Source organism: Psychrobacter sp. KFRI-CH2-11 (assembly GCF_038239325.1).
GTDB classification, from domain to species: domain Bacteria; phylum Pseudomonadota; class Gammaproteobacteria; order Pseudomonadales; family Moraxellaceae; genus Psychrobacter; species Psychrobacter celer.
This window is the reverse complement of the sequence record NZ_CP151283.1, coordinates 1-57671: the sequence shown is the minus strand read 5'-3', so window position 1 is coordinate 57671 and position 57671 is coordinate 1. Positions and strand designations below refer to the sequence as shown.

Here is a 57671-nt window from a genome sequence, read left to right as displayed (position 1 = left end):
GTACAGCCAACCCTCATTCGTCCAGATATAGGTGATGTCGCTGACCCACGACTCGTTAGGGCGCTTAGCGTCAAACTGCTGATCAAGCACGTTATCATAGACCAGTTTGTTGTGATTAGAGTCAGTGGTGATTTTAAAGCGTTTGTGACGACGACATTTAATGCCAAACTCTTCTTTAATACGTCTGACCATGTATAGACTAATATCATGCCCTTGATCGCTTAGATAGGCATGCAGACGATCTATACCATAACGCTCTTTAGTTTCAATGTGTGCGGCTTTGACTAGCAGCTCAGACTGGTTGCGATGTATTTGTTGGTCACTGATATCACGACCTAGCCAGTCATAGTAGCTTGAGGGTTTAACCTGTAGTACGCGGCACATAGTGGTGATGCTAAAGAAGTGCTGGTTATCTTTGATAAAGGCGTACCTGACTAACTGTGCTTTGCAAAGTACGCCGTCGCCTTTTTTAGTATTTCGCGCTCCTCTTCAGCCACTTTGAGCTGCCGCTTTAGGCGTTTTACCTCTTCAAGCGCACTCATAAGTTCAGGGTCATACTGCTTTGTTCCTACAAGTTTGCCTTGATTGGCTTTGTTATGCCAATTTGAGAGCGTTTGTATGGCAATGCCAAGCTGCTTTGCAGTGGCTGAGATATTGCCGTTGTTGTCTGCTATCTTTTTAACAGCTTCGGCTTTAAATTCGTCACTGTAGGTTCTTACTTTCTTGGTCATGGTAAACTCCTGTTATTATGCTTAGTTTACCAAGTTTACTTGTACGGTTTCTTCAGCATAGCTCATCTAACAGCACTACGATGGCTGATCAAGACCAAGCAAGTTGTAGTAGACCCTAAGATTAAAAATCAGATTGTAGAGGAGGAGCGTATTGTTAGTCTTTTGGCTAAACTTGATGGTGATGCACCTCGCTGCATCAGTGAATACCATACATACTTAGAGCAGAAACTACTCAATGGCAAAACATCGCTTAAATCAGTCAGGTTGGCCTTGCAGCCTGCAATAGACCTATGTACTCAATTTAGACTTGAAGGCTCAAATACGCCAAATCAGGAACAAATAGACGGGTATTTGTTGATTAAGCAAGGTCAACGTAATGCGCTTTATGGTTTCGTGATGTTTTTGAATAAAAAATGTGGGTCAAGCTTAGTTTGTGTAAAACCCTCTAGAGATGCGGTTTTAAAAGCCAATCGAAGTGAGATCGAAAGGCAACTGATGGCGCTCAATAATCAGTCTAAGCCATTATCGGACAAAGATCAGTTAATATGGTTGCAGCTTGGTATGGCGTATTTTCACAATACTCAAATTAGTCTTAAGACATTAGCAACCATAACTATAAAACATGGAGGCGACGAAATGAATATTTTAACTTATAAAAAGCAAGACTATTGGATACCAAAATATATAGCTTGAGTCTAAAGCTAAAACCCTGACTAGGTACTAATATAATATAAGTATGATAATACTACTGGATAGAACAAAAAATTATGTAGAAAAAACGGCCTCGAAAAGTAAGTTTGAATGGACGGAAAGCACTTGAAATTCTATGACTGGATGTACAAAAGTGCCAGCAGGATGTAAATATTGCTATGCTGAAGTTATGGCTAAAAAATTAAAGGCGATGGGAACCCTTCTTTTTTTGGAAAGCAAGTGCCTAAAAATGCGTGGCTAGGTGTGTCGGTAGAAAATGAAAAACCTGATGTACCACGTATAGACCATTTAAGGCGTGTTGATGCTACCATTCGATTCTTATCTGCTGAACCACTACTTGAAAATGTAGTGCAACTAAATCTCGAAGACATACATTGGGTAATCGCAGGTGGTGAGTCAGGAGCAAAAACTCGCCCTATGAATAAAGAGTGGGCTGAATCTATCCAATTACAATGCTAAGTGGCGGATATTGCATTTTTCTTTAAGCAATGGGGTGGTTGGGGAGCAGACAGTGTTAAACGGTCTAAACAGTTCAATGGTAGAGAGCTAAATGGAAGGACTTGGGATGGAATGCCTAAATTATAAATTTAACCAGCATTAATCGACAATCTATATCAACAATAGTACAATCCAAGCACTACAGATACTATCTAACCAACTATTAAGGACACTCCCATGCGCACCATCGCCATCCACACCCCCTTTGGTCGCGCGTTATCCTTTGTTGAATTAAAGGGAGTGGAAGCCCTCTCCAGTCTCTATGAGTATCGCCTTGTTCTCACCAGTAAAAATCCCAACCTAGCCGCTACCGACATCATCGGCCAAACTATCGCCGTCACCATCGACACCAAAGGCGGCGAGCGGGTTTTAAACGGTCTGGTTACCGACTTTGGCTACCTTAGTGAAGATGAGGACGAACAAAGCTATCATCTCTACACTTGCATCATGCGCCCTAACATGTGGTATCTCACCCAGCGTCATGACAGCCGCGTCTTTGTTGACAAAGACATCCTTGAGATTACCCGCACCATCCTAGATGAGTTTGGCTTCCCCTATGAGATACAGTGCTTAAACAGCTACCGCAAGTACGGCCATAGCACCCAGTATCAAGAAACCAGCTTTAACTATCTCAACCGACTGTTTGAACAAGAAGGCCTGTACTACTACTTCACCCATACCGAGGGTAACAACACCCTCATCATCGTCGATGACAATAGCGCCCATAGCCCCATTCAAGGCCGCGCCACCATACCCTATCACTCAGCCGTCACCCCAGGCACCCCCGACAAGAACTACATTGATGTGTGGCAACAAAGTGACCGCTTAGCTACTAAAAAGATGAGTGTCAACGACCACAGCTACAAGCTGGCTAACCGCAAACTTGATTACAACATGAGCACCCATGAGCTTGGTGGTATTACCACCGAGCACTATGACTTCTATACTGGCTTTGCGACCAAAGACGATGCCGCAAGCTACGCGCAAGTGCGTAGTCAAGACTACAACGCCCAAAGCAAACGCGTGAATGCGGCAGGTAACGTGCTCACCATCGCCCCAGGCCATACTTTTACTCTAAGCCGTCATCCGCACGATGCCGCTAATACCGAACACCTCATCATCCATAGCGAATACGACTTTAAAGAGGCCGGCTATGCCAGTGGCACCGAACAATCCCATTACCGTATCAGCTTCACCGCCATACCGATAAGCTACCAGTACCGTGCGCCAAGAGTCACGCCTAAACCGCAAATCATTGGTAGTCAAGCGGCTACGGTTACCGGCCCTGCCGGAGAAGAAGTCCACACCAATGGGTATGGCGATATAAAGGTACAGTTCCACTGGGACAGATACGGTCCTAAGAACCAGAAAAGCTCAGACTGGATACGCGTCGCCCAAGGATCAGCAGGGGGCAGCTTTGGCTCCATCAACACCCCGCGTATAGGGGAGGAAGTCCTCATTGACTTTATCAACGGCGACTCAGACCGTCCCATTGTCATCGGCAGGTTATACAACAGCGCCAACCCGCCACCATGGGGCTACCCGCAAGCGGCTAAGCAATCAGGCATCAAATCCAAAAGCTTTAACTCCCCGCTCGATAACTACAATGAGCTCATGTTCAATGATGATGCTGGCTTTGAGCTGGTCAACTTGCAGGCCCAGCGCGATCTTAACTCACTGATCAAGAACGATGAGACCCGCAGAGTCAACCGCGACCGAACAACGACGATTGATAAAGACGAGACCGTCACGGTTCATGGAAAGCGTACTGAGATCGTCGATCTTGATGAGCACATCACCATCCACAAGAACCGCACTGAGATCGTCGACTTGGATGAAACCATTACCATCCATAAGAACCGACAAGAGCGCGTTGATGAGAATGAGACTATTAGTATTGGGGGGAATAGAGATGAGACGGTTAAAAAGAATGAGTCTATATCAGTGTCAGGCAAGCGCAAGCTGAGCGTCAAAAAGAATCAGTCGATTACCGTGAATGGTATGCAGACAGAAACAGTAAGACTCGCCTCTATTCAAAATGTCGGCTTAGCTAAGATGACCAACGTAGGCGCAGGGTATAGCATTAATGTGGCAGGCTTTACCTCTATTGTCACAGGTGCAAAACGTAATGACACTACAGCACAGACTCATGAGATGAGCGCAGGAAAAGACTTTACTATACAAGCAGGTGACGTGATAGAACTAAAAGTAGGTAAGAGTGTGCTGCGCATGGATAAATCAGGCAAAGTTACTATTCAAGGCACAGAGTTTGTCTTCGAAGCCACAGGCCCTGTGCAAATCACAGGTAAAGATGTCGATCTGAACTAAAAAGGCATCATTATGGAATTTACCAACCTTACGCCCTTTAGCACTTTAAACTATCTTGGCTACGATACTCATGATCAAGAGTATGAAGTCGTGACGATGTGCGCACAGTATAAGCTAATACCCAGTAATCAAGAGATAGCAGATAGTAAAGACTTCAAGCAAATACAAACGGTTTACATCGCAGAGGTCAATGATGACGACCCTATTAATCTTTGCATGGCAGACGAGTTTTATGATGAGCCTGGTACTAGCAGCATCGTACAAGAGAGCGATATTATCCCCTTCAAGCCTAAATGTGATGTACTCGTCCAAGGTCACGCTTATGCTAGTAAACCCTCTCAAGGGTTTAAAGCGTCTATTGCTCTCTACAGACAGGCAGATGATACGCTAGACTCACCTCTTAAAGAGCTACTAAGTAAAGAGATTTGGCTCACAGGCTCAAGGCAGTGGCAGCATACAGGTAGTCGTAGCCATATTGACTCTATTCAATTTACCGATGAATATAGTTTAACAGCGGTAACCCACACACAAAAAGTACCACTCAGGTATGAGTATACCTTAGGGGGCAGCTGTCAAGCGACTCATCTTAAAAATATAGACAACAGCAGTAAAAAAGATAGCAATGAAGACGATGACAAAAACAGTCTTAAGCAAAGTTATCATGAAGTCTGCTATAGCAATCCGATAGGTAGAGGCTGGTTTGAGCAGGGCTACTTTAGTAAGCTAAGAGAGTACAAGCACAGCTTACCAGAATTCTTTCCAGTACCGCAGATTATGCCTAAAGGTGTTATCTATGAGACGCCGCTGATAACCAAGCAACAAGGGGCAATGACTGCGTTTGAGATGGCAGAGCTGGACTATCAAGGAGCGCCTGCAGGTCTCAGTGCCTTGCATCGATCTTGGGCACCAAGGCTTGCAAAGGCGGGTACTTATGATGAGCAGTGGCTAGAGAACCGCCATCCTAATTTGCCCAAAGACTTTGACTTTGGCTACTGGAACTGTGCCCCTGAGGATCAGCAAATCGACTATCCTGATTTAACTAAGCCGCATACTTTATTAGTCAATAATTTGACCGAAGGCGGTGGTCAACAGCTCATTCTACTACCACGGCATCGAGCTTTTGTGTTAGCTAGTATTGATTATGAGCATCAAGTAAAGCCTATGAGCTTAGATACACTGATTTTTAATACTGACAATATGTCATTGAAATTAGTTTGGCGGTTGTTTTTACCTACTAATTTAAACCCGACTAAGTTAGAAGTTAGATTCACTACCGACCCTGATGAGCCATATATTACTTACGAAGATCCAGAAAGCCTTCGAGCGAGAGCATTAGCTATATGGAATGAAAACTATGCCAAATAATACAATAGCGAAGAAGCAATCAGGCTGGACTGTAGTATCAACGCTACCTGATGTATGTAAAACGCCTATGGGTAGTAGTATGGTGCCTGTTCCTTATCCAGTGACGGCCAAACTTATAAACTCAAGTAATGTCTCACCAAATGTCCGCTCTAACGATCACCCTGTATTTTTATTCGATGCAAGTACAGTAGTCAAAACGATTGGCGATGAAGCAGGTGTCGGTAAAGGGGTTAAGAGTGGCACAGTAAGTGGTAAATGTTATCCCATTGAACATAGTAGTACAGTGCGAGCCAATGGCAAGTATGTGGTTAGACACAGAGACAAATTTGGGATGAATGGGTAATAAATTATGGGTACATTTGGTAATTGGGGTAGACCAGTTAGTTCAAACGGCAATACAACTGGAGTTGTTGTAGGTGATGGTAAAACAGCAGCTGAGATAGCTAAAGCCCTAAAAGTAGCAAAAGATTCGAAAAAAAGCTTGGCTAAGCTTAGTAAGGATGAGCTTGAAGCCATATTATTCGTACTAGATGTCGCTGGTGTGATTCCTGGCGTTGGTATGGTTGCTGATGGTGCGGCAGGTATCGTTAGAGCATCTACAGGGGATTGGGGCGGCGCTTTTTATAGTTTATTAGGTTTTGTTCCAATTGCAGGCGATTTGTTAAAAGGGTCTGACTTAGCTTTGAAGATTGCAAAGAACCCTAGTTTTTATCTCAATCAATTAAAAAAAGCACAAAAGGCTGTTGAAAAACTAGGAAGTGGGTATGAAAAAGTAGCTACTTTTTTTAAGAATCAATCTAAAAAAATTGAGGACTTTATATATAGCAAAGATACTAAAGGTAAACTGCCTAAGAGAAAGAAAGAAGATAGTGGCTCTAAAAACAAAGATAAAGACCAAAACAATAATAAAAACTGTCCTAAAACCTGTAAGCCTGTCAATCCTATACTAGGTATCAAGATACTACTAGATAATGAAGATATTGATTTTATCTTAACAGGAGACTTACCCTTATTATGGAATCGGCACTATGCCAGTGATAGCCTTGTAGGTCGAGGCGAAACAGATGATCCTGATGGTTGGTTCGGTCAAGGCTGGGCTAATAGCTGGTCAGAACAATTAAACGTCATTCCAGATGCTGACTTGATTGAGTACATTGACAGTAGTGGTAGAGCCATTAACTTCCCTTATATTGCCACTGGCAAAAGCTTCTACCTTCGTAACGATGATATTCGGTTGCATCATGATGTTAATGGACAATACCGCATTACCTCAGGCACCAGTGACACTGGCGATGGTATTCAGTTGCACTTTGGCAGTCCAGTCAGTGAAGACCCTCTATTACCTATCCGTAGACAGCGCCTATATTGCACAGGCCAAAGTGATCACTATGGCAACCGTATTACTTTAGAATATAATACAGACGCCAGTCTCTCTCATCTACCTCGCTATATAAAAGACAGTGCGGGTAGATTATTGCAACTAGACTTCAATTTAATTAAAAATGATGAGGATAAAGGCTTACGCTTACAGCAAGTGGTTCAGCTTACAAGTCTAACAGACGATAAGCTATCTCAGCTCCTACCTGCTTTAGATAGAAAAGTTCAGCAGCAATTACAGCAATCTTATAACACCAGTATTCACACTTTCATCAGCGAAGTTCAGACGCTTATTAAGAATGGCGTGCTGTCTAAGAATTTACTTGTTGCAGATACTCTAGTGACTTATAGCTACAGTAAAGAAGGTGACTTAATTGAAGTTAACCCTTATCTAAATCCAACTCGTCGCTTTGACTATAAAAACCATATTATGATCGCGCATCATATCGACGGCGGCATCAGCAGCTATTATGAGTACGACGACTACCTACCCACAGGCAAAGTGCTCATCAACCGTGTTAGCAATGGTCAGACCTATCATTTTGACTATCAAATAGATCAATCTATAGTTACTGAGGCAAAAGACACTGCAAATGAGCGGCAAACGATTTATCACTTTGATCAAGACAAGCGTTGGACAGGCATTACTGACGCTCTTGGCAACCGCACTAGCTTTGTTTTAGACGACTATAACCGTCCTATACAAATTATTAGTCCAGATGGCAGTATTACCGAAAACCAGTACTCTGGTAATCATCTAACCGCAGTTAAACAACTGATCGACTATGAGGTGATGACTAATTTACCTCTATGGCGGTCTCAAAAGTATTTATACGATAATAATCAATTAACCGAATTACTTGATCCTCTTGGCAATGCAACGCAGCTTACCTATGATGCTGCTGGACAAATTAAAAAAATTACTGATGCTAATGGTAACAGCACACATATAGAGCGTGATGATAAAGGTCGTACCATTAAGCAAATACTTGCCAACGGCAGCAGCTTCAGTTATGAGTATAACCATCAAGGCGAGCTGATAGAACAAACGGACTGTAGTGGTAATCCTACCTATTATAAGTACGATAACCTAGGACGTGTCATTATTGTCACTGATGCACAAGACCAGCAAACCACACTCACCTATGACCAGAAAACCGATAGCGCCACTAACAGTAATGGTATTCAGCACACCCAAGCGCCTACCCATATTCGCTACCCTGATGGCAGTAGCGAGCGCTTTGTCTATGACGCCTTAAATCGTCTGCTCAAGCATACGGACGCCAAAGACCAATCCACCGAGTACCAGTATACTGATGACAGCCTACCCATACAGCGCATAGACGCGCTAGGGCACACGCTTGACTACGACTATGACAATCTACGCCGTCTGATTAAACTCACCAATGAGAACGGTGAAGCGTGGACATTTGAATATGATAAAGCAGATAATCTCATCAGCGAGACGCGCTTTGATGGTTATATCAGTCACTACGAGTATGACAAAGCAGGGCAACTGGTACACCAAACCGACAACTCACAAGCCAAACGCGAAGAGCAAAAGCACACCTACCTGCAACGTGACCTGCTCGGACAGCTGACGTATAAGCACAGCCTAGATATCGTTAAGCCTAACAGCAACGTAAGCAATCAAAGCCAACAGCGTCATCACAAGACCCAGTATCAGTACGATATTGCAGGACAGCTCATCCGAGCGACCAGCCCTGATGCCAGTACCCATCTGGCGTATGACGACATCGGGCAGCTGATTAGCGAGCGCTTAACCCGTCATCATAAAAACAATTCTCAAGGTCAATTGACCCAAAACATCGAACAAACCCTAACTCACAGCTATGACGAGATAGGCAACCGCATTGCCACAATACTGCCCGATGGCAAAGTCATCAACCAGCTGTACTATGGCTCAGGGCATTTATACAACCAAAGCGTGCAAGACGGCGACAGCATCACCGAAATACGCCATAGCGAACGCAATGCACTGCATCAAGAAACGACAAGGCAACAAGGCGAGCTGCTATCGAGCTTTGGCTATGACCCCATGGGACGGCTCACCAAGCAATACAGCTCAGATCATAATAAAGGCCGTATCGTCGTACAGCGAGATTATAACTATGACGTGTTAGGACAGCTTACCCATCTATCAGGGCAGACGCAGCTCAATCATAAATCGAAAAATAGTAGCACGGCAAGTAGTCTGTTCCAGCGCAATCATCAGTATCAATACGACAAAGTCGGACGACTGACCGAGCATATGCTCACCGACTTCGCCAAGCAATCAGGCACGACAGAGCGCTTTGCCTTTGATCCTGCGAGTAATCGCGTGCCTGTATCTACAGTTGATAAAGATAACAGCGAAACTAATAACGCTGTAAACAACATCCACAAATCAGGCAGACCGACTAAGCTTATTACCGCTGACAAAATAATTACTTACACCTATGGCATACACGGTCAAGTCCTGTATAAAACAATCACTCCAGCCAAAGACGGTAAACCACTAGCTCAAAGTAGCAACGCGCTAGTGAGTAGTCGCAAGTCCATACAGCACTACTATAATCCCAATAATGAGTTGGTGAAAACTATCACTAATATCGAAGAGGGATTTGAGCTAACCGAAATAACAGCGACTTACTATTACGACGCTTTTGGACGACGCATCGCCAAAACCAGTGACACAAAGGTAAAAACCAAATTCATTAATAGTAAGCATTCAAAAACGGTTAAGTACCACCTTCAACAGCAGAAGACTAAAAATAAGCAAACACACTATCTATGGGATGGTAATAGACAAGCACAGGAATATACTGATACTCATGTGTTTACCACCGTGTATGAGCAAGACAGCTTTGAGCCAGTCGCAAGACTGGTCTGGCTCAAAGATGCGCTATTAAAATCAGCTAATGATGAGATTAAGAACACCGAGCGTGAATCTTGGGAAGATGAACCGACCCTCATCCCAAACATGCAGGTGTATCATTATCACAATGACCATCTAGGTACGCCGAATGAGCTGACCAGTCAAGACGGTGAAGTGGTTTGGTTGGCGGATTACGCGGCATGGGGCAATACTGCTCAAGTCGTCTACAAAGAAGTACAGCTTTATAATGTGATTGTTTCTGCTGATGAATTACAGCCCATAAGATTTCAAGGTCAGAGCTTTGATGTTGAGACAGGACTGCATTACAATAGATTTCGCTACTTTGATCCTGATTTAGGGATGTTTATCAGCCGTGATCCTATAGGTCTTTTAGGAGGCTTCAACATTTTCTCTTATGCACCTAATCCAGTTATGTGGGTAGACCCTTCTGGATTAGCGGTCTATCATACAAACTGGAGTAAAGCTTATAACTCTAGTAAAGGTGTTCCAACAAATTATCAAGTCCATCATATAATACCCCAAGCTGTAGCAAGTGAGGCAAAGAAACTGTGTGCAAGCTTTGACGTTCATAATAAAGATAATCTTATTGCTTTACGTAACAGTAAAAATGTTAATTTAGTTACAAAAAACGGTTATGGTGCAACCATACATTCTGGTCAACATCGTGGATATAACTTAGCAGTTACAAATTTGTTAAAAGGCGCACAAAGAATAAATATTCCTGGACTTAATGCATGTATGAAATTAAAGGCTGTTCAAAAGATGCTACGTAGTCAACTTGTAAAAGGAGACATTCCATTAAATAACTCAGGCTATGACCCCAATACTTTCAGCACGGGTGATATTCAAAAAGCATTTACTGAAGCGATAAAAAGTTCAATACGAAATCAACAATAAGGATATTTAGTTATGAAAAAGTGGAACGACATACTTGAGTCAGCGCAAGAATTTGTCGATTTTTTAGAAAGAGATACATTCTTTGATAAGCCTTTTGTTAATACTATAAATGCATTAGTAATCAGTGATCCCCTGTTAGGTTTTAAATATGCTAATCAAGATGATGAAGTGCAAAGCTTTCCAGCTTGGGAGTCAATTAGCCGAGGAGAGTATTCATTTCCAGATTCTTTTGAGTTATATGGTTATGTAGGTCATCAACTTCTGAAGAATAACTTTTTCAACATTCAAAGCAAGAACTTTAGTGGATTTAATGAGCTTTGGGATAGTACTATGGCAGAGCTAATAACTGATGATATGTATTATATATTCCAATGTTACGCTAATAATTATTTTCCACCTTTATGGAAAGATATTCTTACTGCTTATTTAAACAATGGACTACCTTGTGGCTGGTCTGATTTTCCACCTAAAGGTAAGCTAGTCGTTTTTTCTAATGAGCTGTTAGAGCCATAGCTATTTATTTTGGTAAAAAAGAGGGTTAGCTGGGCATTTTGCTCAGCTTTTTTACACCTGAATAAAGACCACCTATCACTACGACAATTTTGGCAGACGCATTGCCAAACAAACCCAGACGAAAGACAAAACCAAGTTTGTAAACAGACAATCGACCAAGATTATCACGTTCCCTGTACAACAGCAGAAAACCCAACATAAACAAATACACTATCTATGGGATGGCAATAGACAAGCACAGGAATATACTGACACCCATGTTTTCACTACCATCTATGAACAAAACAGCTTTGAGCCTATAGCTAGACTGGTATGGTTAAGAGATGGACTGACCCTAGCGGCAAATGATGAAGGCTGGTATGGCAATAATAAACCTGAGCCACCGTCCGCTATTCAAATCTATCATTATCACAATGATCATCTAGGTACACCAAATGAGCTGACTGACCAGAAAGGTGAAGTTATTTGGCTGGCGGATTATGAGGCGTGGGGTAATACCGCTAAAGTGGTATGGCGAGAGGAGAAGCTTGAGCAATTACAAGTATCTGCTGATGAGCTACAGCCTATTCGTTTTCAAGGTCAGAGTTTTGATACGGAAACAGGATTGCACTACAATCGGTTTAGATATTTTGATCCTGATTTAGGGATGTTTATCAGCCGTGATCCTATTGGACTCATGGGCGGCTCAAACGTCTTCCAGTATGCGACGAATCCTACGGGGTGGATCGATCCTTTAGGTTTAAAGAACTATAGAGACAAATTTTGGGATAGAGCAGGTGGTGCAGATAGAAGTAAATATCAAGTTCATCATATGTTTCCCCAAGATCTTTATAGCGATAATAAGCCAAAGACTAAAAAGATACTAAACTGTCATGGCATGGGTAAAGACGACTTAAATAACTTAATAGGTTTACCTAGAAATGAAAATGATAATCCAAGAAAAGGTAGTCCTTGGTTTGGCGCTTCAAAACACAACTCAAGTCACAGAGCATACTCTGATGCGTTAGAGGCTGCTATTATAAGAATAGGAGCAAAAGGCAGCTGCGTACAACAAAAAGCTAAACTTGTACTATTACAAAAAACATTAAGACGAATGCTCAATAATGGACAAGCCATTATGAGTAAACAAGGTGCAAGTACCACACAGTGGGAAAATATATTTAAAGGATACTAACTATGAATAATTTTAATTATAGAGATGTTTATTTAAACTATCTAAAAGTCTTTGAATGTATTATAAAATCAAATAACTTCTTGAGACCTAACAACACTTTGCCTTCGGATAAATTTCATATTATAAATGATTATCAAAAAGCTGATACTTTATACACTATGGAGTATCCTTTAGAAGAGCTAGGAGAGAAAGAAGGCAGTAAATACGATATTTATGCTGACTTAATGAACGAAAGGATTGATCTGCACTATGGTTTTTTCGATACTTTCACAGATACAGATTATCTAAATCATTTAGACTTTAAAGGCAAGTTTTTAGAAAAATTTTTCGATATAGTTGTAGCGGCTGAACAAAAAAACTCAAATTTTCCTGAAGAATTTACAGATTTCGTTCTGAATCACATTTTATCCTATATATCTTATCTGACATTTTCCAATACTGCTGATAAATTGCTAGATTTAGAGATTGAGGCATACACCAACGGAGCCATGCCATGCGGTTGGTACGGCAAATATCCTAAGGGAAAGCTTGCGGTCTATGTTCCTTTAGCTGAGTAAAAACTGCTATCTCAACTCAAATAAGTTAATCTATAGTCAAGCCCACCTAAAAGTGTTATAAACTAATTATCAAATACAATTGTTATTATAAAGACCATGACTTACTCACTAGATTTTCGCAAACAAGTTCTTAAAAGTATAAATGACGGTATGACCTTTGCCGAGGTGGCTGAGTTTTACAATCTGAGTCCAACCACGATACAGAATTGGAAGAGACGTATTCATAGTAAAACAACCAGACAAACTAAACCGTATAAAATACCAGATGACGTGCTACTTAATGATGTCAAAGAACATCCTGATGATTACCAGTATGAGCGAGCACGTCGTCTAAACTGTAGTAAAACAGGCATTTATCATGCTCTAAAGCGTCTTGGCATCAGTCAAAAAAAAGACTTTGGAACATCCAAAAGCATGTCCAGTAAAAAGAGCGATATATCTAAGTAAGCTTAATAACTTTATACAACAAGGCTATCCCATCGTCTATATGGATGAAAGCGGCTTTGAGCACGAGACTATTCGCTCTCATGGCTATGCACCAATTGGTAAACCCTGTATCGATAGCTACAACTGGCAAGGTAAAAAGCGAACCAACGTCATCGGTGCTCTGTATGAAAAGATGCTGTTTGCGCTTGATTACTTTGAACAGAATATCAACAGCAATATATTTTATGACTGGTGCAAGTTCACGCTTATTCCAAGTCTCAAGACTAAATGCGTGATTGTCATGGATAATGCTCAGTTTCATAAAAATAAACGTATTCAGAGATTACTGAATAGACATGGTCATCGTATTCTATGGCTACCACCCTACAGTCCTGATTTAAATCCTATCGAGAAAAAGTGGGCACAGGCTAAGTTTCTACGACAAGGGTGGATGGAGAATAATTTACCTAAACTCTTTCATGATATGGGTTGTATCTCTTTTATTCTGGATTGACTATATGCGACACCAACTGACGTTTTAAAATATTGTTTATAATATAGTCCTGACTATGTGCTTGCATTTATACTCTTATGCGACCATTATATAGTTAAATACTAAATCTATTCAAAAACTCGATCTGTGGATGTCATTGTACGCCCATGGATTTTTTGTCCCTAAGGTAAAGGAGCGAATCATGGTCAGCGCGATATCTGTTGCCAATGAATTAATTCGTTTGGGTAAGCAGGACAACAATTACTTCACACCAATGCAGTTGCTGAAACTTGTGTATATTGCACATGGCTGGATGTTTGGTTTTTTTAGCAAACCTTTAATTAATGATAGTATTGAAGCGTGGAAGTATGGACCAGTCATTCCAGAGTTGTATCATAAAGTAAAAGCATATGGTGGTAATCAGATTCCACAAGAAATAAATTCTTTATTTTCTTTTAATAATGAACAGTTAAATGAAGAAGAAAAAAGTGTTGTGAATTTCGTGTATCGGAAATATGGTAATCTTAGTGGTGTTAAGCTATCTATGATAACGCACCAGAATGATACTCCATGGTCACGTATATTCAGTCTTGACGGTCGAGGAGATATCATACCTAATGATTTAATTCGTCAACACTATGCTGAGCTAAGCTCTAAGGTATTAGCGGAGAATGGATGAGCCAAGTCAGCTTGGAATACCAAGAGTAACTATTCAACAAATTGATAATCTAGCCAATGGCACTAAGACACTCGATGAACTAGGATTGAATAATGAATTTAATGGTAGTGACTCTTCTCTAGCTTTAAAAGAGAGAACACTTTTCGATGAAAAGCAGCTTGAACTAGCTGGTAAAAACAACGATCATGACCGAGATGAAGATTGGAAGTATCTATTTGATAGAGGTTTCAAGTTTTTATTTATAATAGCTTGTGTTCTCTTTGCTATTATGATGGTTTCATTAGTAGGTTATTGGATTCTACCTGACCAATGGCAGTGGCTATCATATGATCAAGCAACCAAGATTGAAGCAGTTGTGATTGCAGTTATTGTTTCTAAGGCAGTAACAGTTAAACAGAACAAAATTAAATAAGCAGCTTTCCATTGTGTTGCGCTTTCTATTATCTCTGGATTCAGACGTAGTAAGACAATGTTTAAATAAGTTTTCTAATGTTATCAAAGCTGTTCATACCACAAATCATTTACTCAGCTAGCTTTTTAAGGTCTGATTGTTTAGTCATGGCTTATTCTCCAGTTAGTAGGATTATAAGCAATTACACAGTTTTTAGGAAAGGCTCGCCAGTCAATACAAATGGAATGCCTGATTATAATTATATAGAGGAATTTATTAAATCTGTTAGCTATATAGAATTACTATAATTTAGAAAGCCGCCATACTTAGGTGGCTTTCTTTAGGTTGAATATGACAAATTAAATTGAATGATTTTGGTCGCGTATAGCCTTTATTCACCCCGTAGACGCATGAGGTTAAAATCTGGCTTTTAATACGAACTTGACTTCATGTTAGGCAACAAAGTGCTAGTAGTAACCTCACCCTAACGCAACGCCTCACATGCAATACCATCTTTATCGCGGTCTAAGCGCGTATATCCTGCTTTTTTTGCGTTACTCAAAGCATTCGGCTTCCGCTTGGCTACCAAAGTCAGCGCATACCACACCTCCTGCATTTGCTGTGATAGCAGTAAGCAACATAATAGATGAGACTACAAAAACAATAATATTTCTCATAAGTTAATCCTTTAAGGTTAATTGTTTTTAAATCTAACCCTTACTGTCAAACCAGATCAGGACGTATACTCCAAACAACTACCTATTAATAGCTTTTACTTTAGACGCCATTATCAAGCCTATCTTGGTACTCATCACACACCCTCAAACCCGCTTTAATAGCATCACTAAGGTCAGCACCCTCTTTGACACTGTAGGGCACGTTTGGGCGCATATTAGCTTGATTAAGAGCATCTACGGATGACTTGTTAAGCGGCGTACCGATATAAGATTCATCGGTAAAGCCCTCTGGTGCAAAATATACTTCACGCCCAAATTTTGGATGAGAAGTGCAGGATATCTCGCCATAAGGCACAGTGAATGGATAAGGTGTTGCATACTCAGTAGGCCATAGTGCTTCGTTTACGCCGATGTAACCTGCACCGTAGTATTCGTCGTATTCTGGTTCGACAGGCGTACAAGCTGTTGTCAACAATAAGGTAAGTCCTGCTATTAATTTACTCATCCTCATCTTTATCCTTATTCAAAACCCCTTTCTCCAGATTATCTATAGCTGTTTTAACCCAATTAACATCCTCACCATTGGTATGTTTAAAGTATTGGATGATGCCAAACTCAGATATTGCGGCTATATCGGACAGACGACCATTACCCCTAAATAACCGACCTACAACTTGTCTTATAACATCCTCTGTAAAACCATCTTGATCTATTACTTTTATAACAAGACCGCTAGTTTGACTGCCCTCTTTCTTGCAATCGAATAGATAAAAAACTCCAAGATTAGTAATCAGGCGCATGACGAACACTACCCTTACTTGAAAGTCATTTTTTTTACTGCGCATACCACGCACTGTCTCACCAATAAATATAGGATCGTAAGCAACATTTACACAGTCTATGATTACAGGAGCGTAGCGCAAAGTAACTTTAAGGTCTTGAGCATAGCGTAAAAGACGTTCAAAATTATTCTTTATAGAGTGAATCGCGCCACTATCCACTAAAGCTTCAAATCTACCAATGTCACCATTAGCATTACCATCCTCCCCATCAGCATAAGCGTCAGGCTTGTTCTGCGGCAACCATATAACCTTTGATTTACAGCTATCTACAGCCTCATCTAAGGTCAAATTTGCGCCCTTGACAAGCTCTCTTATCTTGCCTATGAGTTCTATCCTATGCCTGACTACAGCTGTGGTTATATTATTAGCATCTCTTTCAGCCTCTAGTAAGATCTCATCAGACTCAACGGTGTTATAGATCGGTCTAATTCTGGATGTTTGAGGTTTGATGCCATCGCCGTATGTAGCAGAATTAGGCTTGTCTATCCTATATTCTATGGCATCTCCTTGCGGCATAGACATACCTAATATTTCAGTACAAAGCAGAGTCTGATCGTCAATTCTCAAACCTGCTATTTTAATTTGAATGTCCTGCTTGTGATAAGGTTCGACCTTTAAGGAATAGTACTGCTTGTCATTAGCGAGCATTCTTTTATTGAGGTTCCAAACCAACCCTTTAGTATAAGAGTTTGTTTTTAAGTAGTATAAAAATACAGCGTCGGCAATTACGCATCGATCAGGAATAGTAATTAGATCACCATATCCATCATTTAGATTAAGTCTCTCTTCGACCTCCTGTTTATGCCAGCTAATAAGAACTTTATTAATCTCTTTTGATACCCCATAGTGCGCAACAAAGAACAAGACCGATGGGATGATTATTTTAACAGTATCTGTATGTACGACGATGTTGGAATTAGAGTCTGTTTTGATGTCATCAACTGGATAGCTATCAGGCTTGAGAATATACTCGCCCTTATCCTTTGAGATGCCATAATGGTTAGTATAGGTAAGGTTTGGGCGCTTGTATTTCTTATTGTCATAAGCATCTAGCTTGGTATATAAAGTTTCAAATTCGTACTTTTCTTCGCACTTCCCCTCTACCCAAATAGATCCTATGGGTAATTTCAAAATTGATTTAATTGATACTCCAACTACAACTTGTTTATTGGTAGTAGAGTTTAAAAAGTACACTTGAACCGTTTTGCGTCTACGGTGATAGTATATTTTTCCATACCACAGTACGATGTATTCAGTCTCTGGGTTATAGTAACTTCCTAAACATATCTCAAAGTATCTTTTGATATTTACCATACCCATGTATTTAACTTTTTTGCCGTTAGAATCGAACAATGCATCAAACATAACTCACCCCCAGCATGCTTGATCTAGGTGGCGAGTTAGCTATTTTTTTGAAGGGTGTTTTGAGTGAACAAAGAGAGATAAAGAGGTGTTTTTGACATCTATTCTTGGAATTTGACATTAATTGTTGGAATTGACAGCCACCACCCACCAGTGCCACCGCCGATATGGTGTGATGCACTTGACGAAAGGGCCGTGTACCATAATCATAATCACTGTCTGCCACCGAGTAAGTGCTGGCTACCTCCAGCGCCTCCTCATCACTCAAATCTGGCAAGATGGTCGGCAATCTCGATGCCATCAACGTCTTGCCAGAGCCAGGCGGCCCTGTAAACAGTAACGAATGACCGCCTGCTGCCGCAATCTCTAATGCCCGTCTGGCATGATGCTGGCCTTTGACATCAGCCAAATCTACCTGATAGCCGACATGCCGCTGCACGGTGCTGGGCGTGACAATGGGCAAACACTGAGAGGTCGCGTTTGGGTCAGTCAGTGACTGTAAGTGCTCACACACAGCCTGTAAGCTTTCGGCGGCCAATACATCTATACCCTCGACGCGGCTGGCCTCAGCACCATTGTCCATGGGCACGATCAACTGCGGTAGTTTTTGCGCGCAGCCTTTTGGGTCAGCTGTCGTGGTCATTTGCCCTAACCGCGCCGTCACCCCCTCTGCTTTTATCGCCCGTGCTACTGCCAGACTGCCGCTGACTTGGCGTAGCTCGCCGTTTAGCGCCAGCTCGCCGATAAACTCAAACGCGGACAAACCCTCAGGCTCGAGCTGACCACTCGCCGCTAAGATACCAATCGCAATCGGCAAATCCAGCCGCGCGCCATCTTTTGGCAGGTCCGCTGGTGCTAAGTTGATGGTCAAACGACGATTGGGAAACTGAAAGCCCGAGTTTAAGATGGCGGAGCGTACGCGATCCTTACTCTCACGGACGGCCGCTTCTGGCAAACCCACAATGGTGAGTGCAGGCAAGCCTTGCGATAAATGTACCTCAATGATGACCTTGGGGGCGTGCAGCCCGACGACTGAGCGGGTATAGACTTGGGCGAACGACATCAGTACTTCCTAATATAGGGAATCAATCGATAATAAAACATTATTTATCAGTGCGCAAATGTCGTGTTTCACTCTCTTCATCTTCGGTTTTAATATCACTTAATACTGATGCATTAAACAAGGCGTAAGCGCTAGCATCACGCTTCTATATTGTTATATGATGAGTAGATGCGTCTTAATCTCAACCCTAGTCTTAAACGCATGAGCAATAAAAGGATGTTATTGCCTCATAAAGCTGATTGAGTCGAGCTTTATGTACCACGCTTTTTTTAACCAACCAAGGATGGATAAGTTATGAGCATCAATGCGCTTAATCGGCGTGTGCCGACCCTTACGCTACTGACAGTGGCCGTCTCCTTAGCCCTATTCGGTTGTTCGGATAGTGACAACAGTTTTAATAACGATGATACCGCCCAGCCCACGACCACCTACGAGGTGGACATCCAGCGCACCGAGTTTGGCATCCCGCATATCACCGCAAAAGATTATAAAAGCCTAGGATACGGCGTTGGTTATGCCTTTGCCGAAGACAATATCTGCTCGCTGGCCCGCGAAATCGTTATCGCTCGTGGTCAGAGTATGCTCTATCTAGGCGAGGACGGTGATGTCACCAGTGATGTGTTTTATACCTGGTACAACTCGCCCGCCAAACGCCAGCAGTTTTTGGCCGCCCAACAGCCAGAAGTACTTGATGCCGTAGCAGGCTATGCGGCAGGCTATAGCCGCTACTTGCGCGATACAGGGGTGGACAACATCGACCCTGAGTGTGCAGGTGCGCCATGGGTACAAGAAATCGATACCGATGACTTGCTCGCGCTTTATGGCAAGGCCAACTTGCGCGGCGGGCTTGCCAATTTTGTTGCGCCCATCGTCGCAGCAGCTCCGCCTGCAATAGATACTGCTATGACGAGCCGTAGGCTGCCTACCAGCTCAGGTGCGGCATCAGAGACATCGCTATACTCCTCTTCATCTTCATCTTCATCTTCATCTTCATCTTCATCGGCCTCAGCATCAGAGCTGGCGGCGGGCTTTGATTTTGATATGACCACCATCAATGTGATGGATGGCGGCAGTAATGCTTATGCCTTGGGCAGTGAGGTCACCGGCACCCAGCGCGGCATCCTCTATGGCAATCCGCACGAGCCTTGGGATGGCGTACAGCGTTTTTATCAATTTCATCTCACCTTGCCAGGCGAGCTAGACGTCATGGGCGCCGCTCAGCAAGGTCAGCCATTTCCCAATATTGGGTTTAATAAAGACGTCGCTTGGAGCCATACCGTCTCTACTGCCAAACGCTTTACGCTCTATCAGCTTAACCTAGTTGATGGCAATCCGATGAAATATACCTATGAAAGTACTGAAGGCACTGTTGAGGAGCGCGACATCAAAAAAGTCGATGTGACAATCCAGCTGCCTGACAACGGCAGCCTGACTCAGCCCATCTATCTGTCGCACTATGGCCCGATGCTCGCGGTCAACACCGTCAACGGTCTCCTGCCAGCATGGGGCAGTAACAATCTGGCCTTTACCATTCGTGATGCTGCCTCAGAAAACCCACGCTCACTTAATCAATGGCTTAGTATGAATAAAGCCGATAGCGTCGAAGATTTAAAAGAGCGTATGCAAGACACCGTCGGGCTTGGGTTTGTCAATACCATCGCTGCGGATAGACATGGCAAAGCCTTGTACGCTGATATCTCAACCGTCCCTCATGTGACCGCAGACAAGCTAAAGAGCTGCATCGCAGGACAGCCGTTTTTGCAAGGCATTGTCAGTTTTGATTTACCCGCGCTCAATGGTAGTAAGGCCGCTTGTGAATGGGGCAATGATGCAGATTCGCCGCAAGCTGGGATTTTTGGCGCATCAAACCTACCTTTTTTGATACGTGATGATTATGTGGCCAACTCCAATGACAGCTATTGGTTTAGCAATCCAAACCAGCCTTTGACTGATTTTTCACCACTACTGCGTCGGCGCTTAGCCCCCTTTATCTCGGCCAATCCACCAGATGGCGTACCATTATTGATGCGCACGCGTATGGGTTTTCAGCAAATATTTGACCGTTTGGACAACTCAGATGGGTTAGGCGGCGACACCTTTACTCTAGAAAACCTCCAACAAGTGGTCTATGGCAACCGCAGTTATGTCGCGGAGCTAGTGCTTGACGATGTCCTCGCTGACTGCGTCGCCAATCCGGTGCTGACGTTATCGAGCGGTGGCAGTATCGACGCGACCCAAGCCTGCACAGTGCTGAGCAATTGGGACCGCCGTAATAACTTAGGCAGTAGGGGCGCTCATGTCTTTAGAGAGTTTTGGCGCAATGTCGACTTTACCGAAACCACTGATGATGCCTTTGCTGTGCCGTTTGATGAGTCTGACCCTATCAACACACCGCGCGATCTTAAAATCACAGCGGGCACCCGTACCGCCTTGGCAGATGCGATTGCCTATTTTCAAAACAATGGCGTGGCGCTCGATGCCACATTGGGCGAACTACAATACACCCTTGATGCCAGCAAAAACAACGAGCGTATTCCGATGCATGGCGGCCAAGGACGTGAAGGCGTCTTTAACGTAGCGCGCGGCCCAGCACCAAACGCCGATGCCAGCGAGTATGCCTTTATCAATAACGGCCCGACATATATGCAAGCGGTGACGTTTGATGACAAAGGCCCTGTGGTCAACGCCTTACTGGCGTATTCGCAATCCGCGGATAGCACACGCCCTTATCACCGTGACCAGACGCGGCGTTACGCTGCAAAAGACTGGATTCGCCTGCCGTTTAGTGCCGGTGAGATTGCAACTCAAGCGGTGGGCGATACGCTGCAATTAACCGAGTAAGACTGACTGTTATTTAACCTTATCAAAAGACCTCAGATCACCGCTGAGGTCTTTTTCCTGCTGAACGCGCCGTTTCAAGAGCGTAGCAATTCTAAGCCTTTATACCCCAGCTATCACTTCTCCACATCCCAGTCCTTACCCCACTACTATAAGTCGTCTCCCCACTACTGGTAGGGATTTGTTATACTAGCGGCAGTAAATCAGTCATCTCTATACAACCAAAAGCGATACCCAAAACCGCAGCCTGTATGGTCAACCCGAGGAATGCCATATGACAGAATACTCACAACCAGATACTCAGCAGCCCTACAACCGCGCTGACGAGCAGCCGACGACCACGCGCCCTGTCATGCAGCCTGACAACCCATATGCCAGTACGCGCGGCAGTATCACCAGCAAACAGCTGCCAGCGTTTGATGAAACGATGATCCAAAAATACAATCGCTCAGGGCCACGCTATACCTCTTATCCGACAGCGCTGGAGTTTACCCCGATAGCAGTAGAGTTAGAGACCAAAATTCTAAAAAATCGCGAAGCGCGGGCGCCGCTGTCTTTGTATTTTCACATTCCGTTTTGTCGCCACCTTTGCTATTACTGCGCTTGCAATAAAATCATCACCAAAAAAAACAGCGACTCAGGCGACTATCTACAGTACTTAATCAAAGAGGTTACGCACAAGCGCCGCTTGTTGTCGGCGCCAGAGGGCAGTAGCAAGCCTGTCGTCAAGCAGCTACATCTAGGCGGCGGTACGCCAACTTTTTTGCGTGATGAAGAGATGGTTCAGCTCTGGCAGTTTTTACAGACGCAGTTTGAGTTTTTGAGTGATGATGAAGGCGACTACTCTATCGAGATTGATCCGCGTGAGCTGAGCGGCAACACCCTCAAGGTCCTACGCGATCTGGGCTTTAACCGCATCAGCTTAGGGGTACAAGACTTAGACGAGAGCGTCCAAATCGCCGTCAACCGCGTACACTCAGCAGAGTTGATCGAAAACGTACTTACTGAAGCACGCGAATTGGGTTTTCATTCTATCAATATCGATCTGATCTACGGTCTGCCGCATCAAACGCCTGAGACATTGGAGCAAACCGTACGCCGCATCATCGAGATGGCGCCCGATCGGCTGTCGGTGTTTAACTACGCGCATCTGCCAGAGCGCTTTAAAGCCCAGCGTCAAATCAAAGAAGCGGATTTACCGAGCCCTGCAGCCAAACTGACCATGCTGGGCAATACCATTAACACGCTCACCGAGACAGGCTATCAATACATCGGCATCGACCACTTTGCCAAGCCCGATGACGAGCTGGCTGTGGCACAGCGCGAGGGTAAATTGCATCGCAATTTTCAGGGCTATACCATCATGGGCGACTGTGATTTGCTCGGCTTTGGGGTCTCATCGATCAGTCAAATCGCCAATGCCAATAGCCGCTATATCTTACAAAACGATACCGACCTGCAAGCTTATCAAGCCACCATCGATGCCGCGCAGCACAATCTGGCCATCATGCCTGCGGTCAAAGTGATCAAAACCTCTATCAAAGATCGCTTGCGCGAGTATGTGATCATGAATCTGCTGTGTCACGACTACATCGACTTTAAAGACGTCAATCAAAAATTTGGTATCGATGCCATCACCTATTTTATTGATGAGATTGCGCAGTTAGGCGCGATGCAAGAGGACAGACTGATCGATATGGATGCCGCTGGTATCCGTGTGCTGCCAAAAGGTCGTCTACTCGCTCGCAACGTCGCCATGGTGTTTGATGAATATTTGGACAAAAAGCACAAAAACCGCTTTTCTAAAGTGATTTAACGTACTTCAAAAAATACTTTATGCACAAAAAAGACCTCGTTTTGAGGTCTTTTGTTATGTCAATATGAGCGCTCAACCGTAGCGTTATTACACCTTGAACTTATCACCGACCATACCTTTGACCGTGCTCAAGATGTCGGCAGGCAGTACCACCATTTTTGAGTTATCAGACTCTGCAAGCTGACGTATCGACTTGATGTATTGCTCGCCTAGCAGATAAACAATCGGCATCTCTTCATCGCCCATCGCAGCGGTAATCAGACGAATGGACTCCTCAGAGCCTTTGGCCAGCACCACTTGCGCTTCAGCATCACGACGGGAGGCTTCTAGGCGGCCATCTGCTTCTAAGATAGCGGCTTGTTTTTGTCCATCGGCACGCGTCACTGTCGCACGGCGCAGACGCTCTGCTGCGGCCTGCTCTTCCATTGACGCTTGCATCGTATCTGAGGGGTTGATATCTTGAATCTCGACTGTTTTGAGTGTGATTCCCCAATCAGCGATGTCTTCTGAGATGGCATGCTTGAGCTTGGTTTTAATTTCCTCACGACTAGATAGTGCGTTATCCAAATCCATCTCACCGATGATCGAGCGCAGGGAAGTCTGTACCAGATTACGGATACCATACTCATAATCTTCGATACCATAGACCGCCTTATCGGGGCGGACGATATTGATATAAGCCACCGCGTTGGCGATGATTACCACGTTATCACGGGTGATGACTTCTTGCGATGGAATATCGAGTACGATGTCTTTGGTGGTGACTTTATACGCGACATCATCGACATAAGGGATAATCAGATTGAGCCCAGGCTCTAGCGTTTGGCTATATTTACCCAGTCGCTGTACCACCCACTTATAACCTTGCGGTACGATACGCACCCCTTTAAACACGGTAAAGACTACCAGCGCAATCAACACCACCATCACAATGCTAAAGCTTTCCATAACTCATCCCTATAATTGATAATTGTATTTGACTGGCAGTCAAACTTGCCTATTTTTTTGGCTCAGCGTAGGCGACTGCATACTTCTGACGATCAGCTCATTGCCCACGATATCTGTCACCACCACCCGCTCACCAACTGCAACCTCCTCTCCTGTGGTGCGGCACATCCACTCTGCCGCGCCAACGATAGGGACACTAAAGCGCACGATACCTGCGCGCTCGGGCTGCGGTGATAGCACAATCATTCCTGTCTCACCTACGATCACACCACCGCCCAATCCAGCTTTGGTACGGTCCACTGATAAAGGCTTGATAAACTTAAACCATGCGATTAAAAACACTGCCGACAGCACCAACCAAATGATAACTTGCACAAAAAGAGAAATCGGCAAGAGCCAAGCCAATGCTGCGACGATAATGGCCGCGGCACCAAACCACAGGCTGGCGAATGTCGGCACAAACATCTCAACAATCAGCAACAAAAAGCCCAGTACCAACCAATGCCAAGGCTCAATCATCAAAAACATCTCCATCATTGCCACCCACCCTGTCTGAATCATCCTAGCTTGCTATCCTAGCTTTCAATGTAGCATACTTTGAGCGTTTATAACCTCTTAAAAATCATCAATATACACCACTCATAACACAGCGCCCATACCTTAGATGAAATCAAAAAGCGCCGAATAATCTTTGCCATATAAAAAAACGACCGCCAAAGCGATCGTTTTTTGTCTGATATATAAATATAAATTGTAATCAATCAATGTCTTAGAACTTCAGCTGAGCGCCAACAGTCATTAGATCAGCATCACTGCCCAACTTGTCGTATTCAGCTTCAACGCTAAAGTTAGGATTTACTGAATAACCAAGACCAACACCGCCAGCTAGGCTCGTATCACTGTCCGAATACGTCTCGGTTCTGATTTCAGTATCGCCGATACTGCGCGTATAGTCCCCTTCTATCTCAGTTTTTGCCACACCTAATTTACCTTTGGCGTATAGACCTGTATTTGGGAACTGATAGCGGTAAGTACCATAAGCGCCATAAGATTTAGCATCAATATCACCACCGCGATAATCTGCATCATCTGAGCCGACGTACTCAGCTTCGATACCAAAGTTAGGATCAAAGTTATAACCCCCGTAGATACCATAAGCCGTTGGATCATCAGCACCATTGACGTCTAGGTCAAATTGACCGACTTTGGCACCGACGTAAGCTTGACCGGTGTAACCATTACCGTAAGTGACGGCTGCTTGCGCGCCTACGGTGAGTAATGAACCTGCGGCTAAAGCCAATAGTGTCTTTTGTAAAGTTTTCATAATATTCCCCTAAGATAGTGTAGTTCGTCAATCTTATATAGAGTATTGGTTTGAGAAACGAGATAGACAACTGTCGTTTCTCAATGACTGCATAACTATTTATGACTGTATTGTATAACTGTGTTTCTCTTATAAATTCCTAATCCGGTAGACTTTTAGTCATCTCATCATCGATTTAGAATTTTAAATGGGCGCCCACTGTTAATAGCTTGGCATCGACGTCGCTATCCATCATGGCGTACTCGGCTTCAACCCCAAAGTTTGGGTTCACTGAATAACCAAGGCCCACGCCACCTGCGATACCAGTATCACTGGTTGAGTTTGACACTTTTAATGGACCAACCGTGTAGTCGCCTTCAACCTCAGTTTTGGCTACCCCTAGTTTACCTTTGGCGTATAAACCCGTATTTGGAAACTGATAGCGAGCCGTACCATAAGCACCATACGTTTTGGCATCTAGGTCACCATTTCTGTAGTCAGCATCGTCTGAGCCAACATATTCTGCTTCGATACCGAAGTTTTGGTCAAAGTTATAACCACCGTATATACCGTAAGCTGTTGGGTCATCAGCATTGTCGATATCTAAGTCAAACTGACCGACTTTTACACCCACATAAGGTTGGCCTGTGTAGCCGTTACTATAAGTCGTCGCAGCTTGAGCACTGACTGTCAATAATGAACCAGTAGCTAGCGCAAGTAGGGTTTTTTGTAGAGTATTCATGATAAGCTCCTTAAAATTATGACAAACAAGTTATCTATTTATATAGGCTTTTGGCCTTATCGCCTTGTTTGCTAACGATGAATATATAGTAACAAACTATTTCAAACTCTCTGTCAGTGTTTGATGGTGTGAGAGTTAAGTTTTGCAAGTATTTATCAGCGCGTGGGTTACAAAGGCAAAGATATGAAATCTTTTGTTACAACCTCCGTTTTTGTGCAATAATCCCTACTTATTTCATAGAAAGCGAAGGCAGCGTGTGTGTCTGAGCACTAGGTTTTACCGAGCGTATCCTCATATTTCACCCAGTTAGACGATTATCGCTTGAATAAAAGACAGGCCCTAGCCGCAAGGGACAAAGAGACCGAAAAAGGCCAAAAAATCGCTTTGTTTTATCAAAATAACAGGAAAAAATAGATGATGACCCTCAAGGACGAGCTGGAGCAAGCACTACAGACGTTAAAGAAAAATGAGCAGTATCGACAGATACCGACGCTGGCGCATGATGGGCGCTATGTTGTTTATCAAGGCAAACGCTTGCTAAATATCGCCAGTAATGACTATCTGGGTTTGGGCAGCGATGGTAGGCTACAAAGGGCGTTTTTTGAGCAGATGGATCAGCTGGCTGACACGCACTATCCTAAAATGAGTGCCACCTCCTCACGGCTACTCACAGGAAACGATACGCAGTTACAAGCATTAGAGCTTGAGATGCAAGCATGGTATCAAACGGCAGTGTGTCAAGAAGATGCCTCTAATAGTCCTAGCAGTCCTAGCAATCTGAGTAGGCCAAAATCTGTGTTGGTATTTAACAGCGGCTACCATGCCAATATCGGTATTTTGCCTGCGCTGACCGCCTTACCCATCAAAACACTGGTGTTAGCAGATAAACTGGTGCACGCCAGTATCATCGATGGGCTGCGCCTTAGCCAAAACAAAACCGTTGGCTATCGCCGTTATCGTCATAATGACTACGCGCATCTGGCTCGGCTTATCGAGCAAGCTGATGACGATATCAGGCGCATCATTATCGTGACCGAAAGCGTGTTTAGTATGGATGGTGATCGCGCAGACTTACAACAGCTGGTACAAATAAAAGCCCAAGATGCACGCATTGAGCTGTATGTCGACGAGGCTCATGCCATCGGGGTCTTAGGGGAGACAGGGCTTGGGCTGGCAGAGGACACGCAGACACTCGGGCAGATTGATTATTTGGTTGGTACCTTTGGCAAGGCATTTGCTTCCGTTGGCGCTTATATCATGTGCGATGAAACCATCAAGCGCTGGCTGGTCAATCACATGCGCTCACTTATCTTTAGTACCGCATTGCCGCCCATCAACCATGCTTGGACACGTTTTGTGTTGGCCAAAATGCCAAGCTTGACGTCGGCACGGACGCATTTGGCGCTACTGTCTACCGAGCTGAGCGAGGCCATTGCCCTCAAATACTCTACCAGCGCAGCCAGCAGCGCCTATACCTCACCTATCGTCCCTTATATATTAGGCGATAATGCGCGCACACTGGCCAAAGCCCAGCAGCTACAGGCCGCTGGGTTTTATGCACTGCCTATTAGGCCGCCTACCGTGCCTGCCAATAGCGCGCGCATTCGTCTCGTGATGAATGCCAAACTGACCTATGATGACTGTGAGCGGTTAATTCAGCAACTGTAGTTGTCTTAAATATAGGTTGAATCGCTACTGGCGATGACTGACGTACAGGTACCTTACGATCAGGTAAAGACGATGATATGGTTTAGGAAAAATGGCTCGCCGACAGATAGGATGTAATAGCATAGATGACACACTCAGCCGCACTCAAGCTAGATCACAGAAAGCAAACCATCGCGCGCCATTTTGCCAATGCCAGTCGTTATGATGAGCACGCCACTATCCAGCAAAAAATCTGTCACGACTTGCTGGCGACCATCCCCAAAAGAACGCAAGACAGCGTCTTAGAGATTGGCGCAGGTACAGGTCAGATGACCCGCCTATTGGCCGAGCACATTCAAAGCCAGCGCTGGCTGATCAATGAGCTATGCGCCGAGCAAACAGCTACCCTGCAAGGCATTTTGCCGAATGCTCAGATCGTCATCGGCGACGCCGAAACTATCGACTTCAAAGGAGAGCATAGTTTGATTGTCAGCGCCAATGCTGTGCAATGGTTTGATAATCCTCTCAGCTTTGTTGCCCACTCTGCCTCTCGCCTCCAAGCAGGTGGCCAACTGGCCTTTAGCACCTTTACGCCTAATAATTTTTTGCAAATCAAAACCCTGACTGGTCAAGGCCTTCACTATCCTGACATGCAGCAATGGCGCTTGGCATTGCATCACGCTGGGTTTGACAATATTGCGCTATCGACACGGCGCTTTGATGTGACGTTTTCTAGTCCTTATGCGGTACTCAAACATATGAAACTCACTGGGGTATCGACCAATCAAACGCAAAACAAAGCCAGCCCGCGCATGGCTTTCATCTGGAACAAATTGAGCTTACAGCAATTTGAGCGGCGCTACTGGCAGCAGTTTTCGGCGATAGACGAGGCGGGAGACGCTGGTGTCATACTCACTTATGAAGCACTGATTATTAGCGCTCAGCTTATTGAACCAAATATCGATCGTTGATCAAATGAGTAACTGCCATAAAAAAACGCACCTCGAAAGGTGCGTTTTTATGTCACATTAATCAACGGTCAGCTTATCAGCCGTTTTATTTTTTGTCGTCTACTTCTGTAAACTCAGCATCGACAACATCATCGTCGGCTTGGTTGTTACTTGCTGCATCCGCGCCTTGCTGGAACTGGCTTGGATCCATACCTTCTGCGCCTGCACCGCTATCAGCATAGATTTTTTGGCTGATAGGCAAGAAAGCATTGTCTAGCGCTTCAAGTTTGGCTTTGATGTCGTCATGATCATCTTCTTTAGTCGCTGTCTCTAACTCAGAGATTGCCGCTTCTACTGATGATTTTTCTTCTTCAGTGACTTTATCACCCGCTTCTTTTAGCGCTTTTTGTACCGCATGGATACGACCATCTGCTTCGTTACGCACTTGCGCCAGATTTGCAAACTTCTCATCTTCAGCTGCGTTGGCTTCAGCGTCTTGTACCATTTGCTCAACTTCTTCATCCGACAAGCCAGAATCTGCTTTGATCTGGATGCTTTGCGCTTTACCAGTACCTTTGTCAGTCGCTGAGATGTTCATGATACCATCAGCGTTGATATCGAAAGTCACTTCGATTTGTGGCAGACCACGCGGCGCTGGTGGAATATCTGTTAAGTCAAAGCGGCCAAGCAGTTTGTTTTGGTTAGCGATTTTACGCTCGCCTTGATAAACCTGAATGGTTACCGCAGGCTGGTTGTCTTCTGCTGTTGAGAACACTTGTGATTTCTTGGTAGGAATCATGGTGTTTTTCTCGATGATCGGGGTCATCACGCCGCCCATCGTCTCAATACCAAGCGTCAATGGTGTCACATCAAGCAATAAAACGTCAGTTTTGTCGCCAGACAATACCGCACCTTGAATCGCGGCACCCGCTGCTACTGCTTCGTCAGGGTTTACGTCTTTACGTGGCTCTTGACCGAAGAACTCTTGTACTTTTTGTTGTACAAGTGGCATACGCGTCTGACCACCGACCAAGATCACGTCGTTGATGTCGCCGACTTTTAGGCCAGCATCTTCAAGGGCAATCTTACAAGGACCCATGGTACGCTGTACCAGATCTTCGGTTAAGCTCTCAAGCTTAGAGCGGCTGATAGTGATGACCAAGTGCTTAGGACCACTGCTGTCAGCGGTGATGTATGGTAAGTTCACTTCAGTGCTTTGAGCGCTTGATAGCTCGATTTTTGCTTTTTCGGCTGCTTCTTTTAGACGCTGCATCGCAAGTGAGTCACCTTTTAGGTTGACGTCTTGCTCTTTTTTGAATTCATCGACCAAGTAATCAATCAATGCTGAGTCAAAGTCTTCACCGCCAAGGAATGTGTCACCGTTGGTCGCTAGTACTTCAAACTGCTGCTCGCCATCGACGTCAGCGATTTCGATGATTGATACGTCAAATGTACCACCGCCCAAGTCATATACGGCAACTGTGCTATCGCCTTGCTTTTTGTCCATACCATAAGCAAGTGCCGCGGCAGTTGGCTCGTTGATGATACGTTTTACATCAAGACCGGCGATTTTACCGGCGTCTTTGGTGGCTTGACGCTGTGAGTCGTTGAAGTAAGCAGGTACGGTTACGACCGCTTCTGTTACTTTTTCGCCCAAATAGTCTTCTGCCGTTTTTTTCATTTTTTTCAAGATTTCAGCAGAAACCTGTGGTGGCGCTAGTTTTTTACCATTTACTTCTACCCAAGCATCACCGTTATCCGCTTTGGCGATTTTGTATGGCACCATGCCGATGTCTTTTTGTACCACTTTGTCATCAAAACGGCGACCGATCAGACGCTTGATCGCAAACAAAGTGTTTTTTGGGTTGGTGACCGCTTGACGCTTAGCCGATTGACCAACGAGGATTTCTTCGTCTTTATAAGCGACGATAGAAGGTGTGGTACGGGTACCTTCAGCGTTTTCGATGACTTTGACTTTGTCACCTTCCATCACTGCCACACATGAGTTGGTTGTACCCAAGTCAATACCAATTACTTTACCCATAATCAAATGCTCCTAATGTATATTTTAAATATAACTACTTATATCTTCAGACCATAGTCGGTCACTTGTTGCTATATATCGGTTTGCCTGTCGGTTTTTTCAAGGCAATCATCAAGCAAAAATTGTCTTTTGTGTGATTTTTTGTCAAAACCCTTTATATAAGTAAGGTTTAGACGCTTAAAATCAAGTAAAAAATCCTACTGACCCACGCGTACCATCGCTGGGCGTAGTAGGCGACCATTTAGGCTATAGCCTTTTTGTAGCACTGTACCGACCACATCAGCGTCGGCATCGGCATCAATACCCACCGCTTCGTGGACATCCGCGTTGAACTTTTCACCTTGTGGGTCAATCACTTCGATACCGTTTTTGTTGAGGACAGACAGCAGGGCTTTGTGCGTCAGCTGCACGCCTTCGGCAACCGGATCGCTGGCGTCTGCGTTTTCAATCGCACGCTCTAGATTATCGACGACTTCCAATAGCTCTTTGGCAAATTTTTGTAGGGCAAATTTTTTGCTCTTATCAGCTTCTTGCTCCATGCGTTTTTGCGCATTGTAAGCTTCGGCATTGGCACGGGCGGTGGTCTCACGGGCATGCTTGACCTCGCCTTCGAGCTCAGCAATACGTGCTTTGAAAGTGTCGATATCGATTTCGTTGTCGATGGTGACGTTTTCAGCTGAATTGTTTTTTGGATCAAACTCTTGCATGGTTTCTTCTAAAATACTGTCATTATGCTCGACATTGTCGTGCGCCACATTGTGCTCAGGGGATTTGTGGTTATTGTTTTGCTCGCTCATGATAGCTCCTTAGAATTTTAATAATGACGATTGAGGTATGGCACAACAAACCTGCTGGCGGCAAGTCATGCTGTGCTCTTATTAGTCTGCGCTTTTATTAGATAATCAACAGATATCACTGATTTTTTGCGAATATGCTTTGATAGCTGATTGATAAAGGTGATGAGGACAAATTTCAAGCCTTGAGCTGAGGATTTTTTCCCATTTACAACAATTGCTGTACCAACGAGCGTGGGACTTCTAGAGACATGGTGATGACAACGACATAAACGGTGAGGCCAAACATTGAAATAAAACGTTGGAACAAACAGGCAAATCTAGCCAATCTATTTTGCAAGAGGTACCCTCCTACTGGTATTGATTTACCTTTATAGCTCACACCCGCTACCAAACCCTTGGTTTATTCCAAAATTTTTACTGTTTTCAATCAATCCATTACCAAAATATACTCAATTTTGTTTTCTTTTACTTCACTATGGCCAAAAACATCTGTTATTTCAAACACTAACCATCATGTATCCGAGGTGTTATGTCTCACTCAACCATATCGCTCAACACCTTATTAAATAGAGCGTTGATCAATCTAAAGCGCTCAAACGAGCTAGCGCCTGAGAACGAGCTAGCGCCTGAGATAGAAGCTTTGCCAAAAGATAGCGCTGTGCGTCAATGCTGTGCGTTAAAAAGCACGTGTTTGGGTTATCAGCAAGTCGTTAATCATCAAGCGCATACCTTGCATTATGCGATGAAAGGGCTGGGTTATTTGCCATTGCCGCTGTTAGAAAGTTTGGTCAGCTACCTTGGCGGCCCCACTTCTAAGCAATACTTGCATGCCGATGCCCATCTACGGCTGATTTTGGCGATAAATAGTAAGCTAAAAACCCCGCTTGAGCTGACGCCGATGCCTAAGCTGCGTGAGAGGTTCGCCGCCGATGCTGTGGCCATGCAATCCCCAAAGGTGTGGCAACAGACGGGCGATAGGCTGATGAGTAATATAAAGCGCTTTCGCAAAAAAGGTGAGGTCAGCGTTCGTTGGACTGATAAGGTGATTGCAAATGCTGATGATAGCGATATGACCATTCGCTGCTATCAGCCAGACGCTAGCACTTATAGAAAGACAATCAAAGAAGGCAGCGTACACAATCCTGATGAGACCGTGTTGTTGTTTTTTCATGGTGGCGGGTTTTGTATCGGCGGTATCGATACGCATCACGAGTTTTGTCATGCGCTGAGCCAGCAGACTGGCTGGCCTGTCGTCAGTGTCGACTATCGATTGGCACCTGAGCACCCCGCCCCAGCCGCGCTAAAAGACTGTATCAGCGCTTATGCTTGGCTGGCCGAGCATTGTCATATGTTTGGCGCGCTGCCTTCACGTATCGTCTTGGCAGGTGACAGCGCGGGTGGCGGCTTATCGACCCTTATTGCTCAGCAGCTCACCGCCCCTGCCAAACAAGCTTGGGCAGACCTAGGCGAAGCGGGGCAAGATATGTTTGCGCTGTTAGAGCGTCTGCCTCAGCCGCTTGCACAAATGCCGCTTTACCCTGTTACCGATATCGAGACAGATTATCCAAGCTGGGAGCTATACGGCGAAGGCTTGTTGTTAGATCATGACGATGTGGCGGTGTTTGACGCGGCATGTCTAAAAAACAGCCCCTTACCGCGGCAACACATTCTCAACTCGCCTATGTTGGGGGACAACAGCCACGTCTGTCCCACTTATATCGTCACCTCAGAGCTGGATGTCTTACGTGATGAAGCGTTTGCGTATGCAGAGCAACTAAAGACACATAGCATATCGGTGCGAAACTATACGGTACTTGGTGCGCCGCATGGTTTTATTCACTTTATGAGCATTCATCAGGGGCTAGGATTAGAAACCCGCAAAATCATCCACGGTTTTGCCAGTTTTGTCCGTGAGGTCATTCGTGAGCAGGGGCAATTGGCAGCCTAATGACTGACCGCCTTAGCGCGCTGACTGTGACGACGGCTCAGCCACGGCATCACTGGGCGTCAGGGTAATCATCCAAATCTCAGAGCGCGTCCCCAGTCGAAACGGTACCGGCCCAAAGCCATATCCCGATGTCACCAAAAACTGCGTCTCCCCTACCACCTTAGCGCCATAATGTAGGGGCGCAAGCCCGCGCATCAATAACGTCAATGGAAATATCTGGCCGCCATGCGTGTGCCCTGCTACATGCAAATCTATCGGTAAAGAACTGATTTCGTCCATCATAGATGGGCGATGCTCTAAAAAGACAATAGGCAAATCGGTATCTACCTGAGTCAGTAGCGCCTGCGCTGACAGTCTGCTCTGATCCACATCATCCGAGCGGCCGATGAGCCACACCGAATCATCTAATAGCACGCTTTGGTTATCAAGCACGGTGATACCAGCAGCCGTTACCGCCTGTGCGATTTGCTTATCATAGCCGCGGTAATCGTGATTGCCCAACGTGGCATAAACGCCAAGCGGCGCGTCGAGCTTTGATAAATGCTCATGCATATTATGATGGTCATAAGCGATGGTGGTATCATTCATAATATCGCCAGCGATGAGCACCACATCTGGCTGCTCGCTATCGACTAGGCGCACCAGCTTATCGAGCTGGCGATTGCCAAACCATCTGCCCAGATGAGTATCTGATAGCAGTGCTATCGTCATTGGCTCAGCAAGTGGTTTGTCGGTCATAACCGTTAGGTAATGGACGACTGGCGAGTAGGCGTTAAATACCGCCAGCCCCACGATGCAGACATAAATCATACCCGTCGCACCTCGTGCCTGTTTTGGCTGCCATACGTACTTAAATAGCTGGGCGTTTAGCAGCCAGCCTACCGCCGTTAATGCAGCGGCATAGAGCATAAACCCTTGCAATATACCAATGACCAGATACACATGAAAGCGCTCATACCAAAACTCCGTCAACCCGTATATCAGCGCTGCATTATTGACAACAAAGACCACAGCGAGCACCGCAGCCTTATTAACCTTGCGATACGGTCTTATAAACCAATAAAGTATCGCGCTGGTCAACAAGGTAAGCAGCTGCGTAAAAACGATAAATACCCACATAGTAAAATCTAATCAAATAACAGTGGAGCTATGTTACGCGAAAAGCGAGCCGACTTTGGCCTTTAGACGCTCTTTCATCAATGCTTCACGCTTTTTACATAAAACCTCATATAGTCAGTTGAAAATAAAACTGTTATATAAATTTAAACGCGCTACTGGTATAAGTCAGTTGTATGGCTTCACGTGAAACACCTCTAAATTAAAACTTCTCACAGCAAAGTCAAATATATCCATTCATTTAGCACTACGATTTGGGAATCGTTAAACCGCCTACTATGATGGCGCTACATAACCCTGACATACCCACCAATGTCGCCAAATAAAAGAGCCCAAGATCTACCGACTCCGCTATCAGCATTACGATTAGGCTAAACGGAACAGTCGCCATAAATCCCAATACTCCTAACGCAAGCCAGCTTTTGATTGTTTTAAGATGCAGCTTAAAATATATAACGACACCTGCAGTTATCAAAGCAGGAAATAGACCCGCTATCATCTTAAAACCAAGACCTTCGAACATGTCTGCTATGAAGTACTGAACATCAAACCCTTGCATATTTCTTGGCAAAGCGCCGTTCAGCAAAAACAATATAAAATTCATCGCATTGGCCCCGATCCACCCACCAAATAGCGCAAAGCTGACAACAATCCTTAACCACGGATAAGACTTGCGAGCGTACTGTTTTGTTAGTGTGATACTTGAGTCTTTGCTTTTTTTGACAGCCATAATTAAGCACCAGTTTTATCATATTAAGGCGGATGGTGAACGGGTTGTATTTGTTTCACATGAAACAACTCCGTAGACCGTTCTTTGATTTAGCGCTATTTCGCCTCTAAGGCTTGCATGAGCGTAGGATATCGAAACTCATAACCCGCCGCTAATAACGCCTGTGGCAATACTTTTTGACCATCAATTAGTAGTATCGACATCTCACCAAATATCAGCTTTAGTAAAAATTCTGGTAAAGTAAAGAATGTTGGACGATGTAGCCATGTACCTACGGTTTTGGTAAAAGCATGATTGGTTACAGGATTGGGCGCGGTCAAGTTATAGACCATGGCTGGCGTATCATTTGTGGTTTTTAGTGAGTTATCATTTGTGGTTTGACGGTTGTTATAATCGGCAAGGTGCTGCTCAATGATAAATATCACAGCGCCGACCCAGTCTGCCCGACTGATCCAGCTCATGATTTGCTTACCATCGCCCAATTGTCCACCAACGCCCATTTTAAATGGGGTCAAAAGCTTGGCAAGCATTCCGCCATCAGGATGAATCACCACGCCAGTGCGCACGATTGCCACAGGCACGCCATGTTCAGTGGCTTTGAGCGCTAACTGCTCCCAATCATCACATAATTTATGAGCAAAATCTGTCTCAAAACCACTACTTTCTGTCAATGGTTTATCGCCTTGTGTGCCGTACCACCCTATCGCTGAACCACTAATCAATAATTTGGGCTTGCTGCGACTGCGAGCGATAAATGCCAACAATGCCTCGGTAGGCCGAATACGGCTCGCCATCAGCTGCTCTTTGCGACTATCGCTCCAGCGCGAGTCGGCAATACCTGCCCCCGCTAGGTTTATTATCACATCAAAGCGTTTATCAGTCTTTGTAAGCTCATCATAAGTCATCATAGCGATATCGTCAGGGTGCGCCTGGTTACTATCACGCGTTAGCCAAGTGACTTGTAGTGCCTTTTTTCGCTCACGATACCGCGCCATGATTTCGTCGCTAAATGCTCGACCCAAAAACCCTGAACCACCACTGATTAAGATATGCATGTCTGACTCCTTATTCATGTCGCCAACTATCTATATCGTCAACTCTTTGAAGATAAACGCTGTCTCACCATCATCGTCTTCTTTCACTGTGATATCAAAACGACTTTCACAGGTTTTTGGTAACGTCTTTTGGTCTAGGACACCTCTTCAATTCAATCAATAGCCATCTAAATGGGTTATAGTCGATACACTCTAAAAATGTCATAGCGCTACTGGGATGAATTTTGCGCAGCCTCTGGGAACGCAGCACGCAAGTAAAATTTATACCAGTAGCGCGTTTAAATCCATAACAGTTTTACATTCATCTAACTATAAAAATGAAGACACGCTCTAGTGACCAGCACCTATAAAACAATCAACCTTCTTTCATCCATTTAGAGATCTACTCGTCTCTAAGCAAAACGCTTACGGATAGGGCACTCACTGTCATTACTGTTTTGATACTTGTCTTTTATGGCATTCCAGCAACGCTTAATGTGCTTTATAACAGTAGCGCGACTGGGTAGTACAGGCGCATTGGTCAAGTGAGGTGCGGCTGCGTCCAAACGCTTGGCAAGCGCTGGCAAATGGTTGGATGGTATCGCAGGAAACAAATGATGCTCTACGTGATACAGTAAATTAAATGTCAGCAGATTTACCAGAGGATTGCGCTCAGTGCGAGCTATCGTCTCGTCACAGTCATGATGCACGCCCCACACAGCGATGATACCGACACTGGCATTGGCCAACATCATCACCATAAGATGATATAATACTATCTGCCCAAGCACCGTAGACGCAGCAAACACGCTCATCATCAGAGCACCCATAATTACCAATGCCATCAACCCAAACTCTAGCCAAGCCAGCATCCTATGACGGCGACTGCTCAAGCGCAGCCCTTGACGGTAGATAGCCAACCGATACGTGATACCGCCGAGCAGCGCTTGCTGCCATGATGCCTTTGCCAAACGACCCTCAACGTCTTGGTCGCCTAATGGGTCTCGATGGTGCGCCATGTGAGTGGCTCGGATACTATGTAAGCTGGTCATCAATAGCACACTAAGCAGCAACAAAAGAGCAGTGGTCAGACGCCGACCTGCACCTAAACTATGGTGATAACCATCATGCGCTTGACGAAAAGCGGCGGCAAAAAACAGATAAGACGCACCGCACGCCAGTACATACCAAGACTGGCTAGCAAACCACCACGACAACAATAAAAACGGATAAGGCAAAATAATATTATAAGCGATCTGCCTACCAGTCAGCTGGCGCAGGTCTTGCCAGGCTATCGACCTCACCATATCCTTGACCGTTTGCTCTGTCTGACTCTGTGTGTTATTTGGTTTCATGTGCCACATCCATTTGTGATTGGTCTAAGACCTCTGTCTAAAACCTCTATAAGTTATCTTATTATTTTTATTTCTGTCAAAACAGAAATAAAAATTTAAATTTTTATGAGTTTATGTAGGGCGTGTCCTCTGTCGGCGTAAGCACCGCTCGCAAAAAGACTGAATACCAGTCGCGCTGTACCTGTTTACAGTAGATTAACTATCATTAAACCACGTACCATCGCTTGTTTAACACAGCCCATTAACGTAAGACTTTTTTTATACTACTACCCAACTTCAATATCTTTTTGAGTACACTGCTGGGCAATCGTAGCATCTCAGAAGACCACGTGGTCACTGTTTCGACGAATGCTTGTGTCTCACGAAGCCGAGCTTTTACGTCGCTGTTTTCGTGCTCAAACTCTGGGCTGTCTATGAGCGCCTGCAAAAACTGTACTGTCGGCTCAAGCTCACGCTTTTGACGCTCAATTACGATGATACGTGCCAACTCCCAAACGTCGGTATTGGTGGTAAAGTGATCGCGGCGGTCGCCCAGTATTGAGACCTTTTGTACCAGCCCCCAATGTTGTAGCTCTTTGAGGCTGTTTGAAACGTTTGAGCGTGCAACACCAAGCGTTTCAGTAATCTGCTCAGCATTTGAAGGCTTTCCAATGATAAACAATAACGCATGAATCTGCGACATGGTGCGATTGATGCCCCACTGCGAGCCCATCTCTCCCCAATGCAAAACGAATTTTTCAGTCACAGGATTTAGTTTCATAATTGATAGATACACGCTATTTTTTAAATTGATAACCATTGTCTATCTCCATACTGCGCTATTCTTTTATTTCTGTCAACAGTGAAATCACAAGACAATATGATGATATAGTGAGTTCAGTATAAAAACGATACAGTGGGACTGGGATGAGTTTTATGCAGCATCGAGCAACGCAGTCACAGCACGCAAGGAAAATTTAGACCAGTTCCACGTTGATATATAATGTATCTGTTTTATTTAGAATCGACTATAAGACGATATATAGTTAGATTAATACAAAACCCAGTCCAACCTACTTATGCCGTGTGTCTGATTTTCTGTAAAGCATGAGTGGGCGCTAACGAATGATCAAACCTGTGCGCGCGTCACGGATTTGGCTCGGCAGCGTATATCCCAAGGTATCAGCCTGTAAGTAGCCGATTTGCTCAGAAAAATACGCATAAGCTTCAGAGAAAGTCATGGCAGGCGGCTGGCCTGAAGGGTTACAGCTGGTGGAGACCAGCAGGCCAAAAGGGTTTTGCTCACTGACCAACTGCTGGCACAGCTGCTGGATAAGCGGATGAGAGATGACCCGTACCGCCACGGTTTGATGCTGGCCGGTTATCCAATGAGGGATACTGGTGCTTAGTGTTTGCGGAATAGGCAATAGCCATGTATGCGCTTGTTGATACTGCGGCTGGGTGTTGTCGCTGTCCGTCTGCCAGCTCGCCAAAATAGGCTGACGCTGAGCCTGTGTCAAAGGCGCAAGCAGCGGCGCTAAACGCTCGGCACTATCGGTAATGACAATCATGCCTTTGGCGATTGGTCGCTGTTTGATGGTCAAGATGCGCTGTACGGCGGCTTGATTATAAGGGTCACAGCCGATACCCCAGACACTTTCGGTTGGATAAGCAAGTAGCTGGCCACTTTTTAGCCAAGTAGCAGCTTGGCTGACAGAGTCGGCCAAAACGGAGGAGGATGGTTTCATGATGAAGGTACAAAAAGTAAAAAGGTAGAAACTTATCATACCACAGCAAAAAGCCAATCTAAGACAGCCACTCGCAAAAATAGCATTTTTTAGACACGCAAGTAACGCCCGCCTTGTACGCTGATGAGACCCAATAGCTCAAGCTCCATCAGCTGCCCGATCAAAACTGGCGCTTCAAGTGTGGTGGCCAGCAACAGCGCATCCAAATCTTGCCCATGCCAATCAAGCTGCTCATATATTGGCTGCAAGTGTTTGGGAACCACAGGGTCAGGGTGATGAGCTATCGTAGATGGCAGCGGGTTCTCTGCAGTGTTTGCTACCTGAGCTGATGCCGCGGCGTTATCATTATCAGAAGGTGTGCGTTTGTTCGGCGGCACGCGACTACCATGACCTATCTGGTGGCTAAGCTGGCTGCTGACATCTTCAATAACCTGCTGAGGATGATAAATCAACGTCGCCCCTTCGCGTATCAAATGATGGCAGCCTTCAGCATTGCTATTGTCAATATGACTTGGCACCGCAAAGACTTGCTTGCCTTGCTCTGAGGTCAAGCGCGCGGTAATCAGCGAGCCACTTTGAATGGTGGCTTCGGTGACGATAGTCGCTAGACTGAGTCCTGCGACCAAGCGATTGCGGCGCGGAAAGGTATGCTTGTGCGGCGGCGTATGCGGTAGCAGCTCACTGATGATACAGCCGCCCTGCTCGATGATTTGACTAAATAGCTGGTCGTGGTGATTGGGATAATTGACATCAATTCCTGTGCCCATTACCCCGATCGTCCGGCCTTGATGGGCTAAATCTGTCTGTGCCAGTGCGCCTAGATGTGCGCGTTTATCCACCCCCATGGCCAGCCCGCTGGTGACAATGTAGCCTGCCTGCGCTAAGTACTGCGCCATATCAAAGGTGATTTTTTGTGCGTGGGCGGTGGGCTTACGACTACCGACGATGGCGATTTGGGCTTGGTGTAGACGAGAGAGATTACCGCGATAAAACAACACTGGCGGCGGATCATAGATCTGTAGCAGCTGGGCAGGATAGTCCGCTTGATCGGCAAACAGTAACCCATAGCGTCCTTCTACGCGCGCTTGTTGGATTTTGTCGATATTAGCGCGTGTTTGCGCTGGCTGCTCATGGCGTTTGAGATGGGTATAATGAATACCCAGCTGCCGCCAAGCCTCTACTGTCGCCGTCCACGCCAGCTGTGCACTACCAAAGCTCGTCGTCAGCTTGTGATAAGCAGACAATGACGCATTCACCTCATACCACAGCGCCACTATGGCGCGCTGCTCGTCTGATAAAGAAGGAGTGACTGCTGTCATCATCGTTTGGCTCGCCTCCGCTAAGATCGGGTACTCATCTCAAAACCTTGTACTGTGTTTGGCGTGTTTATAAATATGGCGGCGGTAATAACTGATCACCGACATTCAGTGGCAGCTCAGAATCCAGTACATAGGCGTAGCTGATATGTTCAAACGTATTAAACACCATCAGCATCCCACTTGGCTCGTTTGGCAAACGCACTGGCGTATCATTGTCTCTGATATCACGCACCAATGGTCCTTTTTGGTACACAGTCAACACATCACCAGGTTTGGCACCATGCGTACTACCAAGGTTGATGGCGACCACGCTACCTTTTGCTGCGGAGCTGATCGAATCCATCACCCGTACGATCATACCGCCGCGACTGACGCTGGCTGGGGTTGGATAAAACACAGGCGGGATCGCATTGTCTAATTCTACAAACACCCGATCACCTTCGCGCACTTCTTTGCCATAGCTGTCTGTCAGTTGCAGGCTAGTGACGCCGTTGCTTTCTGTCGATGTTACTAGGCCTGTGGCCACTTGGGTAACTTCAAGACCGATGACTTTTTGGGTTTTTGGCTCGACGTACCTCTCACCTTCACGGTAGATGCCATAGCGTTGCCCCACGATCAGTGGTACGCCTTTGGCGTAGACCTTATCACCACTGGCGGTGATTAAGTTGCGGTTTTTAGAAGCCAAGATGTATGGCGTGGTATTAAAATCTTGTGGATCGACGATGATGGTCTTATCGAGCCAATGCTGAATTGCTGACCAAGGAATAGGAGGGATACTGTTGGCCGTTGAGGTCACAGTGACTGCACTGGCGGTGACATCACCCATCAGCTGCTTTTCTATTCCTGCACAGCCTTCGCCCGTATCGACACCGACCAAGGTTTTACCCTGAATCACGCACAAAATAAGGATGTCGTTTGGGTAGATCAGATGCGGGTTTTTGATTTGTTTATTGGTTGCCCAAATCTCTTTCCAGCGCCATGGGCTGTCTAAGTAGCGCCCAGAGATATCCCATAAGGTATCGCCTTTTTTGACGATGTAGCGATTGGGGGCATCGGCTTTGATGGTAGGTGGTGGATTATTAGCGTGGGCAGTACTCATTAGCATGGCACTGCTAAATGTCGTGATCAACAGTGCTTTTGCTATCTTTTTTAAGCTCATCTTCATTGTTATATCCACAATATGTACCGCTGTCGCCGCCTTAACAAACCCTACTTACGTCTATACCTGTCAAGTCCTTCGATTATATATTCGTAGAGACTCAGCGCAGTTTACAGACACAGCAATGCAATTATTATGACGCCTATTGGGCAGCTGTTTTTTGTAATTGACTGATGTTTATGGCTAAAAAAGCGTCTAGCACGATGAAGACCTGCCGACGCTGTTTCTCATATTACAATTATATCTACCATAACACAATCATAAACACTTTATTACAATGGCGTAACCTTTATGTGGATGATTTCCTAGATTTACTTTTTACAATGAGCGTTAAATACCTCTATTAATTACGCTGGGTTTGCCGTTACATATTGACGAATTTGTTCAGCGACCAGCTCAGCGTCGTTGTTTAATACCACGACATGCTGCGGCAAATCCTCTAACCCCTCGGTATGGGCTGGACGAGCAATCTGAATTTGCCCAACAGCCTCAACAATGGTATCGGCAAACTTCACAGGCAAAGCAGTCTCGGCACATACGATAACTTCGCCTGCGCGTTGTAATTCTTTAGCGACTTTAATACCGTCGGCAGTGTGCGGATCGACCAACTCACCATGCTGCTCATAAAGCGCCTTGATGGTCTGTAAGCGGTCGCTATGCGTCGATTTGCCAGCGGCAAAACCGTAGCGAGTATTGACTCTATCTTTTAAATCAGACAAATCAAACCCTTGGCCGGCTTTCACGCCTTCAAATAGCTCATGGACGCGCGCGCTGTCTTTATCGAGCAGTAAATAGACAAAACGCTCAAAGTTAGAGGCTTTGGAGATATCCATCGATGGGCTAGAGGTCACGTAAGTCTGCTCAGCTGGGCGCGGCTGGTAGGCACCTTGATTAAAGAAATCGTTGAGCACATCGTTTTCGTTGGTGGCGACGATAAGGCGATCGACTGGCAGCCCCATCTCACGAGCAATGTGACCGGCACAAATATTGCCAAAATTGCCCGATGGTACGCTAAAGCTGATTTTTTCGTCATTGCTTGTGGTGACGGCAAAATAGGCTTTAAAGTAATACACGATTTGCGCCAGAATACGCCCCCAGTTGATCGAGTTCACCGTACCGAGATTATAAGCGGCTTTGAATGCCGCGTCCTGTTGCAGCGCTTTGACAATATCTTGACAGTCATCAAACATACCGTCGATGGCGATATTATGGATATTGTCATCAGTCAAACTATACATCTGCGCACGCTGGAACTCACTCATCTTGCCATGCGGTGACAGCATAAAGACTTCGATATTTTCTTTGCCGCGTAGCGCATACTCCGCGGCACTGCCCGTATCACCACTGGTGGCACCAATGATGGTAATCCGCGCGCCTTTCTTTTTCAGCACGTATTCAAAGGCATTGCCCAAAAACTGCATAGCCACGTCTTTAAATGCCAGCGTCGGACCATTGGACAATCCTAAAATATACAGGCCGTCTTCAAGTTTGCGGACAGGGACAATCTCGTCAGAGCCAAATACGTCAGCGGTATAAGTACGCTCGATGATATCTTGCAAATCAGCCGCCGGGATATCCGTGGCAAAACGCTGCATAATCGCCATGGCAAGCTGCGGATAGCTCAGCGTACGCCATTCATCAAGGGTAGCGCTATCAATGCTCGGATACTGCTCAGGCAGCATCAAACCGCCATCTGGCGCAAGCCCCATCAAAAGCACATCACTAAAATCCATCGGTGCTGTCTGACCACGGGTACTGATATATTTCATGAGATTGTCCTGTCTACAATGATTTTTTCAATATTTAAAACGGTTTATTCAGCAGTTTTATGCCATTGTCTTCTGTAGCAGCGCATAATAAAAACCATCGCCACCCTCGCGATCTATCGGCAAGCACTGACGCCCGATCGCCTGTTCGATACCCCAACTACACGCCTCGGTAAACGCAACCACCGCCGCATCGTCATGACGACTGACAAAGTCTTGCATTTGCAGGACGTTTTCTTGCTTTAAAATAGAGCAAGTCACATATAACAAGTAACCGCCGACTTTGAGCTGTGGCCATAGGTTTTGCAAAATCTCTGCTTGCAATGATACGGTCTGCTCGACATCCTCTTCGGTACGCAAGAGGCTGATATCTGGATGACGACGAATCACGCCGGTCGCCGTACAAGGCGAATCCAGTAATATAGCATCAAATACGCCGCTGTTTTTAGCAGAATCTTGCTTTTTAGACGCACCAGTGCTGCGCCAGCGGGTTGCATCGGCGCAGACGATATCTAGGGCGATATCACTGCTACTTTGCGCCAAGTCTGTCTGGGTAAAGTTAAGACGCTTTAGGTTGTCATAAATACGCTCGATGCGCGATGCTTCATTATCGATAGCGGTGAGCTTGATGCCCGTAGGCGCTGATGTCGCCGCTGTATCGTCTTGTTTCACGTGAAACAAGACTGACGCATCTTCAGAGCTCAACAATTCTAGCCAATGCGCCAGTTTGCCCCCAGGTGCCGCGCAAGCATCTAGGATATGCAGCTCATGATTATCCAAGCCCGCCTGAGAGTTATCAGCACTCACCTTACTCATCAAAGCACGATGAATAATCGGTGCTGCAAGCTGCGCGTGCATGTCCTGTACACTCACGATGCCGTCAGCGAAGTCAGGCAAGGCGCTGACAGCAGTGCTTTGGCGTAGCCGCAGACCTGTAGTCGCTAGAGTAACAGCCGCAGCGTTAGAGGCACTGGGTAGACAAAAACCTGTGGTCATCTCAGTCAGCTCTGTCTCAATCTCTGCTCCGTATAGCACTTCTTGATACTCTGTAACTGAGGTGGTCGCCGCGTTTACTCGTAAAAACATCGGGGCTGACTGCCGCAGTCCTTGTGTCAGCGCATCATACTGCTCGCTCCAGTCTTGCTTGAGCTGATAAGCAAGCCAGTTCGGCAGGCTGTGGTTCTTATTGCATTTTTTGCGAAACTTATTGGGGTTTTTGGCGACCTTGCGCAGGATGGCATTGATAAGACCAGTCGCATGAGCAAAGCCGACCTCTTTTGCCGCCTCCACCGTTTCGTGTATCGCGGCGTGGTCAGCGACTTCTAAATACAGTAGCTGCACCAGACCGACCTGAATGGTAGTACGAACTTCAACTTCATCAATAGGGTTGTCCGCCAAACTATCCAGCAGCCGCGCCAGCGCATGCCACTGGCGTAAGGTCGTCAAAAGTAGCGCATGGGCAAACCCTTTATCACCATCGTGCAAGCTGTTGAGCAAAGGATCAAGAACGCTTGCCAACGACTGCCCATTTTGAATGGCCAACAAGGTACGTATGACTCGTACGCGGACACTGCCATTCATAATCAGGTTGCTTGAGGGTTTATGGTTTTTAGACGCGGGGCTGGGATGTCTCATTGAGTTGCTGTTCCTTGACGTATGCGCGATAGCGTCTGATAAAGGTTAGATAACTTATAACTAAAGTACATGAAGCTTAATTGAATTAGTTTGATTCTTTGGTGAACTGGTCGCCATCATTTAATTGGTTGCCATGGCAGACTTGCTCTGCTGTCATCGGCTTACCACCTGCAAACTGCAGATGGGTAATGGCCAATGTCCCGCTCGCCTGCTCAGTATGACTGGCCGCCAAGCTATCGTCTTTGCCACAAGCGACCAATATCGCTTTGCGTCCGACACTGATGATGGTACCAGCGGGCAGTTCGGTTTGCTGCGAGGGGTTGACCGGTAGGCTGGCCAAAATCTTCACACGCTGACCATTGAAAAAAGTATAAGCGCCTGGCCACGGTGTCAGACCACGAATTTGACGCTCAATCATCACCGCCGATTGTGCCCAGTCAATCTCGCCTTCGGTTTTGACAAGCTTTTCGGCGTAATTGGCTTGACTGTCATCTTGCGCGGCGGCTTGGGCTTGATAGTGCTCCAAATCCTTTAACACAGTACCGATGGCGTCCGCGCCCAATGTTGCCATTTTGTCGTGTAGGCTGGCTGCCGTGTCATCAGCGGTGATAGGCGCACTGACTTTGTAGAGCATGTCACCGGTGTCTAGTCCCTGATCCATCTGCATAATGGTAATGCCAGTCTCACTATCGCCTGCCAAGAGCGCACGATGAATGGGCGCTGCACCACGCCAGCGCGGCAGTAGCGAAGCATGAATATTAAGACAGCCATAAGTGGGTGTCGTCAGTACGCCCGCAGGTAGTATCAACCCATAAGCGGCAACAATCATCACATCGGGCTGATAGCTACGCAGCGTCTGGCGGGCCGCCATGCCTTCGGTGCTCGATTTTTTAAAGGTCGGTGGCTGCTCTACCACGATATCATGGGCGAGCGCCACTTGCTTGACCGCTGAGGCGGCCAGTTTTTGCCCGCGGCCCGCTTTGCGATCAGGCTGGGTATAAACCGCCACAATCTCTATGTTGAGTGCTTGTTGCTGGGCAATGAGCGACTCGAGGCTGACCGCCGCAAACTCAGGCGTCCCAGCAAACACCACACGTAATGGCGTGTTAGAAGTCGTGTCGGCAAGGCTAGATGAGGGGGATAACTTAGAAGCAGGAGCAATTGTCGTCATAATCATGCATTATATAGGGTTCGGTGCTTCATTATAGGTGAGTTTGGCGTATTGTGCCATGATTGTAACCGCGCCTACTCAGCGTTACTTACGAGGTCTTTTCGCTTTATAATAGGCGCTATAGACAATAAAACAGCGATTGTTTTGCTATAGATAACCGTCATTGGTTATATTAAAGACATTGACTGCTTTATCATGGTAGTGGTCATGCCACATTTATCCTGCCAAGTGACGATATAGGACCTCGCTTTCATGCAACAGTTTCAGTCCTTACAGCGCTTATTGTTATTTTATGTCCTAACGTTGCTGGTGATGCTAGTACTGTATTATGTTATGTTGTTTGATGGTATGAGGCAGTATCAACAGCAGCACAGCGTCGATACTTTTTTTACCTTACAACACGAGCTCACTGAGCATGCCGTGCTACGAAACGATGAGCTAAAGGGAATTTTGGCGCATCCGGCACTTAACGGCATCAGCTATCAGCTTATCTTTATGCTGCCCTCCGGACAGACATACATTCATCGTGATACCCGTCCGAACGAGCCTGCGTTTTCAACAGTGACGTTCCCGACTGTCAGAGCCTCTGCTCAGAATAATGGCGCTTATACGCTCAATGCGCGCAATCTGGCGGGCACCATTGAGCTAGATAGTGGCCACCGGATATATATGATATTGCGTCATAAGCCGCTTGATATCGACTGGACCTCTTATAAATACTGGTTGCCACTGATGGCAGCCATTGGGTTATTTATCACTGCACTGCTATACATGCTCAAGCGCCGCACCAACTGGGAGCAGCTATTACGTTATACGGATAATTTGAGTGACAATGCAAAAGAAGCCTATACCCCGCCGCCATTTTTAGAAAGCCAATCGACTGGGGAGTTTTTACGCTTAGGTCATGCGCTCGGCCGTATCAACTATCAGCTACACAACGACTATCGGCGCATCAAAACCCTCAAGCACCGTCTTGAGCGCCTGATTGAGCAAGCACCATTACCGATGGCAATGATCATGCGCCACGGTCAAATCAGTTTTTTTAACCAGCGTTTTGAACAAGTCTTTATCAGACCTGCGCACAGCAGTGGCAGCGAGCAGCTGACAGACTTTGTCGCTGGCACAGACGACCCCACCCAACAGCTGCTACAAAGACTGGTCAATCTGCGCGTCACGCGTACGCTAACGGTGCTAGGAATAAAAGACCAACAAACCTATCAGCTGCATGTGACGCCATGGTTTGGTGAGCATGGACAGGTGCATGGCTTTACCGTTTTGCTCAATAATATCAATGAGCTGGCCAACCAAACAGAGCAGCTATGGCTAAAAAACCAACAATTACAACAAAAAATCGATGAGTTTAGCGAGCTGCGCTCTATCATGGGGCATAAACTGCGCCTACCGCTGGAGTCTTTGATAGACACACTCGAGCCTATCGACCCTAGCACCTTGACCGATAAGCAAAACCACACGCTTGAGACACTGATAAAAACCAGTCACTATATGCTCACCACGCTCAACGACATGCTAGATATCGGCGATATAGAGGTTCGAAAAACCCGCTTGAGCATAGCGCCTGTCGATATTTATAAGCTTGGGCAAGAAGTGGGTGACGCGGCCATAGATCATGCGCGCCAGCAGGGGCTAGAACTTATTTATTTCTTTGATCCAGAGTGTCCACGTGTGATCGATACAGATCATACACGCCTGCGCCAGATACTCTTAAATCTACTTCATAATGCGATCAAGTTTACTCCCTCAGGCTATGTCGCCTTGGCGATCGATGCTATCAGTCCTGAGCAAGTATCTCAAATCAATAAAGGCAGCCTACTACCGATCAATGAACAGGTAAAAGCGCAGCAGCCGCACTACTGGGTACGTTTTAGTATCAAAGACTCAGGCACAGGTATCGATATCGCCAAACAGCATCAGTTATTGAGTTATTTTAATAAACAAAGCCCGTCCCTTCAGCAACACAACAACCTCGCTTATCACCACAGTATCGAAGCGGGTTTGGGCTTAAATAACGTCAATAGTTTTGCCCGTTTGCTTGGCGGTTTTATTGAGCTAAAAAGCGCGGTCAATAAAGGCAGCACCTTTAACCTCTATCTGCCTTGTCGGCAGCCAAGTTATCAGCCGATTTATCACCCACACCAGCACTTACAGCATATTCATCTTATCGCCGTGGTCAACCAGACCTTGCTGGCCGATTACTTGCGCCGCTTGTGCCAGTATTTATCGATTCCAGCGACGATCTATACCGATGTTGATAGTGCCACCATCGAGCACTTGGCCGAGCGGCTTGGCAAAGACGCCCAGAGCCTAGCGCCCGTCTTGTTATTGGATTATGAATACTACACTGACCACACCGCCATAAACCCCTCTGACCCAGTGGCAGAGCAAAGCGACAAACTGTCCGCCGAGACCTCTATCAACGAATCGAAGACCGCACCAAAGAGCCTTGCACCAAAGAGCCTTGCATCAAAGACACAGGCAACCAAAGAGCGCCTGATACTGGCCAGCAACGATAGACGCCAAGCACTACATGACTTATTGTCTAAAAAATCACTGCCTAAGGTTTTGTGTAGTATGAAGCCTGAGCGCCGTCTACCCTCTGCCCTGCTGGATCAATGCGATGGTTTTTTATTAAAACCCTTAGAAAGCGCCCTCCTGCTCTCTGAGCTGACGCGACTGACGCTACCTGTTCGGCAAAGCTTGACCACCCAAACGCCAAAAAACGACATGACGGTGGCCACGCCCCTACACAAGGATGACGTAGAGCCGCTGATACTGGTGGTAGAAGACAGCCCAACCAATCAAAAAATCGCCTGTAAAATCTTAAGTAAACTGGGTTATCGCAGTATCGTAGCAGAAGACGGCCAACAAGCGCTTGAGCAGCTAAAGGCGCAGCGGGAGGATATCTCGCTTATTTTAATGGATTGCCGTATGCCAGTCATGGATGGGCTACAAGCCACGCAAGCGATTCGCGCGCAAGGGGATGATATTGCAATCGTCGCCCTAACCGCGAACAGCTCAGACGAGGATCGCGACGCTTGTATACAAGTGGGTATGGACGAGTTTTTATCCAAACCTATCAATAAGACAAAGCTCGAGGCTGTGCTACAACATCTGATAAAACACTAAAATTCCGCTTAATATATCTATATCTGTATCTGTATCTATATCCAAAAAAATAGCGGGTTAATATCAAAATATTAACCCGCTACCTGACTGGCCTTTATCAGCAACGGCACAGCACGCCAGAAAACGTTTATCAGCCTTGCTGGTTAATCAATGCCTGACTCTTTTATTTAGAATCGACGATACCTACGCTTTAGCTTATCACTACTTCATAAAGCCATTATCGGCTAAGAATGCCTCGGTGATTTGGCTTTGCGGACTTGGTGCGTTTATGTCGCCAGCTTGCGACTTATTTAACAGACGTTCCAAATAGCGGGCGACGATATCTACCTCGATATTTACCTTACTGCCGACCAGCCAGTGTTTGGCGATATTGGTCACTTGCGCCGTGTGCGGGATGATATTGAGGCAAACTACATTGTCACGTACTAGGTTGGTGGTTAGACTGATGCCATCGACGGTGATAGAGCCTTTGGTGGCGGTATAATGCGCTAGCTCCTTGGGTATCTCAATCTCGATATAGATAGAGCGCGCGTCTTGTTGTAGTTTGCTGACGCGGCCGACCCCATCGACATGACCTGCAACGATATGACCACCAAAGCGCGTGGTGGGTAGCATCGCTTTTTCCAAATTGACGATATCTCCAGGCTTTAGGGTTTCCAATGCAGTACGAGCAATCGTTTCACGTGAAACATCGACAGAGTAAGATTTATCACCAATCTCTACCACAGTTAGGCAGATGCCGTTTGAAGCAATAGAGTCGCCCAACTTCACATCACTAAAATCCAAATCGTCCGACGCTATAGTCAGGCGTATGTCACCGCCTGTAGGCTGCATGGACGTAACTTTTCCAACACTTTCTATAATTCCGGTAAACATAGAGACCTCGTATCCTAATTTTTTGCTGTTATGGGCTGTTATCAGCTTTTAGCAATAGTGACAATCGTTACAGTAGCGTCCAATAGATGATAAATACTAAATAATGACTATTTACTAATAGATAATTCATGAGCCTTGCTTTTATCTAAATATTTCCTAGAAGCACTGTCTTTTAAGCGTATAAGGGGATAAGTTGTGGATAAGTAACAAAAAATCAAGCCTGTCGGTGGTAAATCCCGGTTTTATACAAAGTTATCCACAAACCTGTGTATTTTTACTATCACACTATCAACAGCATAACATCAACGTAAGTATATGATTTTTATAACTTATTGATAAAACAAACAGTAAATCAGAGCCTTTTTAGTTTCACATGAAACAGAGTTATACACAGTTTCATGTGAAACAGGTACACCCTTCAGGCATCGCCACTATATAGATAACTATTTAACCTTTTATCTATAGGGCAGGTATCTTGACCTTAATATCCAAGGCTTGTGGATAAAGTGTTTATAACTTATGGTCTATAAAGGATACAACGTCAGCTTAAGATCAGGGCCGAGTTGCTCATGGCTGCTTATATTAAAACGTAATTGTTCAGATAAAGACAGCGGATGAAAATTCACCATCGGCCGCGCCGCTGCACCCAACAGACAAGGCGCTTGATAGACAATCAGCTCGTCTACCAGCTGTTGGCATAAAAAACTACCTGCGACGCTAGCGCCCGCCTCTACCAATACATCGTAGCATTGATGCTCACTGACCAGATGCCTTAACAGCTCGGCTAAATCGTCCTTACGCCAATAAAGCGTATCTGCGCGGCGGCATAGTTGGTATTCTGATTGCGCGTTGTGCGCTAAGCGCTGACGCCTATCGAGTACGACCACCTTAGGCGTAAGGACTTGCTCAGCCGGCACGCCCAACTGAGTAGAGCGCACGTTGAGCTGTGGATCATCAGTAACGATGGTCTCACTGCCAGTGATAATTGCCCCACTTAGGGCGCGAAGCTTTTGTACATCTTCACGAGCCGCTACCGAGGTAATCCATTTTGACTCTCCTGTCGCCATCGCGGTGCGACCATCGAGACTGGTGGCAATCTTAAGCCGAACGTAGGGCATTTGAGTACGCATCGCCTTTAAAAACCCGCGATTTAATGCTTCTGCTTGCTCTGTCAGTACGCCCACTGTCACATCGATACCACCCTGCTCTAACAGCTGTACACCGCGTCCCGCTACTTGCGGGTTTGGGTCAAGGCCAGCAATCACTACCCGCTGTACGCCTGCCTCTATCAGACCTAAAGCACAAGGCGGCGTACGTCCTGTATGGCTACAAGGCTCTAAAGTCACATAGGCGGTGGCACCAACCGCTTGCGCACCTGCGTCTTTGAGGGCAAACACCTCTGCATGAGGCTGGCCTGCCTTAGGATGAAACCCTTGGCCGACCACCATTCCTGCCTGAACAATCACGCAGCCTACCGCAGGATTGGGTCTTGTGGTATATAATCCTTGCTTGGCCTGCTCAATCGCCAGCATCATAAAATAGCGGTCTTGTGCAGCTTGCGCGTGGTTAGAATTCGACATAAGAATTGGCTTCATTTATAAAGAATATGTAGGGTGTGTTGAACATTCACCCATGGCACTGACAGAGACTATTTTTCATTGGGGCGAATATTGGCAATCTCTTGATGAAACGCATCGATATCCTGAAAATCGCGATACACACTGGCAAAGCGTACATAAGCGACATCGTCCAGTGTCTTTAGCTCACTCATGATGATCTCGCCTAGCACCTTACTACTAATCTCGCGCTCCCCCATTTGCCTGACGCGCTTTTCGATTCGGCTAATCATTGCCTCTTGCTCATCAATGGTGATGGGGCGCTTTTGTAATGGCAACAAAATAGAGCGGCGCAGCTTTTCATTATCATAAGGCTCAATCTTGCCGCTAGATTTAATGATACGCGGCATCACCACCTCCACCATCTCAAAGGTGGTAAAGCGCTCTTGGCAGCTATTGCACGAGCGGCGGCGACGCACCTGCGCACCCTCTGCCGCCAGACGCGAGTCAATCACTTTGGTATCTGACGCGTTACAGTAAGGGCAGTGCATAGCGTTTCCTTATTTTGATATTAAGAATACATGGCGTCATTTATGAGGCTGAGTTTGATAGCTGACGTACTTTTAAAAGTTAATACGCGAACTTAAATAGCCAATCAGTGGCATTATTTGCCGATACAAAAACTACCAAATATCTTACCTAGTAAATCATCAGCACTAAACTCTCCGGTGATCTCGCCAAGGCTTAGTTGTGCTTGTCGCAGGCTCTCAGCCACCAGCTCCCCTGCCTGAAAGATCGTCAGCTGCTCATGCGCTTCTGCTAAGTGCCCAGCTGTCCGTCTGAGCGCATCTATATGACGCGTACGGGCGATGAGACTATTCTCTGGTGGATGAAAACCAACCTTAGCACATAATGTCTCGATCAATGTCTCGATACCAGCGCCTGTTTCACATGAAACATTTACTTGCTCATAACCACGCTGAGTGATTTCGTCTTGTGAGTTGGCCATTTGCGCTTTATCGTGGGCATCAGTGAGTAAGTCGCTTTTATTGGCGATAATCAGTAGTTTTTTGGCATCTGGGAGCTTACCAAATAGCTGCTCTGCCAGCTGTAGCGGTGTGCTATCCTCTGCAAGGTCGCGGCTGACATCGTAGACCATCAGCAGCATATCGGCTTGCGTGATCGCGGTACGCGCGCGCTCAATTCCGATACGCTCGACAGTGTCGTCGGTATCGCGAAGTCCAGCGGTGTCGGTGAGATGCAAGGTCAGGCCGTTGAGGACGACGGTCTCTTGTAGCGTATCTCGCGTGGTGCCTGCCACATTGGTCACGATGGCGCGTTCTTGCCCAGCCAGACGATTAAGCAAGCTTGATTTGCCCGCATTAGGCCGCCCTGCCAACACTACATGAATCCCATCGCGTAACAGCTGGCCCTGTTTTGCCGTTGCCAGCACCTGCTGGATTTTACTTTGGGTTTGCTCAAGCTTGTCTTGAATCACGCCATCTGATAAAAAATCAACATCCTCTTCATCAGGGAAATCGATGGCAGCTTCAACATGCAAACGCAAATGAATAAGCTGCTCTAATAGTTGATTGATCTTTTGCGAAAACTCGCCGCTTAGTGAGCGAATGGCACTGCTCGCTGCTGCCGCACTGGTTGCATCAATGGCATCAGCGATTGCTTCTGCTTGCACCAGATCCAATTTATCATTATCAAAGGCGCGGTAAGAAAACTCCCCTGCACCCGCTTGCTTGGCACCCAACTCAAACACGCGAGCGAGCAGCTGGTTTTGCAAAATCATGCCGCCATGCCCTTGCAGCTCGATCACATCTTCGCCTGTAAACGAGTGCGGGCCTTTGAAGTACAGCACCAAGCCTTCATCGATGATAGTACCATCTGCTTGATAAAATCGGCAAAAACTGGCCATGCGCGGAGTAAACGCTGTCTTGCCCGTTAGCTGACACGCAATGTCGTAGGCACGCGCACCTGATAGCCGTATCACGCCGACGCCGCCGCGCCCAAGCGGCGTCGCAATGGCAGCAATCGTAGCCAAGCCTGATGAATTAGACGTATTAGATGTAGCAGGTACGGCTTGCGCCAGCTCAAAAGAATCCACAATCATTCTCATTAGTTAAAAGCCCCATTATAGACGGCTAAAGAGCGACTGACAAAGCCAAACTTAATATAGCAAATCTTGCGTTTACCGATGTATGACAAAGTGATTGTAAAATACTAATAAATAAAAAAACCACCGCCGCTGCGATGGTTTTTAGTAATAATTAACAATGTGAAGAAACTTAATCGAGTACCTTAGCGGTACGACGTTTTTGCTCTTCTTCAACTTTTCTGTTGACGATATATTGCTGCGTCATACTAAACAAGTTGTTCACCGTCCAATAAAGCACCAAACCTGCTGGGAAGAACAGCATAAAGGCGGTAAAGATAATTGGTAAAAACTTCATTACCTTCGCTTGCATCGGATCAGCTGGCTGCGGATTGAGCTGCTGCTGTACAAACATCGATGCACCCATCAGCAATGGTAAGATAAACCAAGGATCCATCGCCGAGAGATCTTGAATCCACAAAATCCAAGGCGCGTGACGCAGCTCCACACTCTCAACCAATACCCAGTACAAGGCTAAGAAAATCGGCATTTGCAGCAAGATAGGCAAACAACCCGCCATCGGATTGACTTTTTCTTCTTTATATATTGCCATCATCTCTTGCGACATTTTCATGCGATCGTCGCCATGCTCTTCTTTTAGTGCCTGCAGTTTCGGGGCGATAGCACGCATCTTCGCCATCGAATAGTAACTTTTATTCGAAAACCACATAAGAGCAATCTTCACCAAAATCGTCAGAACAATAATGGACCAACCCCAGTTGCCAATGACTTTATGAATGCCATCAAGAATCGCAAACAAAATCTTAGATATTGGCCACAACAACCCATAGTCAACGGTCTGATTCAAACCCTCAGCGACTTCTTTAAGCTCAGACTGCACCTTTGGTCCTGCGTACAAGGTTGCATTGAGCGTCACTTGCTTGTTTGGCGCGACATTGACGGGCTGGCTATTAAAGCCGATAAAGTAGTCGTTACCTGACTCGCGGCTAAAGAACTTACCCGTGAAGTTGTCAGGCGTCCAAGCAGAAACAAAGTAATGCTGCACGATACCCACCCAGCCTTTGTCACTGGTAGTGGTCAGCTCACCGTCGTTGAACTTACCAAACTTTAGCTTATTATAAGGGTCGTCAGGCGTACCCCAAGCACCGCCTAGATAAGTTGCCATGCTAAGCGCGCCTTTATCAGACATACCAGGATCTTTACTGTCATCACGCTTGAGCTGGGCAAACATTTGCCCTTGCCACGCATTGTTAGAAGCGTTTTGGATTTGATAACTGATATCGATCGGATATTTATCTTGGGTAAAGGTAAAGGTCTTAGTGATCGTTACGCCATCTTTTTTGTAGGTGAGCGGTACCGATAGCGTCTGCTGGCCTGCTTCCATCACATAGTTATTGGCAGTGTGCCTATAAACCGCACGACCCTCTGCTGTATCGATACCATCTTGACCAATCAGACCCGACTGCGCCACATATACCCGACTGTTATTATTCTCTAATAACACAAAAGGCTTATCGCTATCGAGCGTTGCATCATACTGTTTGAGCGCAGCATAGACGATATCGCCGCCTTCTGGATTGATTTTTATATCATAGCGATCTGTGTTGACTGTGATTAGACCTGCGTCTTTTACTGGCGCGTCAGTAACGCCGCTCGCATCTACAGGCATCGTCTGTACTGGAATGTCACCTGCGGCACCAGTGGTAGAAGGAATGTCAGCACCCACTGAAGTAATGGTTTCTGGCACCGTTTCTACAGCTGGCGCATCGGCATAATCATCTCGCCATGCCAAAATCAGCAGATAAGCGGTGATTAGCATCGCAATGATGATCATCACCCGAAATATCTTTTGCATAAATCTTTCCTAGATTGAAAAATTAGGGAATGAAAAATCAGGCATGTATCATGACCACCGCACAGTATTCACCCGTGTTTGAAGCGGCAATATCAGTAGTCAATCACATAAAATGTTCATCATTTTACTAAAAAACCGCTCTAAATGATACAAGAGTGTGGATAACTTGTGGGTAACTAAAGCGTTACCCTCGGCCAGTCCAAGCGCAGGTTTGCTCAGAGCACGCTCATTAGATAGTTTAAACGTGAAACATAGCTTGTGGTGTCTCTAAATATATACAAACCTTGAGCAGTATGCCGAGCAGGGGATAAATATTGATAATGATAACTAGACAACGGTAACGGCACAAAATCAACGCCATGTCCGCCTAAAGGGTGACAGCGACTTAGACGCTTTAATAGCAGCCAGCTACCCGACCACCCCCCATGCCATGCCAACGCCTGCTTGCCATAGTTAGAGCACGTTGGATAATAACGACAGCGCGCTGGTATGATAGGGCTTATTATCTTTTGATAAAAAACAATGAAATAATAAAAAAGCTTGTAAAAAATACTATTTACTATTTTTATTAAAAAACCCATTTTATTTTTTTTCTATTCTTTTAAAAATATTGTTTATTTGATTTTTTAATTCTGTATTATCTATATCTTTTAAGGGTTTTTTTATTATAAAAACAATATCTTTATTTTCTAGATTAAAAAACTTGATACGAAACTGCTCACGTATTTGGCGTTTGATTAGATTGCGCATCACGGCCGTGGGTACTTTGCGCTTGGTGATCGCCATACCTACGCGTGCACCTCCATGCGTGTTAGTACGTACAAACGCCATCAAATGGCTTTGATGAAGTTTACGCTCTGGCGCATCAAACACCTCTTTGAACGCTGTAGGCGTGAGCAGGCGCTGCGCTTTGGTAAAGCGAGCATTGGGGGTCACTAAAGCAGTATGGGGCATAATCAACCTAGTTTGAGAGCTTACGATGGTAGCAAGAATAATAGCGTAAATATCAAAGCAAAGTATAGAGACAAAAAAAGCGCCTATATCGGCGCTTTTAATATATGACGATGTGTTAGTTGTGAAGACTGAC

At 45.6% G+C, this 57671-nt stretch carries 48 protein-coding genes and 2 pseudogenes (1 of these 50 running past the window's edge); 20 read left to right on the top strand and 30 right to left on the bottom strand.

The features are described from left to right. Positions 1-731 (bottom strand): IS3 family transposase gene (locus AADH33_RS00240; protein WP_348548557.1). Its coding sequence is split into 2 segments (ribosomal slippage): positions 1-473 and positions 473-731, totalling 1167 coding nucleotides (it extends 435 nt beyond the left edge of the window); the frame shifts between segments, so codons are not numbered across the junction. A gap of 39 nt (positions 732-770) precedes the next feature. Here AADH33_RS00240 and AADH33_RS00235 point away from each other — a divergent pair. The 14 genes and pseudogenes from AADH33_RS00235 (at position 771) to AADH33_RS00180 (ending at position 15060) form a co-directional block, all read left to right on the top strand. After that, the gene (locus AADH33_RS00235; protein ID WP_348549184.1) at positions 771-1424 is read left to right on the top strand and encodes a hypothetical protein; all 654 of its coding nucleotides are present in this window, start codon (positions 771-773) and stop codon (positions 1422-1424) included. 133 nt (positions 1425-1557) lie between these two features. After that, positions 1558-1683: a DUF5131 family protein gene (locus AADH33_RS13160; protein ID WP_225739088.1), complete on the top strand. Its 126-nt coding sequence runs from the start codon at positions 1558-1560 to the stop codon at positions 1681-1683. After that, positions 1662-2027, top strand: a pseudogene (locus tag AADH33_RS13155) (DUF5131 family protein). Before AADH33_RS13160 ends, AADH33_RS13155 begins: the two are co-directional and overlap by 22 nt. Positions 2028-2117: 90 nt before the next feature. Beyond that, a complete protein-coding gene (gene tssI / locus AADH33_RS00230; protein ID WP_192518611.1) occupies positions 2118-4268 on the top strand; it encodes a type VI secretion system Vgr family protein in 2151 nt (716 codons plus the stop codon). Positions 4269-4280: 12 nt separating this feature from the next. Beyond that, positions 4281-5633: a DUF2169 family type VI secretion system accessory protein gene (locus AADH33_RS00225; protein WP_192518612.1), complete on the top strand. Its 1353-nt coding sequence runs from the start codon at positions 4281-4283 to the stop codon at positions 5631-5633. Further along, on the top strand, positions 5623-5976 hold the full coding sequence (locus tag AADH33_RS00220; RefSeq protein ID WP_192518613.1) for a DUF4150 domain-containing protein: 354 nt from the start codon (positions 5623-5625) through the stop codon (positions 5974-5976). The genes AADH33_RS00225 and AADH33_RS00220 overlap by 11 nt, the downstream gene beginning before the upstream one ends. Positions 5977-5982: 6 nt before the next feature. After that, on the top strand, positions 5983-10806 hold the full coding sequence (locus AADH33_RS00215; RefSeq protein ID WP_192518614.1) for an RHS repeat-associated core domain-containing protein: 4824 nt from the start codon (positions 5983-5985) through the stop codon (positions 10804-10806). 12 nt (positions 10807-10818) lie between these two features. Further along, entirely contained in the window at positions 10819-11319 is a 501-nt protein-coding gene (locus AADH33_RS00210) for a hypothetical protein (RefSeq protein ID WP_192518622.1), read from the top strand. A gap of 61 nt (positions 11320-11380) precedes the next feature. Then, complete coding sequence (locus AADH33_RS00205) at positions 11381-12493, top strand: RHS repeat-associated core domain-containing protein (RefSeq protein ID WP_348549998.1); 1113 nt, start codon at positions 11381-11383, stop codon at positions 12491-12493. Positions 12494-12495: 2 nt separating this feature from the next. Further along, positions 12496-13050, top strand: coding sequence for a hypothetical protein (locus tag AADH33_RS00200; RefSeq protein ID WP_192518615.1), 555 nt, complete (start codon positions 12496-12498; stop codon positions 13048-13050). A 96-nt stretch (positions 13051-13146) separates the two neighbouring features. Continuing rightward, entirely contained in the window at positions 13147-13497 is a 351-nt protein-coding gene (locus AADH33_RS00195) for an IS630 transposase-related protein (RefSeq protein ID WP_192518616.1), read from the top strand. After that, positions 13424-13990 (top strand): IS630 family transposase, encoded by a 567-nt coding sequence (locus tag AADH33_RS00190; RefSeq protein WP_348549183.1) that lies wholly within the window; start codon positions 13424-13426, stop codon positions 13988-13990. The genes AADH33_RS00195 and AADH33_RS00190 overlap by 74 nt, the downstream gene beginning before the upstream one ends. A 181-nt stretch (positions 13991-14171) precedes the next feature. Beyond that, positions 14172-14648: a Panacea domain-containing protein gene (locus AADH33_RS00185; protein WP_201585317.1), complete on the top strand. Its 477-nt coding sequence runs from the start codon at positions 14172-14174 to the stop codon at positions 14646-14648. Then, positions 14641-15060 (top strand): hypothetical protein, encoded by a 420-nt coding sequence (locus AADH33_RS00180; protein ID WP_201585318.1) that lies wholly within the window; start codon positions 14641-14643, stop codon positions 15058-15060. The genes AADH33_RS00185 and AADH33_RS00180 overlap by 8 nt, the downstream gene beginning before the upstream one ends. Before the next feature lie 463 nt (positions 15061-15523). Here AADH33_RS00180 and AADH33_RS00175 read toward each other — a convergent pair whose 3' ends face one another. The 5 genes and pseudogenes from AADH33_RS00175 to AADH33_RS00155 all read right to left on the bottom strand — a co-directional run. Next, positions 15524-15646, bottom strand: a complete 123-nt coding sequence (locus AADH33_RS00175) for an excalibur calcium-binding domain-containing protein (RefSeq protein ID WP_227680057.1) — start codon at positions 15644-15646, stop codon at positions 15524-15526. Then, positions 15594-15716, bottom strand: coding sequence for a hypothetical protein (locus AADH33_RS00170; RefSeq protein ID WP_263972656.1), 123 nt, complete (start codon positions 15714-15716; stop codon positions 15594-15596). The genes AADH33_RS00175 and AADH33_RS00170 overlap by 53 nt, the downstream gene beginning before the upstream one ends. A gap of 100 nt (positions 15717-15816) precedes the next feature. Beyond that, a complete protein-coding gene (locus AADH33_RS00165; RefSeq protein WP_225739089.1) occupies positions 15817-16221 on the bottom strand; it encodes a hypothetical protein in 405 nt (134 codons plus the stop codon). Further along, the gene (locus tag AADH33_RS00160; protein WP_201585319.1) at positions 16214-17923 is read right to left on the bottom strand and encodes a hypothetical protein; all 1710 of its coding nucleotides are present in this window, start codon (positions 17921-17923) and stop codon (positions 16214-16216) included. Before AADH33_RS00160 ends, AADH33_RS00165 begins: the two co-directional genes overlap by 8 nt. 136 nt (positions 17924-18059) lie before the next feature. Further along, a pseudogene (locus tag AADH33_RS00155) lies at positions 18060-18983 on the bottom strand (magnesium chelatase domain-containing protein); the annotation flags it as partial. A 294-nt stretch (positions 18984-19277) separates the two neighbouring features. Between AADH33_RS00155 and AADH33_RS00150 the strand changes: the two are divergent. Together AADH33_RS00150 and hemN are read left to right on the top strand one after the other, a co-directional pair. Next, a complete protein-coding gene (locus AADH33_RS00150) occupies positions 19278-21824 on the top strand; it encodes a penicillin acylase family protein (RefSeq protein ID WP_348549182.1) in 2547 nt (848 codons plus the stop codon). A 271-nt stretch (positions 21825-22095) separates the two neighbouring features. Continuing rightward, positions 22096-23637: an oxygen-independent coproporphyrinogen III oxidase gene (hemN, locus tag AADH33_RS00145; RefSeq protein ID WP_348549181.1), complete on the top strand. Its 1542-nt coding sequence runs from the start codon at positions 22096-22098 to the stop codon at positions 23635-23637. An 87-nt stretch (positions 23638-23724) separates the two neighbouring features. Here hemN and AADH33_RS00140 read toward each other — a convergent pair whose 3' ends face one another. The 4 genes from AADH33_RS00140 to AADH33_RS00125 form a co-directional block, all read right to left on the bottom strand. After that, positions 23725-24585, bottom strand: coding sequence for an SPFH domain-containing protein (locus AADH33_RS00140; RefSeq protein WP_075101278.1), 861 nt, complete (start codon positions 24583-24585; stop codon positions 23725-23727). Positions 24586-24624: 39 nt separating this feature from the next. Next, a complete protein-coding gene (locus AADH33_RS00135) occupies positions 24625-25122 on the bottom strand; it encodes an NfeD family protein (RefSeq protein WP_348549997.1) in 498 nt (165 codons plus the stop codon). A 232-nt stretch (positions 25123-25354) separates the two neighbouring features. Next, positions 25355-25909, bottom strand: a complete 555-nt coding sequence (locus AADH33_RS00130; protein ID WP_100748580.1) for a porin family protein — start codon at positions 25907-25909, stop codon at positions 25355-25357. Positions 25910-26084: 175 nt separating this feature from the next. Beyond that, on the bottom strand, positions 26085-26630 hold the full coding sequence (locus AADH33_RS00125) for a porin family protein (RefSeq protein WP_207969947.1): 546 nt from the start codon (positions 26628-26630) through the stop codon (positions 26085-26087). A gap of 417 nt (positions 26631-27047) precedes the next feature. Between AADH33_RS00125 and AADH33_RS00120 the strand changes: the two genes are divergently transcribed. After that, positions 27048-28298: an 8-amino-7-oxononanoate synthase gene (locus tag AADH33_RS00120; protein ID WP_348549996.1), complete on the top strand. Its 1251-nt coding sequence runs from the start codon at positions 27048-27050 to the stop codon at positions 28296-28298. A gap of 125 nt (positions 28299-28423) precedes the next feature. After that, positions 28424-29248, top strand: coding sequence for a methyltransferase domain-containing protein (locus tag AADH33_RS00115; protein WP_348549180.1), 825 nt, complete (start codon positions 28424-28426; stop codon positions 29246-29248). Between the two features lie 85 nt (positions 29249-29333). Here the strand turns inward: AADH33_RS00115 and dnaK are convergent, their stop codons facing one another. Continuing rightward, positions 29334-31271: a molecular chaperone DnaK gene (dnaK, locus tag AADH33_RS00110; RefSeq protein WP_100748583.1), complete on the bottom strand. Its 1938-nt coding sequence runs from the start codon at positions 31269-31271 to the stop codon at positions 29334-29336. 197 nt (positions 31272-31468) lie between these two features. Beyond that, a complete protein-coding gene (grpE, locus tag AADH33_RS00105) occupies positions 31469-32068 on the bottom strand; it encodes a nucleotide exchange factor GrpE (protein ID WP_100748584.1) in 600 nt (199 codons plus the stop codon). Between the two features lie 529 nt (positions 32069-32597). On the opposite strand from grpE, the gene AADH33_RS00100 reads away from it, so the two are divergent. After that, positions 32598-34016, top strand: a complete 1419-nt coding sequence (locus AADH33_RS00100; protein ID WP_348549179.1) for an alpha/beta hydrolase — start codon at positions 32598-32600, stop codon at positions 34014-34016. Positions 34017-34028: 12 nt separating this feature from the next. On the opposite strand, the gene AADH33_RS00095 is transcribed toward AADH33_RS00100, so the two are convergent. From AADH33_RS00095 to fmt, 11 genes are all read right to left on the bottom strand, one after another. Next, positions 34029-35135: a metallophosphoesterase gene (locus tag AADH33_RS00095; protein WP_348549178.1), complete on the bottom strand. Its 1107-nt coding sequence runs from the start codon at positions 35133-35135 to the stop codon at positions 34029-34031. Positions 35136-35379: 244 nt separating this feature from the next. Continuing rightward, positions 35380-35862, bottom strand: coding sequence for a hypothetical protein (locus AADH33_RS00090; protein WP_348549177.1), 483 nt, complete (start codon positions 35860-35862; stop codon positions 35380-35382). Positions 35863-35957: 95 nt separating this feature from the next. Continuing rightward, positions 35958-36917 carry a TIGR01777 family oxidoreductase gene (locus AADH33_RS00085; protein WP_348549176.1) on the bottom strand — a complete coding sequence of 320 codons (960 nt, stop codon included), beginning with the start codon at positions 36915-36917 and terminating at the stop codon, positions 35958-35960. A 392-nt stretch (positions 36918-37309) separates the two neighbouring features. Then, the gene (locus tag AADH33_RS00080) at positions 37310-38251 is read right to left on the bottom strand and encodes a fatty acid desaturase family protein (protein WP_207969042.1); all 942 of its coding nucleotides are present in this window, start codon (positions 38249-38251) and stop codon (positions 37310-37312) included. Positions 38252-38492: 241 nt separating this feature from the next. Further along, positions 38493-39050, bottom strand: a complete 558-nt coding sequence (locus AADH33_RS00075; protein WP_348549175.1) for a GbsR/MarR family transcriptional regulator — start codon at positions 39048-39050, stop codon at positions 38493-38495. Between the two features lie 298 nt (positions 39051-39348). Beyond that, positions 39349-39978, bottom strand: a complete 630-nt coding sequence (locus AADH33_RS00070) for an L-threonylcarbamoyladenylate synthase (RefSeq protein WP_348549174.1) — start codon at positions 39976-39978, stop codon at positions 39349-39351. An 89-nt stretch (positions 39979-40067) separates the two neighbouring features. Then, complete coding sequence (gene dprA / locus AADH33_RS00065) at positions 40068-41300, bottom strand: DNA-processing protein DprA (RefSeq protein WP_348549173.1); 1233 nt, start codon at positions 41298-41300, stop codon at positions 40068-40070. Between the two features lie 64 nt (positions 41301-41364). Then, positions 41365-42462, bottom strand: a complete 1098-nt coding sequence (locus AADH33_RS00060; RefSeq protein WP_348549172.1) for a LysM peptidoglycan-binding domain-containing protein — start codon at positions 42460-42462, stop codon at positions 41365-41367. A gap of 341 nt (positions 42463-42803) precedes the next feature. Further along, positions 42804-44225 (bottom strand): threonine synthase, encoded by a 1422-nt coding sequence (gene thrC, locus AADH33_RS00055; protein WP_348549171.1) that lies wholly within the window; start codon positions 44223-44225, stop codon positions 42804-42806. Between the two features lie 57 nt (positions 44226-44282). Continuing rightward, positions 44283-45857 (bottom strand): transcription antitermination factor NusB, encoded by a 1575-nt coding sequence (locus tag AADH33_RS00050; RefSeq protein WP_348549170.1) that lies wholly within the window; start codon positions 45855-45857, stop codon positions 44283-44285. Positions 45858-45942: 85 nt separating this feature from the next. After that, positions 45943-47028, bottom strand: a complete 1086-nt coding sequence (gene fmt / locus AADH33_RS00045; RefSeq protein WP_348549169.1) for a methionyl-tRNA formyltransferase — start codon at positions 47026-47028, stop codon at positions 45943-45945. 252 nt (positions 47029-47280) lie between these two features. Between fmt and AADH33_RS00040 the strand changes: the two genes are divergently transcribed. Next, positions 47281-50172, top strand: a complete 2892-nt coding sequence (locus tag AADH33_RS00040; protein WP_348549168.1) for a response regulator — start codon at positions 47281-47283, stop codon at positions 50170-50172. A 201-nt stretch (positions 50173-50373) separates the two neighbouring features. Here the strand turns inward: AADH33_RS00040 and AADH33_RS00035 are convergent, their stop codons facing one another. The 7 genes from AADH33_RS00035 to rnpA all read right to left on the bottom strand — a co-directional run bounded on the left by AADH33_RS00035 (position 50374) and on the right by rnpA (position 57538). After that, the gene (locus AADH33_RS00035) at positions 50374-51048 is read right to left on the bottom strand and encodes a riboflavin synthase (protein WP_348549167.1); all 675 of its coding nucleotides are present in this window, start codon (positions 51046-51048) and stop codon (positions 50374-50376) included. 524 nt (positions 51049-51572) lie between these two features. Further along, complete coding sequence (ribD, locus tag AADH33_RS00030) at positions 51573-52628, bottom strand: bifunctional diaminohydroxyphosphoribosylaminopyrimidine deaminase/5-amino-6-(5-phosphoribosylamino)uracil reductase RibD (RefSeq protein WP_348549166.1); 1056 nt, start codon at positions 52626-52628, stop codon at positions 51573-51575. Between the two features lie 68 nt (positions 52629-52696). After that, the gene (gene nrdR, locus AADH33_RS00025; RefSeq protein ID WP_058369796.1) at positions 52697-53155 is read right to left on the bottom strand and encodes a transcriptional regulator NrdR; all 459 of its coding nucleotides are present in this window, start codon (positions 53153-53155) and stop codon (positions 52697-52699) included. Positions 53156-53268: 113 nt separating this feature from the next. Beyond that, positions 53269-54726: a tRNA uridine-5-carboxymethylaminomethyl(34) synthesis GTPase MnmE gene (gene mnmE / locus AADH33_RS00020; protein ID WP_348549165.1), complete on the bottom strand. Its 1458-nt coding sequence runs from the start codon at positions 54724-54726 to the stop codon at positions 53269-53271. A 175-nt stretch (positions 54727-54901) separates the two neighbouring features. Beyond that, complete coding sequence (yidC, locus tag AADH33_RS00015; protein ID WP_348549164.1) at positions 54902-56584, bottom strand: membrane protein insertase YidC; 1683 nt, start codon at positions 56582-56584, stop codon at positions 54902-54904. Between the two features lie 215 nt (positions 56585-56799). Next, positions 56800-57165: a membrane protein insertion efficiency factor YidD gene (gene yidD / locus AADH33_RS00010; RefSeq protein ID WP_348549163.1), complete on the bottom strand. Its 366-nt coding sequence runs from the start codon at positions 57163-57165 to the stop codon at positions 56800-56802. Between the two features lies 1 nt (position 57166). After that, complete coding sequence (gene rnpA / locus AADH33_RS00005) at positions 57167-57538, bottom strand: ribonuclease P protein component (protein WP_348549162.1); 372 nt, start codon at positions 57536-57538, stop codon at positions 57167-57169. Positions 57539-57671 lie beyond the last annotated feature (133 nt).

Bases quoted from the DNA above. Each gene is read 5' to 3' on its own strand.
- dprA (WP_348549173.1), bottom strand. From the start codon at position 41,300: ATGATGACAGCAGTCACTCCTTCTTTATCAGACGAGCAGCGCGCCATA.
- AADH33_RS00080 (WP_207969042.1), bottom strand. From the start codon at position 38,251: ATGAAACCAAATAACACACAGAGTCAGACAGAGCAAACGGTCAAGGAT.
- AADH33_RS00225 (WP_192518612.1), top strand. From the start codon at position 4,281: ATGGAATTTACCAACCTTACGCCCTTTAGCACTTTAAACTATCTTGGC.
- AADH33_RS00180 (WP_201585318.1), top strand. From the start codon at position 14,641: ATGGATGAGCCAAGTCAGCTTGGAATACCAAGAGTAACTATTCAACAA.
- AADH33_RS00135 (WP_348549997.1), bottom strand. From the start codon at position 25,122: ATGATGGAGATGTTTTTGATGATTGAGCCTTGGCATTGGTTGGTACTG.
- AADH33_RS00150 (WP_348549182.1), top strand. From the start codon at position 19,278: ATGAGCATCAATGCGCTTAATCGGCGTGTGCCGACCCTTACGCTACTG.
- AADH33_RS00120 (WP_348549996.1), top strand. From the start codon at position 27,048: ATGACCCTCAAGGACGAGCTGGAGCAAGCACTACAGACGTTAAAGAAA.
- hemN (WP_348549181.1), top strand. From the start codon at position 22,096: ATGACAGAATACTCACAACCAGATACTCAGCAGCCCTACAACCGCGCT.
- AADH33_RS00160 (WP_201585319.1), bottom strand. From the start codon at position 17,923: ATGTTTGATGCATTGTTCGATTCTAACGGCAAAAAAGTTAAATACATG.
- AADH33_RS00130 (WP_100748580.1), bottom strand. From the start codon at position 25,909: ATGAAAACTTTACAAAAGACACTATTGGCTTTAGCCGCAGGTTCATTA.
- thrC (WP_348549171.1), bottom strand. From the start codon at position 44,225: ATGAAATATATCAGTACCCGTGGTCAGACAGCACCGATGGATTTTAGT.
- grpE (WP_100748584.1), bottom strand. From the start codon at position 32,068: ATGAGCGAGCAAAACAATAACCACAAATCCCCTGAGCACAATGTGGCG.
- tssI (WP_192518611.1), top strand. From the start codon at position 2,118: ATGCGCACCATCGCCATCCACACCCCCTTTGGTCGCGCGTTATCCTTT.
- AADH33_RS00165 (WP_225739089.1), bottom strand. From the start codon at position 16,221: ATGAGTAAATTAATAGCAGGACTTACCTTATTGTTGACAACAGCTTGT.
- AADH33_RS00070 (WP_348549174.1), bottom strand. From the start codon at position 39,978: ATGAAACCATCCTCCTCCGTTTTGGCCGACTCTGTCAGCCAAGCTGCT.
- AADH33_RS00050 (WP_348549170.1), bottom strand. From the start codon at position 45,857: ATGAGACATCCCAGCCCCGCGTCTAAAAACCATAAACCCTCAAGCAAC.
- mnmE (WP_348549165.1), bottom strand. From the start codon at position 54,726: ATGATTGTGGATTCTTTTGAGCTGGCGCAAGCCGTACCTGCTACATCT.
- AADH33_RS00195 (WP_192518616.1), top strand. From the start codon at position 13,147: ATGACTTACTCACTAGATTTTCGCAAACAAGTTCTTAAAAGTATAAAT.
- ribD (WP_348549166.1), bottom strand. From the start codon at position 52,628: ATGTCGAATTCTAACCACGCGCAAGCTGCACAAGACCGCTATTTTATG.
- AADH33_RS00170 (WP_263972656.1), bottom strand. From the start codon at position 15,716: ATGAGAAATATTATTGTTTTTGTAGTCTCATCTATTATGTTGCTTACT.
- AADH33_RS00115 (WP_348549180.1), top strand. From the start codon at position 28,424: ATGACACACTCAGCCGCACTCAAGCTAGATCACAGAAAGCAAACCATC.
- AADH33_RS00185 (WP_201585317.1), top strand. From the start codon at position 14,172: ATGGTCAGCGCGATATCTGTTGCCAATGAATTAATTCGTTTGGGTAAG.
- AADH33_RS00060 (WP_348549172.1), bottom strand. From the start codon at position 42,462: ATGAAGATGAGCTTAAAAAAGATAGCAAAAGCACTGTTGATCACGACA.
- yidD (WP_348549163.1), bottom strand. From the start codon at position 57,165: ATGGGTTTTTTAATAAAAATAGTAAATAGTATTTTTTACAAGCTTTTT.
- AADH33_RS13160 (WP_225739088.1), top strand. From the start codon at position 1,558: ATGACTGGATGTACAAAAGTGCCAGCAGGATGTAAATATTGCTATGCT.
- AADH33_RS00100 (WP_348549179.1), top strand. From the start codon at position 32,598: ATGTCTCACTCAACCATATCGCTCAACACCTTATTAAATAGAGCGTTG.
- AADH33_RS00040 (WP_348549168.1), top strand. From the start codon at position 47,281: ATGCAACAGTTTCAGTCCTTACAGCGCTTATTGTTATTTTATGTCCTA.
- AADH33_RS00090 (WP_348549177.1), bottom strand. From the start codon at position 35,862: ATGGCTGTCAAAAAAAGCAAAGACTCAAGTATCACACTAACAAAACAG.
- fmt (WP_348549169.1), bottom strand. From the start codon at position 47,028: ATGACGACAATTGCTCCTGCTTCTAAGTTATCCCCCTCATCTAGCCTT.
- AADH33_RS00215 (WP_192518614.1), top strand. From the start codon at position 5,983: ATGGGTACATTTGGTAATTGGGGTAGACCAGTTAGTTCAAACGGCAAT.
- AADH33_RS00035 (WP_348549167.1), bottom strand. From the start codon at position 51,048: ATGTTTACCGGAATTATAGAAAGTGTTGGAAAAGTTACGTCCATGCAG.
- dnaK (WP_100748583.1), bottom strand. From the start codon at position 31,271: ATGGGTAAAGTAATTGGTATTGACTTGGGTACAACCAACTCATGTGTG.
- AADH33_RS00220 (WP_192518613.1), top strand. From the start codon at position 5,623: ATGCCAAATAATACAATAGCGAAGAAGCAATCAGGCTGGACTGTAGTA.
- AADH33_RS00075 (WP_348549175.1), bottom strand. From the start codon at position 39,050: ATGGTTATCAATTTAAAAAATAGCGTGTATCTATCAATTATGAAACTA.
- AADH33_RS00095 (WP_348549178.1), bottom strand. From the start codon at position 35,135: ATGTGGGTATTTATCGTTTTTACGCAGCTGCTTACCTTGTTGACCAGC.
- nrdR (WP_058369796.1), bottom strand. From the start codon at position 53,155: ATGCACTGCCCTTACTGTAACGCGTCAGATACCAAAGTGATTGACTCG.
- rnpA (WP_348549162.1), bottom strand. From the start codon at position 57,538: ATGCCCCATACTGCTTTAGTGACCCCCAATGCTCGCTTTACCAAAGCG.
- AADH33_RS00210 (WP_192518622.1), top strand. From the start codon at position 10,819: ATGAAAAAGTGGAACGACATACTTGAGTCAGCGCAAGAATTTGTCGAT.
- AADH33_RS00085 (WP_348549176.1), bottom strand. From the start codon at position 36,917: ATGCATATCTTAATCAGTGGTGGTTCAGGGTTTTTGGGTCGAGCATTT.
- AADH33_RS00140 (WP_075101278.1), bottom strand. From the start codon at position 24,585: ATGGAAAGCTTTAGCATTGTGATGGTGGTGTTGATTGCGCTGGTAGTC.
- yidC (WP_348549164.1), bottom strand. From the start codon at position 56,584: ATGCAAAAGATATTTCGGGTGATGATCATCATTGCGATGCTAATCACC.
- AADH33_RS00125 (WP_207969947.1), bottom strand. From the start codon at position 26,630: ATGAATACTCTACAAAAAACCCTACTTGCGCTAGCTACTGGTTCATTA.
- AADH33_RS00200 (WP_192518615.1), top strand. From the start codon at position 12,496: ATGAATAATTTTAATTATAGAGATGTTTATTTAAACTATCTAAAAGTC.